This is a genomic window from Cupriavidus gilardii (assembly GCF_013347325.1).
Taxonomy (GTDB): Bacteria; Pseudomonadota; Gammaproteobacteria; order Burkholderiales; family Burkholderiaceae; genus Cupriavidus; species Cupriavidus gilardii.
The window spans coordinates 3,364,505-3,419,263 of the sequence record NZ_CP054626.1 but is presented as its reverse complement, the minus strand read 5'-3'; the positions used below and the strand labels follow the sequence as shown (position 1 = coordinate 3,419,263).

At 67.8% G+C, this 54,759-nt stretch carries 55 protein-coding genes, 1 tRNA gene and 1 pseudogene (1 of these 57 running past the window's edge); 35 read left to right on the top strand and 22 right to left on the bottom strand.

What is annotated here, in order from left to right; all coding sequences use genetic code 11:
- From FOB47_RS25690 to FOB47_RS25670, 5 genes are all read right to left on the bottom strand, one after another.
- Positions 1–398: the 5' portion of a ChaN family lipoprotein gene (locus FOB47_RS25690; RefSeq protein ID WP_174782569.1), read on the bottom strand. The gene continues 463 nt to the left of window position 1, outside the view; only the first 398 of its 861 coding nucleotides appear in the window; the start codon lies at positions 396–398; its stop codon lies beyond the left edge, outside the window.
- Positions 385–3,573 (bottom strand): efflux RND transporter permease subunit, encoded by a 3,189-nt coding sequence (locus FOB47_RS25685; protein ID WP_174782347.1) that lies wholly within the window; start codon positions 3,571–3,573, stop codon positions 385–387. The genes FOB47_RS25690 and FOB47_RS25685 overlap by 14 nt, the downstream gene beginning before the upstream one ends.
- 4 nt (positions 3,574–3,577) lie before the next feature.
- Entirely contained in the window at positions 3,578–4,795 is a 1,218-nt protein-coding gene (locus tag FOB47_RS25680) for an efflux RND transporter periplasmic adaptor subunit (RefSeq protein WP_174782346.1), read from the bottom strand.
- A 251-nt stretch (positions 4,796–5,046) separates the two neighbouring features.
- On the bottom strand, positions 5,047–6,219 hold the full coding sequence (locus tag FOB47_RS25675; RefSeq protein ID WP_053822883.1) for an MFS transporter: 1,173 nt from the start codon (positions 6,217–6,219) through the stop codon (positions 5,047–5,049).
- 131 nt (positions 6,220–6,350) lie between these two features.
- The gene (locus FOB47_RS25670; RefSeq protein WP_174782345.1) at positions 6,351–7,361 is read right to left on the bottom strand and encodes a D-2-hydroxyacid dehydrogenase family protein; all 1,011 of its coding nucleotides are present in this window, start codon (positions 7,359–7,361) and stop codon (positions 6,351–6,353) included.
- 702 nt (positions 7,362–8,063) lie between these two features.
- Between FOB47_RS25670 and FOB47_RS25665 the strand changes: the two genes are divergently transcribed.
- Together FOB47_RS25665 and FOB47_RS25660 are read left to right on the top strand one after the other, a co-directional pair.
- Positions 8,064–9,920 carry a phosphoenolpyruvate carboxykinase (GTP) gene (locus tag FOB47_RS25665; RefSeq protein ID WP_174782344.1) on the top strand — a complete coding sequence of 619 codons (1,857 nt, stop codon included), beginning with the start codon at positions 8,064–8,066 and terminating at the stop codon, positions 9,918–9,920.
- A 149-nt stretch (positions 9,921–10,069) separates the two neighbouring features.
- Positions 10,070–11,313, top strand: a protein-coding gene (locus FOB47_RS25660) for an IS3 family transposase (RefSeq protein WP_420070542.1) whose coding sequence is annotated in 2 segments (ribosomal slippage) — positions 10,070–10,424 and positions 10,424–11,313 — 1,245 coding nt in all. Because the reading frame shifts where the segments join, the coding sequence is not laid out codon by codon here.
- Positions 11,314–11,556: 243 nt separating this feature from the next.
- Here FOB47_RS25660 and FOB47_RS25655 read toward each other — a convergent pair.
- The 4 genes from FOB47_RS25655 to FOB47_RS25640 form a co-directional block, all read right to left on the bottom strand.
- Positions 11,557–11,865: a type II toxin-antitoxin system RelE/ParE family toxin gene (locus FOB47_RS25655; RefSeq protein WP_174782343.1), complete on the bottom strand. Its 309-nt coding sequence runs from the start codon at positions 11,863–11,865 to the stop codon at positions 11,557–11,559.
- A gap of 2 nt (positions 11,866–11,867) precedes the next feature.
- Positions 11,868–12,152, bottom strand: coding sequence for a CopG family ribbon-helix-helix protein (locus tag FOB47_RS25650; protein WP_174782342.1), 285 nt, complete (start codon positions 12,150–12,152; stop codon positions 11,868–11,870).
- Between the two features lie 119 nt (positions 12,153–12,271).
- Positions 12,272–12,946 carry a response regulator gene (locus FOB47_RS25645; RefSeq protein ID WP_174782341.1) on the bottom strand — a complete coding sequence of 225 codons (675 nt, stop codon included), beginning with the start codon at positions 12,944–12,946 and terminating at the stop codon, positions 12,272–12,274.
- Positions 12,943–14,409 carry a cache domain-containing protein gene (locus FOB47_RS25640; RefSeq protein ID WP_174782340.1) on the bottom strand — a complete coding sequence of 489 codons (1,467 nt, stop codon included), beginning with the start codon at positions 14,407–14,409 and terminating at the stop codon, positions 12,943–12,945. The genes FOB47_RS25645 and FOB47_RS25640 overlap by 4 nt, the downstream gene beginning before the upstream one ends.
- A gap of 390 nt (positions 14,410–14,799) precedes the next feature.
- On the opposite strand from FOB47_RS25640, the gene FOB47_RS25635 reads away from it, so the two are divergent.
- The 3 genes from FOB47_RS25635 (at position 14,800) to FOB47_RS25625 (ending at position 18,038) form a co-directional block, all read left to right on the top strand.
- Positions 14,800–16,872: a carbon starvation CstA family protein gene (locus FOB47_RS25635; protein ID WP_053822880.1), complete on the top strand. Its 2,073-nt coding sequence runs from the start codon at positions 14,800–14,802 to the stop codon at positions 16,870–16,872.
- A 55-nt stretch (positions 16,873–16,927) separates the two neighbouring features.
- Positions 16,928–17,131: a YbdD/YjiX family protein gene (locus FOB47_RS25630; RefSeq protein ID WP_006579436.1), complete on the top strand. Its 204-nt coding sequence runs from the start codon at positions 16,928–16,930 to the stop codon at positions 17,129–17,131.
- 457 nt (positions 17,132–17,588) lie between these two features.
- Positions 17,589–18,038 carry a hypothetical protein gene (locus FOB47_RS25625; protein WP_420839253.1) on the top strand — a complete coding sequence of 150 codons (450 nt, stop codon included), beginning with the start codon at positions 17,589–17,591 and terminating at the stop codon, positions 18,036–18,038.
- A gap of 262 nt (positions 18,039–18,300) precedes the next feature.
- Here the strand turns inward: FOB47_RS25625 and FOB47_RS25620 are convergent, their stop codons facing one another.
- Positions 18,301–18,567 carry a hypothetical protein gene (locus tag FOB47_RS25620; protein WP_174782338.1) on the bottom strand — a complete coding sequence of 89 codons (267 nt, stop codon included), beginning with the start codon at positions 18,565–18,567 and terminating at the stop codon, positions 18,301–18,303.
- 192 nt (positions 18,568–18,759) lie between these two features.
- Between FOB47_RS25620 and FOB47_RS25615 the strand changes: the two genes are divergently transcribed.
- Positions 18,760–19,719 (top strand): LysR family transcriptional regulator, encoded by a 960-nt coding sequence (locus FOB47_RS25615; protein ID WP_174782337.1) that lies wholly within the window; start codon positions 18,760–18,762, stop codon positions 19,717–19,719.
- A gap of 94 nt (positions 19,720–19,813) precedes the next feature.
- Here the strand turns inward: FOB47_RS25615 and FOB47_RS25610 are convergent, their stop codons facing one another.
- From FOB47_RS25610 to FOB47_RS25595, 4 genes are all read right to left on the bottom strand, one after another.
- Positions 19,814–22,486, bottom strand: a complete 2,673-nt coding sequence (locus FOB47_RS25610; protein ID WP_174782336.1) for a DNA topoisomerase III — start codon at positions 22,484–22,486, stop codon at positions 19,814–19,816.
- Positions 22,487–22,688: 202 nt separating this feature from the next.
- Entirely contained in the window at positions 22,689–23,114 is a 426-nt protein-coding gene (locus tag FOB47_RS25605; RefSeq protein WP_053823256.1) for a thioredoxin family protein, read from the bottom strand.
- Between the two features lie 111 nt (positions 23,115–23,225).
- Positions 23,226–24,422 carry a DNA-processing protein DprA gene (dprA, locus tag FOB47_RS25600; protein WP_174782335.1) on the bottom strand — a complete coding sequence of 399 codons (1,197 nt, stop codon included), beginning with the start codon at positions 24,420–24,422 and terminating at the stop codon, positions 23,226–23,228.
- Positions 24,423–24,480: 58 nt separating this feature from the next.
- Positions 24,481–25,056, bottom strand: a complete 576-nt coding sequence (locus tag FOB47_RS25595) for a hypothetical protein (RefSeq protein ID WP_174782334.1) — start codon at positions 25,054–25,056, stop codon at positions 24,481–24,483.
- An 82-nt stretch (positions 25,057–25,138) separates the two neighbouring features.
- Here FOB47_RS25595 and def point away from each other — a divergent pair, with 82 nt between their 5' ends.
- The 9 genes and pseudogenes from def to FOB47_RS25550 all read left to right on the top strand — a co-directional run bounded on the left by def (position 25,139) and on the right by FOB47_RS25550 (position 34,513).
- On the top strand, positions 25,139–25,645 hold the full coding sequence (gene def / locus FOB47_RS25590) for a peptide deformylase (RefSeq protein WP_006579764.1): 507 nt from the start codon (positions 25,139–25,141) through the stop codon (positions 25,643–25,645).
- A gap of 152 nt (positions 25,646–25,797) precedes the next feature.
- A complete protein-coding gene (gene fmt / locus FOB47_RS25585) occupies positions 25,798–26,802 on the top strand; it encodes a methionyl-tRNA formyltransferase (protein WP_174782333.1) in 1,005 nt (334 codons plus the stop codon).
- Between the two features lie 45 nt (positions 26,803–26,847).
- Positions 26,848–27,498, top strand: a complete 651-nt coding sequence (locus FOB47_RS25580; protein ID WP_053822872.1) for a LysE family translocator — start codon at positions 26,848–26,850, stop codon at positions 27,496–27,498.
- Between the two features lie 163 nt (positions 27,499–27,661).
- Positions 27,662–28,522 carry a zinc metalloprotease HtpX gene (htpX, locus tag FOB47_RS25575; protein WP_174782332.1) on the top strand — a complete coding sequence of 287 codons (861 nt, stop codon included), beginning with the start codon at positions 27,662–27,664 and terminating at the stop codon, positions 28,520–28,522.
- Between the two features lie 205 nt (positions 28,523–28,727).
- Positions 28,728–30,101 carry a 16S rRNA (cytosine(967)-C(5))-methyltransferase RsmB gene (rsmB, locus tag FOB47_RS25570; RefSeq protein WP_174782331.1) on the top strand — a complete coding sequence of 458 codons (1,374 nt, stop codon included), beginning with the start codon at positions 28,728–28,730 and terminating at the stop codon, positions 30,099–30,101.
- 4 nt (positions 30,102–30,105) lie between these two features.
- Positions 30,106–30,942, top strand: a pseudogene (locus tag FOB47_RS26265) (DUF4390 domain-containing protein); the annotation flags it as partial.
- Between the two features lie 221 nt (positions 30,943–31,163).
- The gene (locus FOB47_RS25560; protein WP_174782329.1) at positions 31,164–33,623 is read left to right on the top strand and encodes a sensor histidine kinase; all 2,460 of its coding nucleotides are present in this window, start codon (positions 31,164–31,166) and stop codon (positions 33,621–33,623) included.
- A 56-nt stretch (positions 33,624–33,679) separates the two neighbouring features.
- The gene (locus FOB47_RS25555) at positions 33,680–34,372 is read left to right on the top strand and encodes a response regulator (RefSeq protein WP_053822868.1); all 693 of its coding nucleotides are present in this window, start codon (positions 33,680–33,682) and stop codon (positions 34,370–34,372) included.
- A gap of 65 nt (positions 34,373–34,437) precedes the next feature.
- A tRNA-Phe gene (locus FOB47_RS25550) sits at positions 34,438–34,513 on the top strand.
- Positions 34,514–34,777: 264 nt separating this feature from the next.
- Here the strand turns inward: FOB47_RS25550 and FOB47_RS25545 are convergent.
- Together FOB47_RS25545 and FOB47_RS25540 are read right to left on the bottom strand one after the other, a co-directional pair.
- Entirely contained in the window at positions 34,778–35,743 is a 966-nt protein-coding gene (locus FOB47_RS25545) for a hypothetical protein (RefSeq protein ID WP_053822782.1), read from the bottom strand.
- A gap of 3 nt (positions 35,744–35,746) precedes the next feature.
- Positions 35,747–37,000: a hypothetical protein gene (locus FOB47_RS25540; protein ID WP_053822781.1), complete on the bottom strand. Its 1,254-nt coding sequence runs from the start codon at positions 36,998–37,000 to the stop codon at positions 35,747–35,749.
- 294 nt (positions 37,001–37,294) lie between these two features.
- Between FOB47_RS25540 and FOB47_RS25535 the strand changes: the two genes are divergently transcribed.
- Entirely contained in the window at positions 37,295–37,591 is a 297-nt protein-coding gene (locus FOB47_RS25535; protein ID WP_242002944.1) for a helix-turn-helix domain-containing protein, read from the top strand.
- Positions 37,588–38,517 (top strand): ImmA/IrrE family metallo-endopeptidase, encoded by a 930-nt coding sequence (locus FOB47_RS25530; RefSeq protein ID WP_223819440.1) that lies wholly within the window; start codon positions 37,588–37,590, stop codon positions 38,515–38,517. Before FOB47_RS25535 ends, FOB47_RS25530 begins: the two co-directional genes overlap by 4 nt.
- A gap of 61 nt (positions 38,518–38,578) precedes the next feature.
- On the opposite strand, the gene FOB47_RS25525 is transcribed toward FOB47_RS25530, so the two are convergent.
- Positions 38,579–38,782, bottom strand: a complete 204-nt coding sequence (locus tag FOB47_RS25525; protein ID WP_053822779.1) for a hypothetical protein — start codon at positions 38,780–38,782, stop codon at positions 38,579–38,581.
- Between the two features lie 44 nt (positions 38,783–38,826).
- Between FOB47_RS25525 and FOB47_RS25520 the strand changes: the two genes are divergently transcribed.
- The 3 genes from FOB47_RS25520 to FOB47_RS25510 are packed head-to-tail and all read left to right on the top strand — an operon-like array spanning position 38,827 to position 41,188.
- Positions 38,827–39,300: a DUF2924 domain-containing protein gene (locus FOB47_RS25520; protein ID WP_053822778.1), complete on the top strand. Its 474-nt coding sequence runs from the start codon at positions 38,827–38,829 to the stop codon at positions 39,298–39,300.
- A 29-nt stretch (positions 39,301–39,329) separates the two neighbouring features.
- Positions 39,330–40,727, top strand: a complete 1,398-nt coding sequence (locus tag FOB47_RS25515) for a recombinase family protein (protein WP_053822777.1) — start codon at positions 39,330–39,332, stop codon at positions 40,725–40,727.
- The gene (locus FOB47_RS25510; protein ID WP_053822776.1) at positions 40,724–41,188 is read left to right on the top strand and encodes a hypothetical protein; all 465 of its coding nucleotides are present in this window, start codon (positions 40,724–40,726) and stop codon (positions 41,186–41,188) included. The genes FOB47_RS25515 and FOB47_RS25510 overlap by 4 nt, the downstream gene beginning before the upstream one ends.
- Before the next feature lie 9 nt (positions 41,189–41,197).
- Here FOB47_RS25510 and FOB47_RS26260 read toward each other — a convergent pair whose 3' ends face one another.
- The 3 genes from FOB47_RS26260 to merT are packed head-to-tail and all read right to left on the bottom strand — an operon-like array spanning position 41,198 to position 42,095.
- Entirely contained in the window at positions 41,198–41,419 is a 222-nt protein-coding gene (locus FOB47_RS26260; RefSeq protein WP_082371571.1) for a GDCCVxC domain-containing (seleno)protein, read from the bottom strand.
- Complete coding sequence (gene merP, locus FOB47_RS25505; protein WP_053822775.1) at positions 41,416–41,709, bottom strand: mercury resistance system periplasmic binding protein MerP; 294 nt, start codon at positions 41,707–41,709, stop codon at positions 41,416–41,418. Before merP ends, FOB47_RS26260 begins: the two co-directional genes overlap by 4 nt.
- A gap of 11 nt (positions 41,710–41,720) precedes the next feature.
- The gene (merT, locus tag FOB47_RS25500) at positions 41,721–42,095 is read right to left on the bottom strand and encodes a mercuric ion transporter MerT (protein WP_053822774.1); all 375 of its coding nucleotides are present in this window, start codon (positions 42,093–42,095) and stop codon (positions 41,721–41,723) included.
- A 41-nt stretch (positions 42,096–42,136) separates the two neighbouring features.
- On the opposite strand from merT, the gene merR reads away from it, so the two are divergent.
- From merR to FOB47_RS25425, 15 genes are all read left to right on the top strand, one after another.
- Positions 42,137–42,550, top strand: coding sequence for an Hg(II)-responsive transcriptional regulator (gene merR, locus FOB47_RS25495; RefSeq protein WP_053822773.1), 414 nt, complete (start codon positions 42,137–42,139; stop codon positions 42,548–42,550).
- A gap of 182 nt (positions 42,551–42,732) precedes the next feature.
- Complete coding sequence (locus FOB47_RS25490) at positions 42,733–42,996, top strand: helix-turn-helix transcriptional regulator (RefSeq protein ID WP_053822772.1); 264 nt, start codon at positions 42,733–42,735, stop codon at positions 42,994–42,996.
- Between the two features lie 11 nt (positions 42,997–43,007).
- A complete protein-coding gene (locus FOB47_RS25485; RefSeq protein ID WP_053822771.1) occupies positions 43,008–43,487 on the top strand; it encodes a hypothetical protein in 480 nt (159 codons plus the stop codon).
- 3 nt (positions 43,488–43,490) lie between these two features.
- Positions 43,491–44,264 carry a BRO-N domain-containing protein gene (locus FOB47_RS25480; protein ID WP_053822770.1) on the top strand — a complete coding sequence of 258 codons (774 nt, stop codon included), beginning with the start codon at positions 43,491–43,493 and terminating at the stop codon, positions 44,262–44,264.
- The gene (locus FOB47_RS25475; RefSeq protein ID WP_053822769.1) at positions 44,264–45,094 is read left to right on the top strand and encodes an ATP-binding protein; all 831 of its coding nucleotides are present in this window, start codon (positions 44,264–44,266) and stop codon (positions 45,092–45,094) included. The genes FOB47_RS25480 and FOB47_RS25475 overlap by 1 nt, the downstream gene beginning before the upstream one ends.
- Positions 45,095–45,097: 3 nt before the next feature.
- A complete protein-coding gene (locus FOB47_RS25470) occupies positions 45,098–45,727 on the top strand; it encodes a hypothetical protein (protein WP_053822768.1) in 630 nt (209 codons plus the stop codon).
- Between the two features lie 63 nt (positions 45,728–45,790).
- The gene (locus FOB47_RS25465; RefSeq protein WP_053822767.1) at positions 45,791–46,312 is read left to right on the top strand and encodes a DUF6511 domain-containing protein; all 522 of its coding nucleotides are present in this window, start codon (positions 45,791–45,793) and stop codon (positions 46,310–46,312) included.
- A complete protein-coding gene (locus tag FOB47_RS25460; protein WP_087782354.1) occupies positions 46,309–47,055 on the top strand; it encodes a hypothetical protein in 747 nt (248 codons plus the stop codon). Before FOB47_RS25465 ends, FOB47_RS25460 begins: the two co-directional genes overlap by 4 nt.
- Positions 47,052–47,306, top strand: a complete 255-nt coding sequence (locus FOB47_RS25455) for a helix-turn-helix domain-containing protein (RefSeq protein ID WP_053823234.1) — start codon at positions 47,052–47,054, stop codon at positions 47,304–47,306. The genes FOB47_RS25460 and FOB47_RS25455 overlap by 4 nt, the downstream gene beginning before the upstream one ends.
- Positions 47,290–49,572, top strand: a complete 2,283-nt coding sequence (locus FOB47_RS25450; protein ID WP_053822766.1) for a phage/plasmid primase, P4 family — start codon at positions 47,290–47,292, stop codon at positions 49,570–49,572. The genes FOB47_RS25455 and FOB47_RS25450 overlap by 17 nt, the downstream gene beginning before the upstream one ends.
- A 142-nt stretch (positions 49,573–49,714) precedes the next feature.
- Positions 49,715–50,191: a crossover junction endodeoxyribonuclease RuvC gene (locus FOB47_RS25445; protein WP_087782353.1), complete on the top strand. Its 477-nt coding sequence runs from the start codon at positions 49,715–49,717 to the stop codon at positions 50,189–50,191.
- A 1-nt stretch (position 50,192) separates the two neighbouring features.
- Complete coding sequence (locus FOB47_RS25440; RefSeq protein WP_053822765.1) at positions 50,193–50,402, top strand: hypothetical protein; 210 nt, start codon at positions 50,193–50,195, stop codon at positions 50,400–50,402.
- Entirely contained in the window at positions 50,395–50,781 is a 387-nt protein-coding gene (locus FOB47_RS25435) for a DUF6362 family protein (RefSeq protein WP_053822764.1), read from the top strand. Before FOB47_RS25440 ends, FOB47_RS25435 begins: the two co-directional genes overlap by 8 nt.
- 330 nt (positions 50,782–51,111) lie before the next feature.
- A complete protein-coding gene (locus FOB47_RS25430) occupies positions 51,112–52,533 on the top strand; it encodes a site-specific DNA-methyltransferase (protein WP_053822763.1) in 1,422 nt (473 codons plus the stop codon).
- A complete protein-coding gene (locus tag FOB47_RS25425) occupies positions 52,530–53,798 on the top strand; it encodes a site-specific DNA-methyltransferase (RefSeq protein ID WP_053822762.1) in 1,269 nt (422 codons plus the stop codon). The genes FOB47_RS25430 and FOB47_RS25425 overlap by 4 nt, the downstream gene beginning before the upstream one ends.
- Here the strand turns inward: FOB47_RS25425 and FOB47_RS25420 are convergent.
- Positions 53,762–54,127 carry a hypothetical protein gene (locus FOB47_RS25420; protein WP_053822761.1) on the bottom strand — a complete coding sequence of 122 codons (366 nt, stop codon included), beginning with the start codon at positions 54,125–54,127 and terminating at the stop codon, positions 53,762–53,764. The genes FOB47_RS25425 and FOB47_RS25420 overlap by 37 nt on opposite strands.
- A gap of 97 nt (positions 54,128–54,224) precedes the next feature.
- Complete coding sequence (locus FOB47_RS25415; protein ID WP_053822760.1) at positions 54,225–54,737, bottom strand: DUF3489 domain-containing protein; 513 nt, start codon at positions 54,735–54,737, stop codon at positions 54,225–54,227.
- Positions 54,738–54,759: the final 22 nt, after the last annotated feature.

Genomic DNA, 54,759 nt, shown 5'->3' with positions numbered 1-54,759 from the left:
AGGTCGTGCCGCAACGCCAGCGCGATGACGGGCCGGTACAGCGACCACTCCCATCCGGCCGCGCCGGCCTGCGCGATCAGATGATCGACATCGCCGGGGCGCTCCCGACGCGCGCGGTCGAGATCCGCCTGCCGCTCGCGATCGAATTGCTCCATCGCGATCGCCGGCCGCCAACCCGCCTCGATCGCCTCGGTCAATGACGCGAGCCGGCGCCGATGCCCTTCGGCGTTGTCGTGGACCTCGCCGAGCAGCACATAGCGGTAGGCGGCCAGCCGATGCGCGTCGCCATCCGGATGGGCAGGCGCCGCGCAGCCGGCAAGCAGCGCCAGCGCCGCGGAGAGCGCGGCGGTTGCCGCAACCTTCGCGCCGCGATGCGTTCCACGGTCAGCGGCCCGCATCCGCTCCCACCGTCGCGGCCACGCGGTTGCCATCGGCATCGATCTCCAGCGGGCCGCTGCCGGAGAAGCGATCCAGCGCCAGGTAGATCACCGGCGTGATGAACAGCGTGATGACCTGCGAGAACAGCAGCCCGCCGACCACGGCCAGGCCCAGCGGCTGGCGCAGCTCGGCGCCGGCGCCCAGGCCGAGCGCGATCGGCAGCGCGCCCATGATCGCCGCCAGCGTGGTCATCATGATCGGACGGAAGCGCAGCAGGCACGCCTGGCGGATCGCCCTGGCCGGCGGCATGCCCTGTTCGCGCTGCGCCGCCAGCGCGAAGTCGATCATCATGATCGCGTTCTTCTTGACGATGCCGATCAGCATCAGCACGCCGATGATCGCGATCAGCGACAGCTCGACGCGGAACAGGAACAGCGTCAGCAGTGCGCCGACCGCCGCGGACGGCAGGCCGGCGAGGATCGTCAACGGGTGGATATAGCTTTCGTACAGCACGCCCAGCAGCACGTAGATCACCGCGATCGCCGCGATCAGCAGGATCACCTGCGTCGACTGCGAGGACTGGAACACCGCCGCATCGCCGCCCCAGCTGGTGAAGATCTCCTGCGGCATCGCGGTTTCCTGCTTGAAGCGGTCGATGCGCGCCGACGCGTCGCCGAGCGCCGCGCCCGGGGCCAGGTTGAACGACACCGTCACGGACGGCAGCTGGCCCTGGTGGTTGACCGCGATCGGACCGACGCGGCGCTCGGTCGTCGCGAACGCCGACAGCGGCACCAGCGTGCCGCTGGTGCTGCGCACATAGATCTTCGAGAACGCCGTCTCGTCGACGCGGTCGACATCCGCCGCCTGCAGGATCACGTAATAGCTGTCGATCGAGGTATAGATCGTCGACACCTGGCGCTCGCCGAACGCGGTATAGAGCGCGGTGCGCACGTCCTGCATCTGCACGCCGAGCGAGTTCGCCTTGTCGCGGTCGATCGCCAGCTGCGCCTCGAGACCGGCCTGCTGCGAATCGCTGGTGACGTCGCGGAACAGCGGATCTGCGCGCATGCGTGCCATCAGCTTGTCGGCGGCGGTCTGCAGATTGCCCGACTGCACGCTCTGCAGCGTGTATTGGTAGCGCGCCTTGCTGATGCGGCCGCCCAGCTGCAGGTTCTGCACCGGGCGGAAATAGACGTTCAGTCCGGGAATGCCGGCGACGTCGCGGCGCAGCGATTCGACCACCTGCGGCATCTTCGGCCGCTCGCCGCCGGGCTTCAGCTCGATGAACATGCGGCCGGTATTGATCGCGGGCGAGGGGCCGCCGCCGATCGCCACCACGATGCTCTTGACGGCCGGATTCGCGCGCATCCGCTCGGCCGCGTCGCGCATCAGCGTCGACATTGCATCGAAGGAGATGTCCTGCGGGCCGTCCGCATTGACCTGGATCTGGCCGATGTCCTCTTCGGGAAAGAAACCCTTGGGAATCAGCACGAACAGCACCGCGGTCAGCACGAACGTCATGCCGGCCGCGGCCAGCACGGTGCGCCGATGGGCCAGGCACCAGTCGAGCCCGCGCGCATAGCGGTGCAGCGTGAATTCGAACAGGTTCTCGAACCACTGCGTCGCGCGCAGGCCGACGCTCTGCTTCTGCGGACGCGGCGCGTGCGCCGGCGCATCGCCATAGGCATGCTGCGATTCGTCGACCGGCACGTTCTCGGCCGACAGGAAGCGCGCGCACAGCATCGGGATCAGCGTCAGCGATACCAGCGCCGACACCAGGATCGACAGCGACACCACCGCGGCGAACTCGTGGAACAGCAGGCCGATCACGCCCGGCATGAAGAAGATCGGGATGAACACCGCCACCAGCGACACCGAGATCGACACGATGGTGAAGCCCATCTCGCGCGAGCCGACCAGCGCCGCCTTCAACGGCGCCATGCCTTCCTCGATATGGCGGACGATGTTCTCCAGCATCACGATGGCGTCGTCGACCACCAGGCCGACCGCCAGCGTGATGGCCAGCAGCGACACGTTGTCCAGGCTGTAGCCGAACGCCTTCATCAGCGCGACCGTGCCGATCAGCGAGATCGGCAGCGACACCGTCGGGATCAGCGTGGCGGCGGCGCGGCGCAGGAACAGGAAGATCACCATCACGACCAGCGCGGCGGTCAGCGCCAGCGTGAACTGCACGTCGTGGATCGACTCGCGCACCGAGCGCGAACGGTCGTTGACCACATTGACGTTGACCGAGGCCGGCATCTGCTGCACCAGCCGCGGCAGCGCGGCGCGGATCGCGTCGACCACGGCGACCGTGTTGGCGTCGGGCTGGCGCTGCACCGCCAGCACGATCGAGCGCTCGTTGTTCAGCCAGCTGCCGGTCTTCAGCGTCTCGACGCTGTCCTCGACCTCGGCCACGTCCGACAGCCGCACCAGCGCGCCGTTGGGCTGGCTGGCGACGATGATGTTGCGGAAGGCGTCGGCGTCGGCCAGCTGGCGATTGGCCTGGATCGTCAGCATCTGGCGCGCGCCGTCGAGCGTGCCGACCGGCGTGTTGGCGTTGGCGCGCGAGATCGCGCCGGCCAGCTCGTCGAGCGTCATGCCGCGCGCGGCCAGCGCATCGGGACGCGCGCGTACCCGCACCGCGAAGCGCTTCTGGCCATAGACCAGCACCTGCGCGACGCCGGGCAGCGTCGACAGCGTCGGCGCGATCAGGTTGTCGCCGAAGGCGTTCAGCTCGGCCAGGCTCATCGCCGGCGAATTGATCGCCAGCAGGATCACCGCGGCATCGGCCGGGTTGACCTTGCGGTACGACGGCGGCTCGGTCATCTCGGTCGGCAGCGAGCGCTGCGCGCGGAACAACGCCGATTGCACGTCGACCGCGGCGGCGTCGATGTCGCGGTCGTTGTTGAACTCGATCGTGATGCTGGAATTGCCCAGCGTGTTGGCCGAGCTGATCACCGACACGCCGGGGATCGTGGCGAACTGCTTTTCCAGCGGCGTGGCAACCGACGCGGCCATCGTCTCGGGACTGGCCCCGGGCAGCCGCGCAGTGACCTGGATCACCGGGGAATTGAAGCTGGGCAGCGCGGCGATCGGGATGGTCGGGTACAGCACGATGCCGGTGACCACGATCGCGATCGCCAGCAGCACCGTCATCACGGGCCGGCGGATGCAGAGTTCGGACAGCGTCATGGCGTCAGTGCTTCCCGGGGGCCGGCGCCGCGGCCGGAGCACTGGCTTCTCTGATCGCGCTGCCGGGCCGCAGGTTCTGCACGCCCTCGACCACCACGCGCGTGCCGGCCGGCACGCCTTCGACCACCGCCGCGGCGGCGGTCGCCGCCAGCATCTTGACCGGCATCGACCTGACCTTGCCGTCGCCCTGCACCGCATAGACGAAGCGGCCTTCGGGTCCGGTCACCACCGACTGCGGCGGCACCGAGACCACGCCGGTCAGCGTCTGCACCACCGCCTCGACGCGCGCGTAGGTCCCCGGCCACAGGCGTTGCGCCTCGTTGTCGAACTGCGCCTTGACGCGGATCGTGCCGTACTGCGGGTTGACGGTGTTGTCGACGAAGGTGATGCGGCCCTGCACCGGCTCGGGATTGCCGTCGTTGGGCTGCGCGGTCACCGGCACCGGGCCGCTGCGCAACGCGTCGCGCAGCGCGGCGAGCTGGCGTTCGGGCAGCGTGAAGGTGACGGCGATCGGCTGGATCTGGGCGATCGTGACCATCGGCTGGGTCGCGGTCGGCAGCACCAGCGAGCCAGGGAAGACGTTGATCACGCCAGTGCGGCCGCCGATCGTGGCGCGGATCGCGCCGTAGCTGACCGCGACGCGGCTCGCTTCGATCGCGGCCTGGTCGGCCCGTACCGTGGCCTCCAGCGCATCGACCTTGGCGCGCGCGGTATCGACCGCGCTGCGCGAGATGAAGTTGCGCGCGACCAGCTCCTCGCTGCGGGCCAGCGAGCGGCGGGCGTCGGCCAGATCGGCCTGGTCGCGCAGCAGCTGCGCACGGGCGCGCGCCAGGTTGGCCTCGTCCATCCGGGTGTCGAGCGAGAACAGCAGATCGCCGGGCTTGACGGTCTGGCCTTCGCGGATATGGACGGTGCGGACAGTGCTGGAGACCTGCGGGCGGACCTCGACGGTGGACAGCGCGGTCACGTTGCCGTTGACGCTGACCTGCAGCGGCACGTCGCCCTGGCGCGCCAGCGCGGTGGTCACCGCCACCGGGGCCGGCCCCTGCGCCTGCGGCCTGGCGGCGAACCACGTCTTCCAGCCGAACCAGCCGGCCCCGGCCAGCAGCACGACCAATGCCAGTGCCAGCCATGGCGACACACGACTTCTGCCGGTACCCATGGCCTGGCTCCAATTGCTTTCGACAAAGCCCTTGGCCTGGTCGATACCCTTCGATTTCATGCGAGGACCCTCTGCTGCGCCGCGCTGCGATTGCGCGTGTTCGCTCCCTTTTGTCGCCGTGCCCACCCGGACGGCCACCGCCGGCTTCTGTGAACCGGTGGGCGGCCGGCCGCCCCCAGTGGTACCGCCATGGCGCCATCTCTGGCAAGCATTGGCAGACGCGTCTGTATTACAAACGATTACAGGAGAGGGGCCGTCTTTGTATCAGGGATCAAACATTAGCAGAAAACGGGCCTGCCGGGCCGGCGCGTTCAGGCCTGCTGTGGTGCCTGCCGCCGCAGCCACCGGCAGCCGAGCGCCCGGGCGCGGGCTGACAGCAGCAGGGCGCCGAGCATCAGCGCGGCCGCGCCCCAGTGCAGCGCCTGCGCGCCGGCGGTGGCGTAGATCGCCGCGCCGACCATCGCGCCGATCGCCTGACCCAGATAGATCGACGAGGAATTGAGCGAGATCGACACCGCCGCCCGCTCCGGCGCCAGCGCCACCAGCCGCGCCTGCTGGGCGCTGTTGGTGGCAAAGCCGCCCACGCCCCACAGCATGAAGATCAGCACCAGCGCGACCGCGCCGAGGCCCGTCAGCGGCCATAGCAGCATCGCCGCCAGCGAGGTGCCCAGCGCGACGTGGACCACGCGGGCCGGCGTGGCGCGGTCCATGCGCGCGGCCGCGACCACATTGCCGAGCACGCCGCAGGCGCCGTAGGCCAGGAACATCAGGCTCAGCGCGCCGCCGCTGACGCCATGGACGTCGCGCAGCATCGGCGCGATATAGGTGAACATCGTGAACATGCCGGCCGACGACACCATCGTCACGCCGACCACCATCAGCAGCGGCGTATGGCGCAGCACCGCGCCCCAGGCCGCGCGCCCGACCGGCGCCACCATCAGTCCGCGCGGCAACACCCGCCACAGCGCCAGCGCGACGCCCAGCGCCATCACGCCGACTACGGCCATGCTGACGCGCCAGCCCAGCGTCGTACTGATCCAGGTGCCCATCGGCACGCCGACCACACTGGCCACGCTCCAGCCGAGGAAGACGAAGCTGATCGCCCGGCCGCGCAGCTTCGCGTCGACCAGCAGCGGCAGCGTCGCCGCGGCCTGCGGGGTATAGATCGCGGCGCCGATCGCCGTGACGAAACGCAGCACCACCAGCGTGCCGAAGTTCGGCGCCAGCGCCGAGGCCAGGTGCAGCACGCCATAGAGCCCGAGCGCGCCGACCAGCAGCAGCCGGCGGTCGATCCGCGAACCCAGCGTGGCGAACAGCGGCGCGCCGACGCAGCAGGCCAGCGCGAAGGCGGAGATCAGCTGGCCAGCGGTGGCGGCGCTCAAATGAAAATCGCCGGCGATGTCGTTCAGCATGCCGGTGACGATCATCGCGCCGGTGCCGATGACGAAATTGCCGACGCACAGCGTCAGGAGCCTGGGATCCATGATGGGGATGCGAGGGGAGATGGCGGAGGGGGCCGCCCGTGAATCCCGGCAGTGTAGCGGTTTTGCGACGATCGGGTCGGACGCCGCCGCGGCCGCGGGGACCATCCGGTCCGCCGCGGCGAGGCCGTCCCTCAGCGCGTCAGCGCCTTCGGATTGACCACGCTGCCGTGCTCGCCGGCCAGCACGTCGAGGATGTTCTGGAACGCCGTGCGGAAATAGAGCTCGTAGCTGTCGCGCTCGACATAGCCCAGGTGCGGCGTGCAGATGCAGTTTTCCATCCGCAGCAGCGCGTGGCCCTGCAGGATCGGCTCGGATTCGAACACATCGACCGCCGCCATGCCGGGCCGGCCGCGGTTCAGCGCGGCCACCAGCGCGTTTTCCTCGACCAGCTCGGCGCGGCTGGTATTGACGAACAGCGCGGTCGGCTTCATCGAGGTCAGGTCGGCCAGCTTGACGATATGGCGCGTCTCGTCGTTCAGCCGCAGATGCAGCGACAGCACGTCGCTGTCGGCGAACAGCTGCTCCCTGGACTCGGCCACCGCGAAACCGTCCTCGCGCGCGGCCGTCTGCGAGCCCTCGCGGCCCCAGACCAGCACGCTCATGCCGAAGGCGCGGCCATAGCCGGCCACCAGGCGGCCGATCTTGCCGTAGCCCCAGATGCCGAGCGTCTGGCCCTTCAGCACCTGGCCCAGGCCGAAGTTCGGCGGCATCGTGGTCGACTTCAAACCCGACTGCTGCCAGGCGCCGTGCTTCAGGCTGGCGACGTACTGCGGGATCCGCCGCTGCGCCGCCATGATCAGCGCCCAGGTCAGTTCGGCCGGGGCCACCGGCGAACCGACCCCTTCGAGCACCACCACGCCGCGGTCGGTGCAGGCGTCGACGTCGATATGGCTGCCGACGCCGCCGACTCGGCCGGTCTGGCTGATGATCCTGAGCTTCGGCAGCTTTTCCAGCAGCTGGCGGGTGATCCGGGTGCGTTCGCGGATCAGCACCACGGCTTCGACATCGGACAGGCGCGCCGCCAGCTGGCCCACGCCCTTGACGGTGTTGTTGAACACCTTGACGTCATGCCCCTGCAGCAGCTGGAAGCAGGCCAGCTTGCGCACGGCATCCTGGTAGTCGTCGAGAACGGCAATTTTCATCGTCGGATTCGGTGAGGCGGTTCGGTGAGGCGGTTCGTTGAAACGGTTCGATGATCGATCGCGGCGCCGGTTCGCGGCTCCATTCGTGTCTCGATTTGGCCCGGCAATCCGGTTGGTACGCGTGCCCACAGACCGGCATGCCGGCGGCCAGTAAGGTGGGCGGCCAACGTGCAGCAAAGTGCGGCGACACGCAGCAGCGACAACGGCGTTCCGACCGGAAAGTGCGCCGCCCGCTTGCTGCAGAGCAAAAAACGGAGGACGACAGCGGTGGTATCCTTGCCGCCTTCGGTGACGTCCCGGATTGTCGGTCGAGCTTCGCTCCCGCAACCGGGTTGTCGCCGGACAAAGCTTGACTGGCACCCGCTGCGACATGTCCGCGGGAAAACCGCCACTGTAGCGCAGCCGCAAGGTCCCCCGCGATCGATTGCCGACAGGATCGCGCCGGACTTGTAACGGGATGTGACGGTCCCGAGCGAGCGTGGTCGAGGACCGGCCACCATGCGGACGCCATGCGGGCAGAACGCCCGCCCCGCACGCGGAACCGCTTCCACAAGAAGTGGTCCCTCAAGCATGCGGCCATGGCGCGCGCTCTCGTCGACTCCGCGTTTGACTCCGTGTTTGACCCGGCTGTTTGACGATTTTCAGAGCGCGGCCCCGGGCCAGGCTTTGCCAAAGATTTCTTTTTTGCTTTGGAGTACCACCATGAACCACCCCACCATGCAAGGCACGCCGGCGTTGAACGTTCCGGCCTGGGTCAAGCACCAGAAGCTGGTCGCCTGGGTCGCCGAGATCGCGGCGCTGACCAAGCCCGACAGCATCTACTGGTGCGACGGCTCGCAGGAGGAATACGACCGCCTGTGCGAGCAGATGGTCGCCGCCGGCACGATGAAGCGGCTGAATCCCGCCAAGCGCAAGAACTCCTTCCTGGCCCTGTCGGACCCGTCCGATGTCGCGCGCGTCGAGGACCGTACCTTCATCTGCTCGCAGCAGCAGGAAGACGCCGGCCCGACCAACAACTGGATGCCGCCGGCTGAAATGCGCCAGACCCTGAACGGGCTGTTCGATGGCTGCATGCGCGGCCGCACGCTGTACGTGGTGCCGTTCTCGATGGGGCCGCTCGGTTCGCCGATCGCCCACATCGGCGTGGAGCTGTCCGACAGCCCGTACGTCGCCGTCAACATGCGGATCATGACCCGCATGGGCCGCGCCGTGTACGACGTGCTGGGCGCCGACGGCGAGTTCGTGCCGTGCGTGCATACCGTCGGCAAGCCGCTCGCCGCCGGCGAGAAGGACGTGCCGTGGCCGTGCAACCCGACCAAGTACATCGTCCATTTCCCCGAGACCCGCGAGATCTGGTCGTTCGGCTCGGGCTACGGCGGCAACGCGCTGCTGGGCAAGAAGTGCTTCGCGCTGCGGATCGCCTCGACCATGGGCCGCGACGAAGGCTGGCTTGCCGAGCACATGCTGATCCTGGGCGTAACCTCGCCCGAGGGCAAGAAGTACCACGTCGCGGCGGCGTTCCCGTCGGCCTGCGGCAAGACCAACTTCGCGATGCTGATCCCGCCCAAGGGCTTCGAGGGCTGGAAGGTCACCACCATCGGCGACGACATCGCCTGGATCAAGCCGGGCAAGGACGGCCGCCTGTACGCGATCAACCCGGAAGCCGGCTACTTCGGCGTGGCCCCGGGCACCAGCGAGAAGACCAACTTCAACGCGATGGCGACGCTGAAGGAAAACGTGATCTTCACCAACGTCGCGCTGACCGATGACGGCGACGTCTGGTGGGAAGGCATGACGAAGGAAGCGCCGGCCCATCTGATCGACTGGCAGGGCAAGGACTGGACGCCGGAGATCGCCAAGCAGACCGGCGCCAAGGCGGCCCACCCGAACGCGCGCTTCACCGCGCCGGCATCGCAGTGCCCGTCGATCGACGCGAACTGGGACAACCCGGCCGGCGTGCCGATCGACGCCTTCATCTTCGGCGGCCGCCGCTCGACCACGGTGCCGCTGGTGACCGAGGCCCGCAACTGGACCGAAGGCGTCTACATGGCCGCCACCATGGGCTCGGAAACCACCGCCGCGGCCGCCGGCCAGCAGGGCGTGGTGCGCCGCGACCCGTTCGCGATGCTGCCGTTCTGCGGCTACAACATGAGCGACTACTTCGGCCACTGGCTGGAGCTGGGCAACAAGCTGGAAGCATCGGGCGCCAGGCTGCCGAAGATCTACTGCGTCAACTGGTTCCGCAAGGACGAGGCCGGCAACTTCGTGTGGCCGGGCTTCGGCGAGAACATGCGCGTGCTGTCGTGGATGATCGACCGCGTCGAAGGCCGCGGCCAGGGCACCGAGCACGTGTTCGGCACCTCGCCGCGCTACGAGGACCTGCGCTGGGAAGGCCTGGACTTCTCGCCCGAGCAGTTCCAGAAGGTCACCTCGATCGACCGCGCCGCCTGGGAACAGGAACTGGCGCTGCACGAAGAGCTGTTCACCCAGCTCAAGCACCATCTGCCGCAGGCGCTGTCCGAAACCAAGGATGCGCTGGCCAAGCGGCTGGCGGCTTGATGCGGTAGTAGTGTGACTTCGCGCTTGCCCCAGGCGAGCGCGTCGGCAAGAAAGAAGCCCTCGCGATTTGGTTCGCGAGGGCTTTTTTTAGGTTTGTGACCCGTCCTGAATACGGTTGACACTTTTCCTGTCGAGATTGGGAGAGTGCTGTGGAGAGGGAACGGAAGCGAACGCAACGTGACTACACGCTGGCTTTTAAGTTGGCAGTTGTGGAGGCGGTGGAAAAAGGCGAACTGACGTACAAACAGGCGCAGCGCAAGTACGGCATCCAGGGCCGGTCTACAGTACTGGTATGGTTGCGCAAGCATGGACTACAGGACTGGAGCGGCTCGTTGCCCCGGGGCGTCCAGTACGCCAGGATGGAAAACCAAGACAAGACCAAACCGGTTACGCCAGAACAGCGGATCAAGGAGTTGGAAGTCCAGTTGCGCGAAGCGCAGGAGAAAGCGCGCCTGTTCGAGGCAGTGATTGACGTGATCCAGAAGGAGCACGGGGGGCGCATCGTAAAAAAGCCTTTGGGCAGGTCCTCACGCAAGAGCTCGTCCAAGGGCTAAGCGTTAGCAAGGCCTGCCGTTACTTCGGCATCAGCCGTCAGGCTTACTACAAGCGCCGCGACAGCGAACTGCGGCAGGCCGCTCGGGATAGTGCGATCTGTGCGCTGGTCAAGCAGGTGCGGCTGCGCCAGCCTCGCATAGGTACGCGCAAGCTGCAGCAAGTACTGCGGGCCCCGATGGAGAGGGCCGATATCCAGCTCGGTCGTGACCGGCTGTTCGAAGTGCTGCGCGCGGCCAGGCTACTGGTGAAGCCGCATCGGGCCTATCACAAGACCACCGACAGCCACCACCGCTTTCGCCGCCATCCAAACTTGCTCAAGGATGGACCGCAAAAGGTCGTACCCACTGCACCAGAACAGCTCTGGGTCGCTGACATTACGTACCTGCCCACGACGCACCAGACGGTCTACCTTAGCCTGGTCACCGACGCCTACTCACGAAAGATCGTGGGCTACCACGTCCACGATAGCCTGCAGACCGAGCAAGTGAGCCAGGCCCTGAAGATGGCGCTGCGCTCACGCCAGACCCGGCAGCCCTTGGTACACCATTCGGATCGCGGCATTCAATACTGCTCGACTTACTATCAGGCTATCCATCAGCGGCACGGCCTGACCTGCTCGATGACCGATGGCTACGACTGCTATCAAAACGCCATGGCCGAGCGCATTAACGGCATCCTCAAGAGCGAGTTCCTCTTGAACCGTCCGCGAGATCTGCTGCAAGCTGCCCGTATGGTCCGAGAGTCAGTACAGATCTATAACGGCGAGCGTCCGCATCAGGCCTTGAAATACAAAACGCCCGATGAGGTCCATCGGGCGTTGCTCACCTTGGCTCAATAAGACCAGGCAACCGCAAAAGAACTGTCAACCTATGTCAGGACTTGACATTGTTCTCGTAGCGGAGGACGGCCACGCGTCTTCAACAAGAGGCGCGCAGCGTTCTCGCCAATCAACTGCGGAAGTATCTCGCGCGCCGGCCGCATGTTGGCCAACTCTTCGTCGGTCAACGGTGGATTGTCGGGATCCGACTGAGCTGCGCGAGTCAATGCTTCGTCTTCGGCGCCTGTCGGAATATGGATTCTGCTAGCCCGGACCGTCGCGATCGGCATAGCCGCTCTCCTTCTGACTTCGAATTGCCACCACAAAGACCATGTCCATGGCTTCGACATAGTGATACGCGGCAATGTAGCCATGCGAGCCCCGCCCAATCACAAGTTCGCGTATATCGTCGTCGACTGGCCGACCTATCAGCGGACTATGCGTTAGGACTTGCAACGCCTGAACGATTTCGCCAATTCGCGCCTCGGGATTCGGGACGTGATGGCGGTCGAGGTGAACAACGATCCGATCGAAGTCATCCGTCACCTCGGATGCGAGTTCGACGCGAGTCATTGCTATCTGGCCAGCTTCCTGGGCACCGGAGGTGGCGGCTGTTTCCCTGCGGCCCGTTGTTCCATATAGGCGCGCATGTCCTCCCACGCAATGGTCTTGCCGGTGGCGATTATGTTGGCTAAGCGCTTCCGTGCTTCGTCGTGAAATTCGGCACGACGTTCTTCCTGGGCAGTCTTTTCTGCAATGGCTTGGACTATAAAGTTGTGCGGCGTCGTACCCACACGTTCCGCGGCGCGTGCAATTCGAGCTTTCATTTCTTCGGACAAACGAATGGTGGTAGTCGACATGGCAGCCTCCGTTAGTTTTCCGACTGTAGCACAGACGTGCTACTCGACGAAGGAAGCGGGGTGCCAAGGGGGGAAGCCTAGGGAAGGGCACGCACTATGGCTATCCAGAAACGCAGCCGTTATGGCTTTTCGGCCCCTTCACCCAACTGCTCCACCGCATACTTGACCAACCCCGCCCGTCCCTCGATGCCCAGCTTGCGCTTGAGGTTCAGCCGATGCGTCTCCACCGTGCGCACCGACACGCCCAGGGACGCGGCGATTTCCTTGTTGGCCAGCCCCCGGCCGATGCCGTTCAGGATGTCGCGCTCGCGCGGGGTCAGCGCATCGAGCGGATGCGGCGCCGGACCTTCCTCGATCATGCGGCGGGCGATGCGGGCGCTGTAGAAGACCCGGCCGGCCAGCACCGCGTCGATCGCGGCCAGCAGCTCGTCGGCCGGGGCGTCCTTCAGCACGTAGCCGCGCGCGCCGGCGCGCATCGCCTGGCGCACGTATTCGAGGTTGTCGTGCATCGACAGCATCAGCACCGCGATCTCGGGATGGCGCTGGTGCAGCGCGTCGGCCAGCGCGATGCCGCCCATGCCGCGCATGCCGATATCGGTGATCAGCAGGTCCGGCAGCGCATCGGGCCGGCAGCGTGCCAGCCAGGCCAGCGCCGCTTCGCCGTCGTCGGCCTCGCCGACCACGGTCAGGCCGGGCTGCAGCGCCAGATGCATGCGCATGCCGTCGCGCACCAGCGTGTGGTCGTCGACCAGCAGCACGCGCGCCGGACGGTACGGTTCGGAATAGGAGCTCATCGGGACAGCGGGGAAGAGTGGGACGGGGCCGCCGGCGGCGCATCCGCCGGCCCGGCCAGCGCCGGCGTCTCGGGCGTCTCGGGCGTCTCGGGCGTCTCGGGCGCGAAGGCCGTCGCGGGCAGATAGGCGCGGATGCGCGTGCCGCCCGGCGCGGTATCGATATCGAACTCGCCGCCCAGGCTGGCGATGCGCTCGCGCAGATTGCGCAGGCCGATGCCGCCGCGCGGGTCGCGCTGCACGCGTTCCAGATCAAAGCCGCTGCCGTCGTCCTGCACCACCAGCGCGACGCCGGACTCCGCGTACGACAGCGTCAGGTCGACCCGCCGCGCACCGGCGTGCCGCTCGACATTGGTCAGCGCCTCCTGCGCGATGCGGTACAGCGCGGTGGCCGCCTGGTCCGACAGCGGCCGTGGCACGCCGCGGCAATCGATATCGATGCGCAGCCCGCTGGCGTCCTGCATTTCCCGCGCCAGATGCTGCAGCGCGGCCTGCAGGCCCAGATCGTCGAGCAGCGCCGGGCGCAGGTTGCGGGCGACGCGCCGCACCTCGTTGAACACCGTCTCCAGCCGGTTCAGCGCCATGCCGAGCACCGGCGCCACCGCACCGCCGTCGGCCGGCGCCTGCGCGAGCCGGTTCAGCGCGGTCTCGAGCACCAGCTTGACCGACACCAGCAGCTGGCTGACGCCGTCGTGCAGCTCGCGCGACAGCCGCGCGCGTTCGTCCTCCTGCGAGCGCACCACGCGCTGCGCCAGCTGGCGCAGCTTGGCGTCGGCCTCGCGATGTTCGCTGATGTTCAGCGCCAGCCCGCCGGCGCCGACCAGCAGGATGCTGATCGCGGCGATCGCGCCGATCCACGCCAGCGTGGCGCGGATATCGGTCTCGGCACGCTTGTCGAGCTCGCGCAGCGTCGCCTCGACATCGTCCAGATAGATGCCGGTGCCGAGCATCCAGCCCCACTCCGGCACCGCGACGACATAGCCCAGCTTGGGCGCCATCTGCCGCGTCGACGGCTTCTCCCAGCGATAGCGCACGGCGCCGCCGCCCGAGCGTGCCGCCGCGATCAGCTGCTGGATCGTCAGCGCGCCCTCGGGATCGCGCAGGTCCCACAAGTCGCGGCCGATCAGGTCGGGCTGGCGCGGATGCATCAGGTTGCGCCCGCGCAGGTCGTACAGGAAGAAATAGCCGTCCGGGCCATAGTCCAGCCCAGCCAGCGCCTGCATGGCCGCCTGGCGCGTGGCCTCGTCGTTGCGGCCGGACCTGACCAGCGGGGCGATCGCGCTCTGCGCCAGCTGCACGTAGTGGCGCAGCTCGGTTTCCTTGCTTTGCAGATAGGCGGCCTCGACCAGCGCGCGCTCGTGGCGGACCAGCGCGGTGGCCTGATAGTGCACCGCCAGCGCGATGCCGAGCATGGCGATCGCCAGCGGCGCGACCGCGAGCAGCAGGATCTTCTGGCGGAGTTTCATCGTGACCAGGGTAAACACGGATGCCTGGGAAGCGGCCTTTTACCGTCCCGTTGCGTAGTACTACGCAGGATCGCTGCGTAGTTACGCGCTTGTGCCTCGATTGGCGGGTGTCAATACTACACGCCGACGCGCGACCGGGCTCCAGGCCAGGCGCGGCGTCATTCGCAACGGGATGCGCCAGTGCCCGCCACCGGCGTATCGCCCCGCCTGCCAGACAAGATCCGGACCGGAAGTCGAGGGACCGGGCGCCGCTGATATCCGGAGACAGCTTGCCCCCGATCACCCGCCATTCGCCGCCCGGCGGCGCGCGTGCCGCCATGCGTGCCCACCGTCCACCGGCCCTTGTCCCTTCGCGGGCTTTGTTCCATGTGGTCTGAGGAGACCTTCACTATGAATCGCATCGGGCAACACCTGATGTGGCTGGCCGTCGCCGTGCTCGGCGCGTTTGCCTTCGCCACCGTTGCACTGTCGCGCGGCGAAGCCGTCAGTGCCTTGTGGATCGTGGTCGCCGCGATCTGCATCTATCTGATCGCTTACCGCTACTACAGCCGCTTCATCGCCGACAAGGTGATGCAGCTGGACCCCAAACGGATGACGCCGGCCTGGCGCCATAACGACGGCCTCGACTACGTGCCGACCAACAAGGCGGTGCTGTTCGGCCACCACTTCGCCGCGATCGCCGGCGCCGGACCGCTGGTCGGGCCGGTGCTCGCCGCGCAGATGGGCTATATGCCCGGCATGCTGTGGATCCTGGCCGGCGTGGTGTTCGCCGGTGCGGTGCAGGATTTCATGGTGCTGTTCATCTCGACCCGCCGCGACGGCCGTTCGCTGGGCGACCTGGTCAAGGCCGAGATGGGCACGGTGCCCGGCATGATCGCGCTGTTCGGCTGCTTCATGATCATGATCATCATCCTCGCGGTGCTGGCGCTGATCGTGGTCAAGGCGTTGGCCGATTCGCCGTGGGGCACCTTCACCGTGGCGGTGACGATTCCGATCGCGCTGTTCATGGGCGTCTACACCCGCTACATCCGCCCGGGCCGCATCGGCGAGGTGTCGGTGATCGGCTTCGTGCTGCTGATGCTCGCCATCATCGGCGGCCAGTACGTGCACGAGAGCGCCACGCTGGCGCCGCTGTTCACCTTCGACGGCAAGGCGCTGACCTGGATGCTGATCGGCTACGGCTTCGTCGCCGCGGTGCTGCCGGTGTGGCTGCTGCTGGCGCCGCGCGACTACCTGTCGACCTTCCTGAAGATCGGCACCATCATCGCGCTGGCGATCGGCATCCTGATCGTCGCGCCGGAACTGAAGATGCCGGCGTTCACGCAGTTCGCCGAAGGCGGCGGTCCGGTGTGGTCGGGCAACCTGTTCCCGTTCCTGTTCATCACGATCGCCTGCGGCGCGGTGTCGGGCTTCCACGCGCTGATCTCGTCGGGCACCACGCCGAAGCTGCTGGAGAACGAAACCCACGCGCGCTTCATCGGCTATGGCGCGATGCTGGCCGAGTCCTTCGTCGCGATCATGGCGCTGGTGGCCGCCTCGGTGATCGAGCCCGGCGTCTACTTCGCGATGAACAGCCCGGCGGCGGCGATCGGCACCACGCCGGAAGCGGTCGCGGCCGCGGTGTCGAACTGGGGCTTCGTGATCACGCCCGACGTGCTGGTGCAGACCGCCAGGGACGTCGGCGAAAACACCATCATCTCGCGCGCCGGCGGCGCGCCGACGCTGGCAGTCGGCATCGCCCACATCCTGCACCAGGTGGTCGGCGGCCAGGCGATGATGGCGTTCTGGTACCACTTCGCGATCCTGTTCGAGGCGCTGTTCATCCTGACCGCCGTCGACGCGGGCACCCGCGCCGGCCGCTTCATGCTGCAGGACCTGCTGGGCAGCTTCGTGCCGTCGATGCGCCGCACCGATTCGCTGCCGGCCAACCTGATCGCGACGGCGCTGTGCGTCGGCGCCTGGGGCTACTTCCTGTACCAGGGCGTGGTCGATCCGCTCGGCGGCATCAACACGCTGTGGCCGCTGTTCGGCATCTCGAACCAGATGCTGGCCGCGGTGGCGCTGGTGCTGGGCACCTGCGTGCTGGTCAAGATGAAGCGCGGCCGCTACGCCTGGGTCACGCTGCTGCCGACCGTCTGGCTGCTGATCTGCACGCTGACCGCGGGCTGGCAGAAGCTGTTCCACGCCGACCCGAAGATCGGCTTCCTGTCGCACGCCCGCAAGTTCAGCGACGCGATCGCCCAGGGCACGGTCCTGGCACCGGCCAAGACGATGGAGCAGATGCACCGCATCGTCTTCAACGACTACCTGGACGCGGGCCTGTGCGCGCTGTTCATGGCGGTGGTGCTGTCGATCGTCTACTACGGCCTGCGTACCGGCCTGCGCGCCGGCGCCCAGGCACGGCCGACCGCGCTCGAGACGCCGTTCGAGCCGCTGCCGGCGGCCGCGTCGGCGCAACGCTGACCCGGTGGCAAGCCCAACGCCGTAACGTCAAACCCTACGCAGAGGAAGGAACGCCATGCTCGATCCGCTGAACAAGATGGGCCAGATGGGTCGCTACCTGGGTCAGTCGCTGCGCCTGATGGTCGGGCTGCCCGACTACCAGACCTATGTGGCCCATATGGAAAGCACGCATCCGGACCGGGAGCCGATGAGCTATGAGGAGTTCTTCCGCGAGCGGCAGGAGGCGCGTTACGGCGGCGGGCAGGGCAAGTGCTGCTGAAGCTGCTGGCCGGTCCCGCCAAAGCGGGAATCCAGGTTGCTTGAAAGCCACCGGGCTCCCGCACCCGCAGGGACGACCTGGCTGTCGATCGTCTCCAAGGCTGCCCACGGGCAGCCTTTGTTGTGTTTCTGCAGCATTAATAAAGGCTTACAGGCAGTTACAGCAATGTCCGTGCCCAAAATCTACACTTGCATCACAGTTTGGCAACCAGAGGAAAAACACTATGTCTCGCCGACTCGTTCGCAATATGACCGTGGCCCTCGCCCTGGCGGCATCGACGACGCTGCCTGCATTCGCGAGCGACATGAATAACGCACTGGGTGGCGCCCTCGGCGGCGTCGCCGGTGCAGCCGTCGGAGGTGCGCTGGGCGGCTCGACCGGTGCCGTGATCGGCGGCGCGGTGGGCGGCGGCGCGGGCGGCGCGATCAGCTCGAATCGCCGCGAGCGTACCGGCGCCATCCTGGGCGGCGCGCTCGGCGGCGGCGCGGGTACGGCGGCGGGCAACGCGAATAACGCACTGGGTGGCGCCCTCGGCGGCGTCGCCGGTGCAGCCGTCGGAGGTGCGCTGGGCGGCTCGACCGGTGCCGTGATCGGCGGCGCGGTGGGCGGCGGCGCGGGCGGCGCGATCAGCTCGAATCGCCGCGAGCGTACCGGCGCCATCCTGGGCGGCGCGCTCGGCGGCGGCGCGGGTACGGCGGCGGGCAACGCGATGGGCGGCCGCACCGGCGGCCTGGTCGGCGCGGCCCTGGGCGGCGGCGCGGGCGCTGCGCTGGGCGGCAATATCTCGCGCAGCAACTCGTACGCCAACGACCGCGACCGCTACTACCGCGACCGCGGCTATCACAAGAGCAAGTACAAGAACAAGCATCGCCACCACCGCCGCGGCCATCGTGATTGGGACGATTGATCGCGGGGGCAACACCTGACAGCAAGTTCGACGGGCCGCGCAAGCGGCCCGTTTTGTTTGCGGCGGCGAACCCGGGTGTCCGATTCCTCGTATGCATCGCCGGTGCGAATGCGCGGACGCGGCGGCGGCAGGCGCGCGGCCAGGAAGCCGGGCTTTCCGCTTTCGCGGAGGCGACAGTGGTCCGTGCCGTAAACGACGATGCCCGTGCCGAAGCACGGGCATCGGGGGGACCGCCGGGGAAGCGGCCCAGGGGGAGGCTGACTTAGCGGGCGGCGCCTTCGGTGAAGACGTCGAACTGGCCCTGGCGGGCGCCTTCGGTAAAGACGTCGAACTTGCCCTGGCGAGCGCCTTCGCTGAAGACGTCGAACTTGCCCTGGCGGGCGCCTTCGGTGAACACGTCGAATTGGCCGGCCTTGGCGCCGTCGGTGTACGGATCGAACTTGCCGGCCTTGGCGAACGCGGGAGCGGCGGTCAGGGTGGCCGCCAGGGCGGTGGCGGCAGCGGTCAGGGCAAAGCGGGAGATCGTCATGATGTGTCCTTTTTTCTGTTCGGGAGGACGTCCGCGGCGGCGGGATTTCGCTGCAGTGCGGCATCCGATGGATGCATATTAGGCATTTCCCTTATATGAATAAACATTACCGCACACAATGATTAGTTCTATAAAGAACAACAAAAACCCCAAGCTGTGGAAAAATGGGGAAGAAAAAAGGGAGACTGTGCAATGGATCGGCTGCAATCGATGCGCGTGTTCGCCAAGGTCGTCGAACTTGGCAGCTTCGCCCGTGCGGCGCAGCAACTGGAGATGTCCAACGCGGTGGTGACCCGCTATGTCGCGGACCTGGAGAGCCATCTGGGTACCCGGCTGCTGAACCGGACCACCCGCAGCCTGTCGCTGACCGATGCCGGCGAAACCTATCTGCAGCGCTGCCAGCAGATCCTGGAGGACGTCGAGGAAGCCGAGTCGGTCGTGACCGCGCGCAGCCAGTCGCTGTCGGGCACATTGCGGATCGTCACGCCTGTGATGTTTGGTCTACATTTGTTGCCGGACATGCTGGCGCGCTTTCAGCAGATGTACCCCGACGTGGTGTTCGATGTGCTGTTGTCGGACCGCAGCATCGATATCGTCGAGGAGGGCCGGGACGTCGGCATCGTGCTGTCCGACCTCGGTCTGGGCTCGCATCTGGTGGCGCGGCCGCTGCTGTCCGCCGAGGTGATCCTGTGCGCGTCCCCGGGCTATCTGCGCGCCCACGCACCGTTGCGCCATGCCCATGAGCTGACGCAGCACCGCTGCATCGCGATGCGTCTGAGCAATGCGGAGCACGCCTGGACGCTATCCGGCCCGGAAGGCGAAGTGACCGTGCCGATCCGGCCCGGCATGGTCTGCAGCAATGCCGAACTGGCACACCAGGCGGCGCTGGCCAATCTCGGCATCGCGATGCTGTCTTCGTATCTGGCCCGGCCCAGCATCGAAGCGGGCCTGCTCGAGCACATCCTGCCGCAATACCAGCTGCCGCGCCGCGACATCAGCGTGGTCTATCCGAGCCGCAAATTCCTGCCGACCAAGGCACGAGCCTTCATCGACTTCCTGCTGGAAGAGGGGAAGAAAAAGAGTGCGGATGGCGCGGGCGGGACCGTGGACGTCGCCGCGGCGGCCGGCGCGGGCAGCCCGGCGGCGAACTGACCGGACATCGGCGGCGAACGGCGACAAACCCCGAAGAACCCGGAAGTGCACCGAAGCACCGAGGCCCGCGTGTGCCGGCCTCGGTCGCCGCGGCCTATTCGTTGGCGCTGGCCGTCGTCTTGGCCCGCGCGGTCTTCCGGGCGGGGGTCTTGCTGGCCGCCTTGGCCGCGACCTTGGTTGCGGTCTTGCTCGCCGGCTTGCCGGCCGCCGCGCCGGCTTCGGTGGTCGTGGCTGCCGACTTGGCTGCCGACTTCGCCGATGTCCTGGCGCCCGCTGTCTTCGCGCCCGCTGTCTTTGCACCCGCCTTCGGCTCGCGCGCCTCGAACTCGAAGCCGATCTTGCCGTCCGGCTGCTTGACCAGATAAGCCTTGAAGTTGCGGCCGGTACGCGAGGACTTGAAGCCGGTCAGCAGGTCCGTGCGGCCCTGGTCGAGCAGCTTGCCGATCTGTTCGCGCGAGATCTCCTGCTGCAGGATGATCTTGCCGGTGGTGAAGTCGCACGACTTGGGCGAGCCCACCGCGTTCTCGCAGACATATTTCATGCCGTGCTCGAACACCGAGCCGCTGCACTTCGGGCAGGTGCCGACCGGCTCCTGGCCACTGAAGTCGACCGGCTCGCCGTCGTTGTCATCCTCGTTCTGACCGAAGTCGAACTCCATCTTGTAGTTGCCGTCGTCGTCGCGCGCGAGCTTCAGGATCGCGGCGAAGGGGCGGCCCATCTTGCTGCGGAAGCCCTGCAGCGGCCCGATTTCCTTGTCGCGCAGCAGCGTCTCGACCTCGTCGATCTCGAACTGCCGGCCGCCCGGGATCTTGCTGATCGAGAACTCGCAAGCCGTGCAGGCGAAGCGGCGATAGTTCTCCTTGACCTGGCCGCCGCACTGCGGGCACGGCGTCTGCAGCGTCGCGTAGTCGCCGGGGATGGTGTCGCTGTCGTATTCCTTCGCGCGCTTGACGATCTGCTGCGTCATCTGCGCGATCTCGCGCATGAACTCGTCGCGCTTGAGCCGGCCGCGCTCGATCTGCGCCAGCTTGTGTTCCCACTCGCCGGTCAGTTCCGCCTGCGTCAGTTCCTCGACGCCCAGGCCGCGCAGCAGCGTCATCAGCTGGAACGCCTTGGCGGTCGGAATCAGTTCACGGCCCTCGCGCACCAGGTATTTCTCGGTCAGCAGCCCTTCGATGATGGCCGCGCGCGTCGCCGGTGTGCCCAGGCCCTTGCCGGCCATCGCCTCGCGCAGCGCGTCGTCATCGACCAGCTTGCCGGCGCCTTCCATCGCCGACAGCAGCGTCGCTTCGTTGTAGCGCGCCGGCGGCTTGGTGGTCAGGCCCACTGGCTCGACCTTGTCGGTGCGGACCTTCTCGTCCTTGTCCACCGGCACCAGGTTGGCATCGTCGCCCTGGGCCTCGCGGCCGTAGACCACCAGCCAGCCCGGGTTGACCAGCACCTTGCCCTCGGTCTTGAAGTGGTGGCCGGCCACCTCGGTGATCCGCGTGGTCACCTGGTACTCGGCGGCCGGGAAGAACACCGACAGGAAGCGGCGCACCACCAGGTCGTACAGCTTCTGCTCGGGCTCGGACAGGTTCTTCGGCGCCTGCAGCGTCGGGATGATGGCGAAGTGATCGCTGATCTTGCTGTTGTCGAAGATCCGCTTGTTCGGCTTGACCCAGCCGCTGGCGAGGATCTTCTTCGCATGCGTCAGGTAGTTCGGCGAACTGTCCGCCAGCATGTCCAGCGTTTCCTTGACCGTGCCCATATAGTCCTCGGGCAGCGCGCGCGAATCGGTACGCGGGTAGGTCAGCACCTTGTGCTTTTCATACAGCGCCTGCGCCAGGCCCAGCGTGTTCTTGGCCGAGAAGCCGAAGCGCGAGTTGGCCTCGCGCTGCAGGCTGGTCAGGTCGAACAGCGCCGGCGACAACTGCGTCGACGGCCTGGACTCCTCGCTGACCGTGCCCGGCTTGTCGCGGCACGCGGCGACGATGCTCTTGGCCTCGGCCTCGCTCCACAGCCGCGATTCGCGCGCCTCGGGATCGAACTCGTTTTTCTTGAACTTCGGGTCGAACCAGCGGCCCTCGTACAGTCCGGCGGCGGCGATGAATTCGGCGCGCACTTCCCAATAGTCGCGCGGCACGAAGTGTTTGATCTTCTCCTCGCGCTCGACCACGATCGACAGCGTCGGCGTCTGCACCCGGCCCACCGTGGTCAGGAAGAAGCCGCCGCCCTTGCTGTTGAAGGCGGTCATCGCGCGGGTGCCGTTGATGCCGACCAGCCAGTCGGCCTCGGAGCGGCAGCGCGCGGCGTCGGCCAGCGGCAGCATCTCGGCGTCCTCGCGCAGGCTGGCGAAGCCGTCGCGGATCGCCTGCGGCGTCATCGACTGCAGCCACAGCCGCTGCACCGGCTGTTTGGCCTTGGCCTGCTGCACGATCAGCCGGAAGATCAGCTCGCCCTCGCGTCCCGCGTCACAGGCGTTGATCAGTCGGGTGACGTCCTTGCGCTTGATCAGCCGGTTCAACACCTTCAGGCGCGACTCGGTCTTGGCGATCGGCCGCAGGTCGAAGTGGGGCGGGATCACCGGCAGGTTGGCGAAGCTCCACTTGCCTCGCTTGACCTCGTATTCGTCCGGCGCGGCGATCTCCACCAGGTGGCCGACGGCGGACGAGAGCACATAATCGTCGCTCTCGTAATACTCGTCATGCTTGGTAAAGCCCCCGAGCGCACGGGCGATATCGGCCGCGACCGATGGCTTTTCCGCGATGATGAGAGCTTTGGACATGGGTGGGAATCCTTGCCGGCCGCCCCTTGGCGGACCGCGTTTGGCACAGCACTAATATGTAAACAGCACACTTGAGGCCCCCCGGGGGCCATGAGGCGCCAATAATAAGCGGGGTATTGACAACGGTGCAAGGCGAGTTCCATCGCCGCCTTCGCGCCGCATCGTCGGCCCGGACCCGGTTCGTAGCCGGCCCCTGCGGGCTTCAAACGCCGCTTTCTCCCTGTTGTGACCGGGCCAATCCGTCAGGATTCAACCAGCCGAGCAGATCCGGCGGCGCTTCTGCGCCAGCCGGCATGGCCGCGCCGCGGCTCAACAGTCGGGCCAGCGTGTCGGCGTGGGGCAGCAAGGTGCCATAGAACTGCGGCGCCCCGCCGGCGGCATCCTGCACCAGCACGGTCGGGAAGTTCTCGATATCGATATCGCCCAGTGCGTCGGCATGGGTCTCGATATCGATCCAGACGAAGCAGTCATCCGGATGGCGTGCGGCCTGCTCGCGCCAGACCGTCAGATAGTCGCGGCAGGTGCCGCACCACTCGGCGCAAAGACATGCGACCAGGCGACCCTCGGGATGTGCCCGCAGTGCCGCGGCTATCGCGGCCGCATCGCGTTCGGGAAAGTAAACGGCCATCGGAGATCCAAACATGAGCCTTGCCAGTGCTTGATCGAGCGCTTCATCGACGGTCTCGTTGTCGATTTGCGCCGGTTCAGGCACGAGGAACGGCGATTGTAGCGACTCCGGCTATCCGGTGCCGCGCGGCGCCGGTGAGCCCGCCAGACGCCGGTACAGATTGCCGGGCATTCGCTCGACCGCACCGGCCAGCTCCAGTTCCAGCAGCGCGCCGCAGACGGCCTCCGGCGGCAGCCCGGTACGGGCGCACAGCGTGTCGGCGTCGACCGGATCGTACGCCAGCGCGGTGCCCAGCGCATCGGCGCGGCCGCACGGCGCCGCGCCCACTGCCGCTGTCACCCTCCCGCACCTCGTCGCGCCCGGCTTGCCGATGATGCCGGAGCGGTCGTCCAGACCCAGTTCGTCGAACACATCCCGCGGGCATTCCACCAGCTTGGCGCCCTGCTGGATCAGCCGGTGGCAGCCCGCCGCCAGCGGCGCGTGGATCGAGCCGGGTACCGCGAACACCTCGCGCCCGAGCTCGGCGGCCAGCCGCGCGGTAATCAGCGAGCCCGAGCGCAGGGCCGCCTCGACCACCAGCACCCCGCGGGACAGCGCCGCAATCAGCCGGTTGCGCTGCGGAAAATGCTGGCTGCGGGCCGGCGTGCCCAGCGGCAGCTCGCTGAGCAGCAGGCCCTCGGCCGCAATCCGCTGCGCCAACGCCCGGTGCGAGGCGGGGTAGCAGCGGTCCAGGCCGGTCCCGACCACCGCGATGGTGCCGCCCCGGGCGCCGAGTCCGCCGGCATGCGCGGCCGCGTCGATGGCGAGCGCAAGGCCGGACACGACCGCGATCCCCGCGGCCGAGAACGCCGACGCAAACATCTGCGCGTCCCGTCCGCCCTGCACGGTGGCGTTGCGCGCGCCGACCACCGCCAGCGCCGGACCGTGCAGGCGTTCCAGCCGGCCGCGGGCGTAAAGCATCAGCGGCGGGTCGCTCAGGTCCAGCAACGCGCGCGGATAACGCGGTTCGGCCAGCGTCAGCAGGTGGTGGCCGGGTTCGCGCAGCCACGCTACGGTGCGCGCGATCCGCGCCGACAAGGCCGGATCCGGTTGCGCCCGCACCGCGCGGGCCACGGGCAACGGCAGCCAGCGGGCGAGTTGCGCTTCTCCGGCCGACAGCACCTGTTGCGGCAGCCCGAGCTTGTCCAGCAACAGCCGCGCGGCGCGCCGGCCGAGTCCCGGCACCGCGTCCAGACGCAGCCAGGCCGCGACCTCGTCCGGGTCGATCGCAGCGGGGCAGGGATCGGTAGCGGCGCACGGTTCCGGCATGGGCGGGTCAGGTAGGCGGGTCAGTTGCGCGGGTCGGATGGGGGGTCAGATGGGCCGTCTATTCGACTTCTGGCTGTGCGGCCGGCAAGGGCACCAGGACGCTGCCCGGCGTGACCTCGCGCACGGAAGACACCACGGTGACGATCGCCATGCCGCCCGGCGCTCGAGGCGGCGACACCAGTTCGACCGTACCCAGGTTCCGGGCCGGCGTATCGTGCGGCTGCCGAGGCGTGGCGGGGCCAGGCCGTACGTCCTCCGGATTTGCCCCGGATGGCGCGCACACCTGCCAGCGGCTGCCCATCGCGGCATCGAGCGGCATGTCAAGCACATAAGCAAGATCGCCGGCAGCGCCGAACTGCCGCCCATCCGCAAGCGCAACGATGGTGGGGCCGGCGCCGCAGGGCAGGGCCGCCGCCAACCCGGCAACGGCCAGCGCCAGGCGGCGCCACGGCCGCCATGGCCGGAACTGCCACCGCCATCGCGGCGCAGCCTGAGGTTCTTTGGTAAGATCGCGCACTTTGTCGAGCCGGTCGGATGCCTTGGCCGGATTGACCCCTTGGGGTATCCCCAACAGCGCGCAGCGGCCGCCGGCGCGCCTTGATTTTTTCCATTCGCGCCCCGATTTTGCTGACATGGGCCTTGCCGCGACAATGCGACAACGGCCCAAACGACAGCAGCGGCAAGCCGCGGCGGCAACGGCGTCGCGCATCAGCACCATGGCCAAACTCGACATCCTCACCTACCCGGATCCTCGCCTGCACATCGTGGCCAAGCCCGTCGCGCAGGTGGACGACCGCATCCGCCAACTGGTCAAGGACATGGCGGAAACCATGTACGAAGCCCCCGGCATCGGCCTGGCGGCGACCCAGGTCGACGTGCACGAGCAGGTCATCGTGATCGATATCTCGGAGACCCGCGACGAACTGCGCGTCTTCATCAATCCCGAGATCGTCTGGGCCAGCGACAACCGCAAGGTCTGGGAAGAGGGCTGCCTGTCGGTGCCCGAGGTCTACGACCGCGTCGAGCGTCCCGACCGTGTGCGCGTGCGCGCGCTGAACGAGAACGGCGAGACGTTCGAGCTCGAGGCCGACGATCTGCTGGCGGTCTGCATCCAGCACGAGATGGACCACCTGAAGGGCAAGGTCTTCGTCGAATACCTGTCGCCGCTGAAGCTGAACCGCATCAAGTCCAAGCTGCAGAAGCGCGCGCGCACCCGGATGTAAGCGCAAGCCAGCGAACAGCGAGCCCGCGGCAGCGGGTTTGCTATGCTGATGTCCCTTGCAGTTCCCGCACCGGCCGCCCTCGCGGCCGGTGTTGCCTTTCAGAGCCCCAACCCGAGCCCAACCCGGGCCCAACCGTCCAGCCGGAGCGTTCGATGACCAGCCCCGCCCCTCTGCGCGTCGCCATTGCCGGCACGCCCGAATTCGCGCGCGTCGCGCTCGCGGCCATCGTCGAGGCCGGCTTTCCGGTGGTCGCGGTGCTGACGCAACCGGACCGGCCGGCCGGACGCGGCATGCAGCTGCAGGCCAGCCCGGTCAAGCAGCATGCGCTGACGCACGGGCTCGGTCCGATCCTGCAGCCGCGCTCGCTGCGCCGCCATGGCAAGTACCCCGACGAAGCGGTCGGCGCGATCGACGCGCTGGCCGCGCAGGCGCCCGATGTGATGGTCGTGGCCGCCTATGGCCTGATCCTGCCGGCCGAGGTGCTGACGCTGCCGCGCCATGGCTGCCTGAACATCCACGCCTCGCTGCTGCCGCGCTGGCGCGGCGCGGCGCCGATTCACCGCGCCATCGAGGCGGGCGACGCACAGACCGGCATCACGCTGATGCAGATGGACGAGGGCCTCGATACCGGCGCGATGATCGCGCGCGAAGCGGTGCCGATCGGCGAGGACACCACCACCGGCGCGCTGCACGACACGCTGGCGGCGCTGGGCGGCCGCATGATCGTGCAGGCGCTGCGCCGGCTGGCGGCAGATGGCGCGCTGCCTGCCGAGCCGCAGCCGGACGATGGCATCACCTATGCCGAGAAGATCGGCAAGGACGAGGCGCGGCTCGACCTGCGCCGCCCCGCGGTGGAGCTGGCCCGGCAGATCCGCGCCTTCAATCCCTTCCCCGGCGCCAGCGTGCAGATCGGCGAGGCGGCGATCAAGTGCTGGCAGGCCGAGCCGCTGGCACGTGCGCCCGAGCATGGCGACGCGGCAGCAGGGTCGGTACTGGCCGCGGACGCGCACGGTGTGGTGATCGCCTGCGGCGAAGGCGCGCTGCGCATCACCGAGCTGCAGAAGGCCGGAGGCCGGCGCCTGCCTGCGCAGGCCTTCCTGCAGGGCACGCCGCTGCCGGCCGGCACGCGCTGCGCGGTTCCCGACGGCGCGGCATAACCCGGCATAATTCGGCCGATCGAACTTGCGCGAGGACCGACCATCATGCTGGGCATCGTCGACCTGCCGTTGTTTATCGGCGCCGTGTTTCTGCTGAACGTGACGCCCGGGCCCGATACCGCCTATATCGTCGGCCGCAGCGTGGCCCAGGGCCGCGCCGCGGGCGTGATGTCCTCGCTTGGCGTCAGCGCCGGCTGCTGCGTGCATGCGCTGGCGACCGCGTTCGGGCTGACCGCGGTGCTGGCCGCCTCGCCGGTGGCGTTCACGGCGATCAAGTACGCGGGCGGCGCCTATCTGGCATGGCTGGGCTTGAAGCTGCTGTGGTCGAGCTGGCGCACGTCCGCCCGCGGCGCCGGAGCTGCCGCGCAAGCGCCCGCCACCGACCGCCGCAGCCTGCGCGCGCTGTTCATGCAGGGCTTCCTGACCAACGTGCTGAACCCGAAGGTGATCCTGTTCTTCGTTTCGTTCATCCCGCAGTTCGTCGATCCGCGCGCCGGCCAGCAGACACTGGCCTTCCTCGCGCTGGGCGCGATCATGGTGGCGATGTCGACGGTGTGGACCGTGGCAGTCGCGTGGATGGCCGGCACGCTGACGCGCCGGGCCGGCGAAGCGCCGCGGCTCAAGTGCTGGCTCGACCGCGTCATCGGCATGGCCTTCATCGGCCTGGGCGCGCGTCTGGCGATGACGCAGCGCTAGCGCCGGCGCCGGCAAAAAACCCTTGCCGGCATTGAATTCAGCGGTCCGGACCCTATCTAACCGTCATCGCGCGATCGCGCGCGGCGCCTCGACAACGGCTGCGGAACAGCCGGGCACCGGGGGTGCCGCAGCGCGCGACGGCGTTACCACGGAGACCACGGCAATGTTCAACTGGGTCAAGACCTTCATGCTGATGGCGGCCATCACGGCGCTGTTCATCGTCATCGGAGGCATGATCGGCGGCCGCAGCGGCATGATGTTCGCGCTGCTGATGGCGCTGGGCATGAATTTCTTTTCGTACTGGTTCTCGGACAAGATGGTCCTGCGCATGTACAACGCGCGGGAAGTCGACGCGGCCAGTGCCCCGCAGTTCTACGGCATGGTGCAGGAACTGGCGCAGCGCGCCGGCCTGCCGATGCCGCGCGTCTACCTGATCGACGAGGACGCGCCCAACGCCTTCGCCACCGGCCGCAATCCCGAGAACGCGGCGGTCGCCGCGACCACCGGCATCCTGCGCGTGCTGAGCAACCGCGAGCTGCGCGGCGTGATGGCGCACGAGCTCGCGCACGTCAAGCATCGCGACATCCTGATCTCGACGATTGCCGCCACCATGGCCGGTGCGATCGCCGCGCTGGCCAACTTCGCGATGTTCTTCGGCGGGCGCGACGAGGAAGGCCGTCCGGCCAATCCGATCGCCAGCATCGCGATGGCGATCCTGGCGCCGCTGGCCGCGTCGCTGATCCAGATGGCGATCTCGCGGGCGCGCGAATTCGAGGCCGATCGCGGCGGCGCCGAAATCAGCGGCGATCCGCAGGCGCTGGCGATGGCACTGGACAAGATCGACCGCTATGCGCGCGGCATTCCGTTCCAGGCCGCCGAGCAGCATCCGGCCACCGCGCAGATGATGATCCTGAATCCGCTGTCGGGCGGCGGCATCGCCAATCTGTTCTCGACGCACCCGTCCACCGAGGAGCGCGTCGCGCGGCTGATGCAGATGGCGCAGACCGGGACGTATCCGGTCTGACTGGAGCCGCGCGCCAGCCGCCACAGCGGTCGGTCGGCGCCGACAGGGTAAACTGCCCGCCGTGCTCCCTGCGAGCCGGCGGGCTTTTTGATGTCCGCGCGATGGCCGCATGCGCTGCCCCTTGGTCTTGCGCAGCGCGCCGACCGCATTCCTGCACGCATTTCCGCGTCTTCTTGTCAGTTCGTTTCCTCACGGTGTCCGATCCATGCGTTTGCCTCCCGATTCCCTGGCCTTCCAGATGCTTGCCGCCGCGGCCGCGGTACGCAGCGTCAACGAGGGCAGCGCGCTGCCGCAGGCCATCGATGCCGCCTGCGCACAGTACCGGCTCGAGCGTACGCGGGACGCCAGCGCGCGCGGCGCGCTGCAGGACCTGGCCTATCGCACCATGCGCGAGTTCGGCACCGTGCGTGCGCTGGTCACGCGCATGGTGTCGCGCCCGCCCGGCGCGCTGGTCGATTCGCTGCTCGCGGTCGCGCTGACGCTGCTGATCGAAGGCGACAAGGACCAGGGGCAGGATGGCGGGCAGGGCTGTTATGCGGCCTTCACCGTGGTGGACCAGGCCGTCAATGCCGCCGCTTCCGATCCGAAGTCCGCGCATGCACGCGGCATGGTCAACGCGGTACTGCGGCGTTTCCTGCGCGAACGACAGACGCTGCTTGCCGAAGTGCGCCGCGACGAAGAGGCACGCTGGAATCTGCCCGCATGGTGGCTGCGCCTGCTGCGCGAGGCCTATCCCGATCGCTGGCAGGCGCTGGCCGCCAGCGCGAACGAGCGGCCGCCGATGACGCTGCGGGTCAATACCGCGCGCGTTTCGCTCGACGACTATCTGGCCCGGCTTGCCGCCGCGGGCATCGGCGCGCAGCGCGTCGGCGTGCAGGCGGTACGGCTGGCGCGCGCGCTGCCGGTCGCGCAGGTGCCCGGCTTCGACAGCGGCGAAGTCTCGGTGCAGGACGCCGGCGCGCAGCTGGCGGCGCCGCTGCTCGAGATCGCCGATGGCCAGCGGGTGCTCGATGCCTGCGCCGCGCCCGGCGGCAAGACCGGCCATCTGCTCGAACTGGCCGATGTGGATCTGACCGCGGTCGAGAGCGATGCCGTGCGCGCGCAGCGCATCGACGAGAATCTCGCGCGGCTGCACCAGCGCGCGCAGGTCGTGATCGGCGACGCCAGCCGGCCGCAGGCATGGTGGGACGGCAAGCCATACGACCGCATCCTGGCCGATGTTCCATGCTCGGCCTCCGGCATCGTGCGCCGCCATCCCGATATCCGCTGGCTGCGCCGCGAAAGCGATCTGGCCAGGCTCGTCAACGAGCAACGCCGCATCGTCTCGCAGCTGTGGCCGCTGCTGAAACCGGGCGGCATTCTGGTGTATGTGACTTGTTCTATTTTCCCAACGGAGGGCGAGGAGCAGGCGCGCTGGTTTGGTGACCAGCTACCAGATGCGATACGATTGCAGGCGCCCGGCCAGCTGCTGCCCGGCAGCATCCCCAATGGCGTGGCTGATGGCGGGACCGGCAGCCACGATGGCCTGCCGTCGGACCACGACGGTTTCTTCTACGCCCGCTTCCAGAAACGCCTCTGATCCGATGCTCGCACCGCTTCGCTTGTCCGTCCTCCGTGCCCATGACGACAAGGCGTGCGGATCCGCAGCCAACCATGCCGGTATCGGCGTGGCCGCGCTGCGCCGGCTGGCGTGGCTGCTGTTGATGGTGCTGGCCCTTTGCGCGGGCACACTGTCGCCGCGCACCAGCCACGCACAGAACATCGAGGTGCGCGAGGCGCGCATCGAATATCAGGATGGCGGCTTCGAGCTGAACGCCGCCTTCAACTTCGAGCTGTCGCCGGCATTGGAGGACGCGTTGCACAAGGGCATCCCCTTGTATTTCGCGGTGGATTTCCAGCTGAGCCGACCGCGCTGGTACTGGTTCGACGAAAAGCCGGTCAGCACCAGCCGCAGCGTCCGGCTGACCTTCCATCCGCTGACGCGGCAGTACCGGGTCTCGACCGGCGGACTGCAGCTGCCCTTCATGCGGCTGAAGGGCGCACTCGATTTCATCAAGCAGGTGCGTGGCTGGCGCGTGTTCGAGCGCGGCGACGTCAAGCTCGGCGTGCCATACCAGGCCGAGGTCCGCATGCGGCTGGACCTGTCGCAACTGCCCAAGCCGTTCCAGATCAATGCGGTCAATACGCGCGACTGGAACCTGTCGTCCGACTGGCGGCGCTTTGCCTATACGCCGGTCGCCGAGGCACCGCCACCTCCGGCACCCGCCGCGCCTGCGGCACCTCCCGCGCCTGCCGCCCCGGCTTCGCCGGCCGCGCCGACGCCAGCACCGGCGAACGGACACGCGGCTTCGCCCGCGAACGCGTCGGCGGCGCCGGCCGCGTCGGCACCGGGACAGGGTTCGGCCCCGGCCTCGATGCCGCCTTCCGCGCCCGGCGGCGTTCCCGGCAGTGCACCGGGTAGTAGCCCGAGCAGTGCGCCGAGCACTGTGCCAGGTGGTGCGACGGCCCCCGCTTCCACGCCCAATGCCGCGCCGGCCTCGGCGCCGGGCATCGGCAACGCCCGTCCGCCGTCGCCGGCATCCGCTCGCACGGTCGCCGGCATGCTGGCACCGATCTCGCTGTCGTCGCTGGTCGCCGAACCATGATCTCTCCGCTGAACACCGTGCTCGACAGCCGGCTGCGCCGGGTGCTGAGCCGCGTGGTCGCCGGCACCATCGTCTTCCTGGCGCTGGTGCTGGTGGTGCTGTTGGCCGCCGCGTCCGCCAACACCGAATTCTTCGACCGCTATTTCACGCTGCTGTACAAGATCAACCTGGTGATCGGCGTGCTGATGGTGCTGATCATCGGCGCGCTCGCGGTGGCGCTGTGGGTCCGCTATCGCCGCGGCAAGTTCGGCACGCGGCTGATGACCAAGCTGGCGCTGTTCTTCGGCATCGTCGGCGTGCTGCCGGGCGTGCTGATCTACCTGGTGTCGCTGCAATTCGTCTCGCGCAGCATCGAATCGTGGTTCGACGTGCGCGTCGAGACCGCGCTCGAGGCAGGCCTGAATCTGGGCCGCTCGACCATCGACAGCGCGCTGGCCGATCTGCAGGCCAAGGCCCGGCAGATGAGCGATCAGATCATCAGCGCCAGCGAGCCGACCAACTCGCTGCAGCTGAACCGGCTGCGCGAACAGTACGGCGTGCAGGAGGCCTCGATCTTCACCGGCGGCGGACGCGTGATCGCGTCCGCGTCGAGCAATTACGCGATGCTGGTGCCGAGCCTGCCTTCCGGCGTGCTGGTCGAGCAGGCCCGGCTTGCGGGCGGCTACGCGGCGGTCGAGGGCGGCACCGATCCCGGCACCGACGGCGGCAGCGATGGCCATCCGCAAGCCGAGCGCGCCGACGCCAATCACCTGTACCGGTTGCGCGTGATCATTCCGCTCGGCACCGCGGCGCCTACCGACGAAGCGCCGCTGGGCGCGCCGCAGCGTCCCGCGGGCAAGGACCGCTGGGCCGGCTCGGGCCTGTCGCTGGAGCGGCGCGCCGAGGACTATCCGTCGTCGGGCTTCGGCCTGATCGGCGATACGGTGCGCGAGGAGCGCTATCTGCAGATCGTGCATCCGGTCCCCGCGGTGCTCGCGCGCAATGCCGACGAAGTCCAGCGCGCCTATCAGGACTACCAGGAAAAGGCGCTGGGCCGCACCGGCCTGCGCAAGATGTATATCGGCACGCTGACGCTGACGCTGTTTCTCGCGGTGTTCATCGCGGTGATGCTGGCGCTGCTGCTCGGCGGGCAGTTGGCGCGGCCGCTGCTGATGCTGCTGCAGGGGACCAAGGAAGTCGCCGAAGGCGACCTGTCGCCCAAGCGCGAACTGAAGAGCCGCGATGAGCTCGGCATGCTGACGCAGCAGTTCAACATGATGACGCGGCAGCTGGCCGAGGCGCGCCTGGCCGTCGAGCAGAATCGCGCGGCGCTGGAGCAATCGAAGGCCTTCCTCGAAAGCGTGCTGCAGAACCTGACCGCCGGCGTGCTGGTGATGGACCGGCGCTTCTCGCTGGTCACGGCCAACCCCGGTGCCGAACGGATCTTCGGCCAGCCGCTCGGCCCCACCATCGGGCACCCGATCGAGGCCATTCCGGGCATGGCGGCGTTCGGCGAAATCGTGCGGCAGGCCTTCTCCGAGCAGAGCACCAGCGAGGTACTCGGCGGCGCCGCGCACTGGCAGAAGCAGATCGAACTGCCGCACGGCGACGAGGAACAGCCGCTGACGCTGCTGGTACGCGGCGCGCGGCTGCCGGGCGGCGACCATATCAGCGATCATGCCGAGCCGGGCTATGTGGTCGTGTTCGACGATATTTCCGATGTGATTTCGGCTCAACGGTCGGTCGCATGGGGCGAAGTGGCCCGGCGCCTCGCGCATGAAATCAAGAACCCGCTGACGCCGATCCAGCTGTCGGCGGAGCGGCTGCAGATGAAGCTCGCGTCCAAGCTCGAAGGCATCGACGCGGACGTGCTAAAGCGCGGGGCCACCACGATCGTTAACCAGGTAGCGGCGATGAAGCGCATGGTCGACGATTTCCGCGACTACGCCCGCACGCCGCCGGCGATGCTGCAGACGCTGCAGCTCAATGCGCTGGTGGCCGAGGTTCTGCATCTGTACGGTATCGACGATCCCGGCCTGCACGAGCATCCCGTGATTCATCCGTCGCTGGCCGACGATCTGCCCGACATCAAGGGCGATCCGACCCAGCTTCGGCAGGTGATACACAATCTGCTGCAGAATGCGCAGGATGCGGTCGCGGAGAACCTGGCGGCGGGCCGTCCGGCGCCTTGTATCGCTCTGCACACCGAGACTGTAGAATACAAAGATCCTGCCGGCGAAAGCCGCCAGGCTGTCAAGCTGACCATCGCTGACAATGGTCCGGGGTTCGCCCCGCGCATCCTGAGCCGCGCGTTCGAGCCATACGTGACGACCAAGGCCAAGGGGACGGGTCTGGGTCTTGCGATGGTGAAGAAGATCATTGACGAACATGGGGCGCGCATCGAACTGCGCAACCGCATGGAGGGCACCGAAGTCGCCGGCGCCCAGATATCGATCCTGTTCGCCAAGCTGGCATAGTGATGCATGATGATGCGGTCCGACCCGGAACGCCGCGGAGGGGTTAAGAGGAAAGTATGGCAACCATCCTCGTAGTCGACGACGAAATGGGTATCCGTGAACTGCTCTCGGAAATCCTCAGCGACGAAGGCCATGTAGTCGAAGTAGCCGAAAACGCGCAACAAGCCCGTGAATACCGTGCCGGCAATACGCCCGACCTGGTGCTGCTCGACATCTGGATGCCGGACACCGACGGTGTGACGCTGCTCAAGGAATGGTCCTCCCAGGGCCAGCTGACGATGCCCGTGATCATGATGTCCGGGCACGCGACCATCGATACCGCGGTGGAAGCGACCAAGATCGGCGCGCTCAATTTCCTGGAGAAACCGATCGCGCTGCAGAAGCTGCTGTCCGCGGTGGAGCAGGGCCTCGCACGCGGCCAGGAACGTCCGCGCGCGGCCGCCGTTCCCGCGGCACCGGCCGCCGAGCCCGCCGCTCGCGCCGCCGACACCGCGCCGGCGGACGCGTCCGCCAACGGCACGCCGCAGCGCGTCCCCGAGGCCGAAATGCAGTTCTCCTTCGACATGCCGCTGCGCGAGGCGCGCGACATGTTCGAGCGCGCCTACTTCGAATACCACCTGCTGCGCGAGCACGGCAGCATGACGCGCGTGGCCGAGAAGACCGGACTCGAGCGTACCCACCTGTACCGCAAGCTCAAGCAGCTCGGCGTCGAACTGAGCCGCAACAAGCCGGAGCCAGCCGAGCAGTAAGCACGAGATTCGCGCCGGCAGGGGGTTGACCAGTCCCATGCCCGCTGTTATAGTTTCGCTTCTTTGGCCCGGTAGCTCAGTCGGTAGAGCAGAGGATTGAAAATCCTTGTGTCGGCGGTTCGATTCCGTCCCAGGCCACCACTTTTCAACGCCCAACCTCTATCGGTTGGGCGTTTTCGTTTCCGGGTTCCCCGACGCCGCGCGGGGTTCGGCGGCGTTCTGCGTGTGCCACGCAGTGAAGCCGCACCGCCCGAAAGTCGCCCAGTTCGACTCTCTTTTGCTCTCTCTTCTCTCAAAACCGGCGCCAACTTCTTGGCGGAAGCGCACGCAGGCGGCCTCGTACGTCAATGACTTGCGCGTGCGTCACGGCCAGCGGTTGTTCATCGTGCTTGGAAGAGCAAGGCATCAAGCCTGCACGGGGCTCAATGCTGCAGCACAGGGCATCGAGTACAGCCCCGGGCGCCCCTGCACGACCTGGACGAGGGCCCGGTATGCAACGAGTGGCCCTTCGGCTTCCGGCTTGCCCTTGTCGCGCGTCTTGACCTTGAACACGTCGATGGGCTTGGCGCTGTCGAGCCCGGCACGCCGCATGACCTGTTCGGCGGTGCGGGGCTCCCCCTTGAACGACCACAGGGCCTCGAACACTGCTGCCTGAGCCTCGGTCAGCCGGATCGGGCCGTGCGGCCCCTCGGGCAGCGTGACCCAGCGGAAATCCGCCGAGAAAGGCCCCTTCACCGGCGTCGTTGGATCGCTGGCCTGCGGGCCTGGTGGCTCACCCGACATGCCGATGAACGAGATGCCGCCGCCGTAGAAGGCGAACCGATCCTCCAGAGCCAACCACTCCACGCCCGGGCCGAAGGGCGCCCCGCGCGTCTCGCGCGGCTTCGGCGTGATGACGCGGATCGGCCCGCCTGCGACCCGCACCCGCTCCAGCAGGGCCGGCTCGCGCCATAGCCGGATCAGATCGCGCGCCAGCAGGACTGGCGAGCACCGGGAATCGCCAAGGCGCCACACGCCATCGCCGAGGGCGTCGATGCCGTCGCGGCTCTCGATCGAAAGCGCCAGCCGCAGCTTTCGGCGCAGCCAGTCCTCGTCCAGCGCCAACGCGGCCATGTCGTCGGCCGCGACGTCCACCGGCCCGCACTCGGGGCAATGGCAGGTACGCCCCTGGTGCCCGTTGCCCCAGACCTGCGCCCGGTGCTGGTGGCAGTAGGGGCACAGCACGAACCGCTGGTCCAGGGCCGTGGGCTTCACCGCCTGCCCGAGGGCCGGCAAGGCGGCGATCTCGCGGGGAGAGAGCGCCGCTCGAAGGATGGGCGTGCCGCCCGCGAACAAGCGGCACACCAAGGCCCAGGCGTCGTGCGTGGCCACCGGTTAGTCCTCGCCAATCGTGGAGCGATGCGGCTCAGGATTGGCAGTTCCCGCTTCCGGCGGCGCTTCCCGGACGTTCAGCGTCTGGCCGGGCTGCAAGATGCCCAGCGAGACCAGGTAGCCCTCCAACTGCGCCTGCAACGCGGCATCGAACTTGTGCAGGTTCAGCCGTCCGCGACGCGTCACCTCGACCGTGACGACCTTGGAACGAGCCTTTCCGGGTTCGGGCGGGTAGTAGAGGTTGATGCGTGCCGCCGTGATCAACCAGCCGCGGGCCAGCGGGTCCTCACCGGGGAACTCCTCGCGCAGCAGTTCGGTGACGCAGCGCTGCTCGCTCGACGCCATCGCCGTGCAATCGAGCTTCAATGCCGTGCTCGGACTCAACACCGAGAGGGACTTGACCTGCAGCGCCACGAAGCCGTCCGCCACGGCCTGCGGCACGTCGAAGCCGAGGCGCAAGACCGACAGGTCCAGCGTCGGCGGCTTGATACGGTGCGCGTCCACCTTGACGCCCAGCAGGTGCTCGGCGAAGGCGTCCACGAGCATCTGGTGGTACTTGGCGCCACCGCGCACGAGGGTGCGAACGACCCCAGTGGCCACGGCGTACTCCAGCACCATGTGGATGTTCGGGTTGCCGACGCGACGGGTGAGATGGGCGCCCTCGAACTCCAGGCGCAGCATGGCCAGGTCCTTGACGTGGACCGTCAGCAGGAACATGCCGGGGCGGCGTTCCACCAAGTAAGCCACGCTGCCGTCGCCGCACTGCAGTTCGCGCTGATAGAAGGCCGAGATGGCCTGGCGCAGCGCGGCCAGCGCGGCATCCGAGGTGTTCGGCCGACGCTTCACGCCGAGGTCGTGCTGCTGGGCCTGCGATCCGTGGCGCTCCAGGTAGTCGAACTCACAGGCCCGCTCGAACAGCGCCGGGTGGCTGGCATACAGCCAGAAGGAGCGGTGGGTGTCGCTCCGGCATCCCACCAGGCCCAGCAGCGCGGCGCCGTCCCCGGCGGCGGCCTGGAACATCGCCTGCTTGCCGGCCGGGTCGGCCAACTGGACGCTGGCCATGAGGTTGCCGATCAGACGGTCGCGGGCGGCGACGTCGGGCCAGGCGCGAACGGCCTCCACCAGCGCCTGCGAGGTGCGCGGCGTGTCCTCCCAGTCGAAATCGTCGGCCACGGGCAGGCCGTGCGAGGCCAGGAAAGCGCTGAGCGTCGCGTCCACCGGCAGTTCGAGCAGCACGTCGACGAAGGTCTTCTTCATCTTCTCGGTCCTTTCCGCAAGAGGTGTCGAGGGCTGCGGACCGAGGGGCGGGTTCGCGGGCCGGCGACGGGGTTACCGAACAGGGCTCTCACCAGCGTAAAGCAGCGAGATACAGCGCGATTGTGTCCCGCCCCATTCCGCCTGTCAATCATCGCGGCACGTCTGGCGCTTTTTGGTATATCGTGGCTATACTTTTGGGTCTGTTTTCCTACACTGACAGTCGATTCGAGACGGGACATCGCCATGGCTTCGGCGTTTGGAGTACGCCTGCGGCGATTCCGCGAGGCGAAGAAGTTGACCCTGCAGCAGGTGGCCGACGCGGTCGGCTGCACCAAGGCCTACATCTGGGAACTGGAGATGAAGGAGGGTCAACGCCCCTCGGCTGAGCGCGTGCAGGCGCTGGCCAAGGTGCTGGGCGTCACGATGGAAGACATCATGGGCGAGCCCATGCCCCAGGTCCCCGAGGCCAGCCCCGAGGATGTGGCCTTCTTCCGTGCCTATGCCGGCATGACCGAAGCTGAGAAGGACCGGGTGCGCCAAGCGCTGAAGATCATCTTCCCGGACAAGGATCTGCCGGAAAGCAAAAGGTGAACACGCCCCCGGCCCTCAACGGCGCGATCGCCGCCAACAAAGTCCACCACTGGTTGCGGGCTTGGTACGGCGCGGACGTGCCCGAGGCCATCGATCTCGATGTCGTGCGGCAGATGCTGCCGACCACGCCCTACGGCAAAGGGGTTCGGGAAATTCGTCCCCCGGTGCAGTTCAACGACGATGCCTTCGAGGGCCTGCTGGCGCGGGACCCCGGTGACCCTCAGGTCTGGGGTATCGCCTACAACGGCACGGTCAGCCCGCAGCGCCAGCGATTCACCATCGCTCACGAGCTCGGGCACTTCGTCCTGCACCGCGACCGGCAGCCGCGTTTCAACTGTGACAAGGAAAGCGTCCACTCCGGCCACGAGACGATGCGCCTGATCGAGCGCGAGGCCGACGATTTCGCCGGCAACTTGCTGATGCCCGGTGATCGGCTGCGCGAGTGGATCTCGAACCGACGCATCGATCTGCACGTCCTCAGCGCCATTGCCGAGCGCTTCCAGGTGTCGTTCGAGGCGCTGTGCATCCGCTTCATCAAGTTCACCCCGCAGCGCGCCATCTTGGTCTACTGGGACAACGGCTACGCGAAGTACGAATGGCGCAGCAGCAGCGCCGTGAGAACCCGGGCGCGCATCCGGCGCACCGGCGATCCGCAAGAGCCCTTACCCGGCACGCTCGCCGCCGACGCGAGCGTCGAGCAGGCATGGGACGGCGTCGAGATGTCTGCTGCGATCTGGTGCCCCGAGGAGGCGCCCTACATGAAGCTGCGCGAGTTCAAGCACAGCTACGCCTCGAGAGATCGCGTCCTGACCCTGCTGCTGTTGGAGAGCGCCGAGCCGCGCGCTTGGGATCGATCCTGGCAGGATGGCGAAAGCAACGACTGCGATGACCGGTTCGTCTCGACAGGCCAGCACCCGATGCGATGACGCAGGGCGCCGTAGCCCGCGCATCCCCGCCAGAACACGTTACGCGGAGCCCCATCGATTCCTAGCATGACAAGCGTTTTCCATAGGAACGCTTGCGATGCACGAACTCGAACCTTTCTCCCTTTCTCCTGCCGCCGATCAGCCAAGGCACGCGCACCAGGAAGTCGTTGATCTCCTCGCCGCAGGCCTTCTGCGGCTTCGCGCCCGCCGCGAACTCCCGCTTTCCGACACCAGAGACGAAGTTGGCCTTGGCTTTGTCGGCCAACAGCGCGTGAATGCGAACCCCGATAACAACAACGGAGTTCGCCCATGACGGCACACGCACCCACAGTCGACGCTACCACCATCGCCGCTCGCATCGCCCAGCTGCCCCACCTGCCGATGGACAGCCTCTGGGCGCTGTGGGACGAGTACTTCGAGGAGCGGCCCAAGCATCACCACCGCACGTGGCTGGAGAGTCGGCTCGCCTACAGGATCCAGGAGCGCGCCTTCGGCGGGTTGAAGCCCGCGACCCGCCGCAAGCTCGAGGAGATCGGTGAGACGGGCATCCTGCCGCGCCAACTGCGCCGCGACGCGAGTCGGCTGCTACCGGGCACCGTGCTCACGCGGATCTTCGACGACGTCGAGCACCGCGTCCTGGTGCGCGGCCCGAACGACTTCGAGTATCAGGGGCAGCGGTTCAAGAGCCTGACGGCGATTGCCCGCCACATCACCGGCACGCCTTGGTCGGGCCCCGCGTTCTTCGGCCTCAAGACCAAGCACGGCCAGAAGGAGCCGGCATGAGATCACGATGGCCCGCATCCCCGTCGACCATGCCGACGCCTGGTCCCGTCACGCCATCGAGGCGCTGTGCGGTCTACACCCGCAAGTCCACCGACGAGGGACTGGACCAGGAGTACAACAGCCTGGAGGCCCAACGCGACGCGGGGCTGGCCTTCATCGCCAGCCAACGCCACGAGGGCTGGATCGCCGTCGAGGAGGGTTATGACGACGGCGGCTACTCCGGCGGTAATCTCGACCGCCCGGCGCTCAAACGGCTGCTCGCCGACATCGATGCCGGCAGGATCGACATCGTGGTCGTCTACAAGATCGACCGATTGACGCGAAGCCTCGCGGACTTCGCCAAGCTGGTGGAGGTGTTCGACCGCAACGGCGTCTCCTTCGTCTCGGTCACGCAGCAGTTCAACACCACCACCTCGATGGGGCGGCTCACGCTCAACATCCTGCTGTCCTTCGCGCAGTTCGAGCGCGAGGTCACCGGCGAGCGCATCCGCGACAAGATCGCCGCCTCCAAGGCGAAGGGCATGTGGATGGGCGGCATGCCGCCGCTGGGCTATGACGTCGTCGATCGCAAGCTCGTCGTCAACGAGCGCGAGGCCGCACTCGTGCGTGACATCTTCCGGCGCTACGCCGAGCATGGCTCGGCTGCACGGCTGGTGCGGGAGATGGCGGTCGAGGGGCACACCACCAAGGCCTGGGTGACCCAAGGCGGGCGCCGGCGCACGGGCCGACCCATCGACCAGCAGTTCATCTTCGCGCTGCTGCGCAACCGCATCTACCTGGGTGAGATCCGCAACCACGGCACGTGGTATCCCGGCCAACACGAAGCGATCGTGCCGCAAGACCTGTGGGACGCCGCGCACGCGTTCATCGCGCGCCGCAAGCAGGCGCCGCGCGAGCACCGCGCCAAGCATCCGGCCCTGCTCGCGGGGCTGCTGTTCGCGCCCGATGGGCAGCGCATGCTGCACACCTTCGTCAAGAAGAAGAGCGGACGCACCTACCGCTACTACGTCCCCTACCTGCACAAGCGCCGCAACGCGGGCGCGAGCCTGGCGCCGGACGCCCCGGACGTCGGGCATCTGCCCGCGGCCGAGATCGAGAACGCGGTGTTGACGCAGATCCACGCGGCGCTCTCGGCGCCGGAGGTGCTGATCGGCACCTGGCGGGCGTGCCAGCGCCACCCGGCCGGTGCTGCCCTCGATGAAGCGCAGGTGGTGGTGGCGATGCGACGCATCGGCGACGTGTGGGCGCAGTTGTTCCCGGCCGAGCAGCAACGCATCGCGCGGCTGCTGATCGAGCGGGTCCAACTGCATGAGCACGGACTCGACATCCTCTGGCGCGAGGACGGCTGGCTGGGATTGGGGCCCGAGATCGGCGCGCATCCGCTGGTCGAGGAATCCAGCGCACAGACCGAGGAAACACCGGCATGAGCACCACGACGAACCCGCGCAAGCGCGCTATCCGCGTCGAGGTCGGAACCGATGCCCGCAGCTACGTCAGCGATGGCCAGCGCGTCACGCTGGTGCCGCTGACGATCAAGCGCCGCCAGAACCGCAAGCTGCTGATCCCGCCCGCGCCCGATGCCGCCACTGTGACGGGTGGCTTCGACGTGCCGATGATCAAGACGCTCGGCAAGGCGTTCTACTGGAAGCGGCTGATCGACGAAGGCGTCTATCCGACGACCGCCGACCTGGCGCGCGCGCTGAAACTGGAGCCAGGCTGGGCGGCCGAGGTGCTGCGCATGACCATGCTGGCACCGGACATCGTCGAGGCGATTTTCGAGGGCCGCCAGCCCCGGCATCTGAATCTGCACACGCTGCGTGGCCGCCAAGACCTGCTGCCTCGCGACTGGGGCGAGCAGCGTCGGCTGCTGGGCTTTCCTTCAGCTTGAGACTGGCGCTCAGCTGGCGCAACAACTACCTCTGCCACGCTCCTGGATTGGTGGGCACGGCACAGTGCCGTAGGAGCAATAGACGCAGCAGTCCCCGGGCTTGGGCTTGAGTATGGCGTGGCAGGCCTCGCACTCATAGAACCACTGGCAGGCATCGGTAGGCATGGTCTCGGTCTTGGTGTGACCGCACTCCGGACAAGTCAACGTCGATTCCAGAACGACGGCAGTCACTTCACGCTCCCGACCACCGTCGAGGGGTAGCCAGCATCCTGGGTCGCCCGCGTCAGCGCCTCTACATTCGCCCGCGCGTCGTCGAACGTCACGGTCGCCTGTCGTTTGTCGAGGTTCACGTCCGTCTTGGCCACGCCCGGCACCTTGCCGAGCGCCTTCTTGACCGTAATCGGGCAGGCGGCGCAGTTCATGCCCGGCACTGACAGGGTGACGGTCTTTGTCGCGGCGATGACTGGCACGCTCACGATCAGGGCGAGCGTCAGCATCGGAAAACCAAGCAATCTCTTCATAAAACCTCCGTTCAGTAAAACCAGGGCGCGACCAGCGGGAAGCCGAGCGCCACGATCACCAGGGCGACCACGATCCCGAACAGCAGCTCGTAGCCGCGCCGAACCGACGGCACCGCGCAGGCCTGTCCGGGTTCGCACGCCGGGGCTTTCGCCCATATGCGTCGCCCGGCGAGGAACAACGCGACGAGGGCCGCGCCGATGAAGATCGGGCGGTAGGGTTCGAGGGCCGTCAGGTTGCTGATCCATGCCCCTGAGAAGCCCAGCGTGATCAGCACCAATGGCCCGAGGCAGCAGGTCGATGCGAGGATGGCCGAGACGAATCCGGCCGCGAGCGCCGCACGGCCGCCTCCGGTACTGCCTTGCGCAGTTGGGGTGTCTGGTTTCATGGAGTAAGCTTACTTCCGTACTTAAGTACGGAGTCAAGACCATGAACAGCACGCCCGAGATCGAGGCGATGACGATCGGCGCGCTGGCGCGCGCGGCTGGCGTCAATGTCGAAACCATCCGCTTCTACCAGCGCAAGGGGCTGTTGCCCGAACCAGATCGGCCGCAGGGAAGTATCCGCCGTTACGGCGCCGACGAGCTTGGCCGCGTCCGCTTCATCAAGTCGGCACAGCGGCTGGGCTTCAGTCTCGACGAGGTGTCCGAACTGCTCAAGCTCGAGGACGGATCGCACTGCGCCGAGGCGCGTGCGCAGGCTCAGCGCAAACTCGTTGACGTTCGCGAACGACTGGCTGACCTGCAGCGCATCGAAGCGGCGCTGTCCGAGCTCGTGCAGCGCTGCAATGCCATTCGCGGCCGGGTGCGCTGCCCCTTGATCGCCGCCTTGCAGGCGGAGTGACGCACAGCCGTCCTTGACTGATCCTCGACCATGACGGCGGGCCTTGTGCCCGCCGTTTTCGTATCGGCGAGAACTTTGGCGAACCCGAAGTTCCCGCGTGGTTCGCCATTCGGTCCCTCCAAGGTTCGCCACCCGAAGCCTGCAATGACACCTGTTCCTCAACAGCGTCATAGGAGGCTTCCATGCCGACAACGGCAAGCACCATCCCCCGGTCGCCGGTCGATGCGATCAACGGCCTGTCTCCCGGCGACCGTCGGGTCCTCAACGAGAACGAGCTCGCGCAGCGCTGGGGCCTGAGCCCCAAGACCCTGCAGCGCTGGCGCAGCGAAGGGCGGGGCCCGCGCTACCTGAAGCTGTCCAAGCGCGTCAGCTACCCCCTGGAGTCGGTCATCGAGTTCGAGCGTGGCGCCCTGCACGACTCGACCTCCGAGCGCGCGGCGCGCTGAAGGGGGATGCGATGAGCGATTTGACCCTCTACCCCGCCGACATCGCCGCGATGTCCGTCGGCCAGCTGGCTCAACTTCCGCCCGCCCAGAAGGCGGAGATCAGCCGCCACCTGGACGAAGCGCTCGCCTGGCTCAAGCAGGCCCGCGCCAAGTTCGACGCTGCGCTGGAGGCCGCCTACGGCGAGCAGGCCCGTGCTGCCCGCCTCGAGGCGGGCAAGGACTTCGGCGTCGTGCACCTGAAGGACGGGCTGCTTCGCGTGACGGTCGATGTCCCGAAGCGCGTGTCCTGGGACCAGGCGCAACTGGCCGCCATCGCCCGGCGCATCGCCGCCGCCGGCGAGAAGGTCGAGGACTACCTGGACGTCGAGTACTCCGTCTCGGAATCGCGCTTCTCCAACTGGCCGCCGGCACTGCGCGCCGGGTTCGATGCCGCCCGCACCGTCAAGCCCGGCAAGCCCACGTTCCGGCTGGCCCTCGTCTCGGAGGAGTGATCCATGAGCACCGAACTGATCCCGTTTGATTTCGAAGGCCGTCCGGTCCGGGTCGTCACGGATGCCCAAGGCGAACCGTGGTTCGTCGCGGTGGATGTGTGCGCGGTTCTTGAACTGCCGAACACCACCCGCGCCCTGGCGCGACTGGACCCTGACGAGCAAGCCCTGATCTCAATTCAGGGCATCTCGCGCGGCAATGACCAGGTCAACGTCGTCAACGAGCCCGGGCTGTACAGCCTGGTCCTCGGCAGCCGCAAGCGCGAGGCCAAGCGCTTCAAGCGCTGGGTCACCCACGAGGTGCTGCCGGCGATCCGCAAGACGGGCAGCTACACGGCGCCAAGTGCACGCCCGACCCTGCCGGCACCCACCCAGGACCGCATCGCCGCTCTGCTGCTGATCGGCGAGGCCGTGGCCAAGGTGCCGGGGGTCAAACCCGGCATCGCGATGGCGGCCACGCTCTCCTGCATCCAGGAGAACACGGGCCTGGCGGTCGAGACGCTGCGCCGCGCCCTTCCTGCCCGGGACACTGCGGCGAACGAGGCGATCTGCTCGCTCAACGCCACCCAGCTCGGCAGGCTGCTCGGCCTGTCGGCCAAGGCCATCAACCAGCGCCTGGCCCACCACGGCCTGCAGTTGCGCAACGAGCGGGACGAGTGGGAACTGACCGAAGCCGGCGAGGCTTGGGCCGAAGCCATGCCGTACTCGCGCAACGGGCACAGCGGCTACCAGATCCTCTGGAACCCGGCGGTCGCGGAGCGGCTGAAGGAGGTGGCGTGATGGCCCTCCCCATCATCACCGCCGATCAGCGGCTGCGCGAGAAGCAGGGCGTGAAGCTCGTGCTTCTAGGCAAGAGCGGCATCGGCAAGACCAGCCAGTTGAAGACCCTGCCCGAAGCCTCGACCCTGTTCGTCGACCTCGAGGCTGGCGACTTGGCCGTCAAGGACTGGCGCGGCGACTGCGTGCGCCCGAGCACCTGGCCGGAGTTCCGCGATCTCGTGGTGTTCCTGGCCGGCCCGAACCCGGCGTTGCCGGCGGATGCGCCGTACTCCGAGGCGCATTACCGGCATGTGTGCGAGCGCTACGGCGATCCCGCGCAACTGGCCAAGTACGACACCTACTTCGTCGACTCGATCACGGTACTCGCGCGCCTGGCGCTCGTCTGGGCCAAGACCCAGCCGCAAGCCTACAGCGAGCGCACCGGCAAGCCCGACACCCGGGGCGCCTACGGCCTGCTCGGCTCGGAACTGATCGGGGCGCTGACCCATCTGCAGCACGCGCGCGGCAAGCACGTCGTGTTCGTCGCCATCCTCGACGAGCGCCTGGACGACTTCAACCGCAAGGTCTTCGTGCCGCAGATCGAGGGCGCCAAGACCGCGGCGGAACTGCCCGGCATCGTCGACGAGGTGGTCACCTTGGCCGAGATCAAGGCCGAGGACGGATCAATCTACCGCGCCTTCGTCTGCCACACGCTGAACCCCTACGGCGTCCCGGCCAAGGACCGCTCCGGCCAGCTCGAGTTGCTGGAGCCGCCGAACCTGCGCGCGCTGATCGACAAGTGCGCCGCCGCCACCCGCCTTCCGCCATCCGCTACCGCCTTCGAGGAGTGAGCCATGACCGCCTGGAACGATTTCAACGACGCGCAGCAGCAGCCCAGTTTCGACCTCATCCCCAAGGGCACGCTCGCCCGCGTGCGCATGACGCTCAAGCCCGGGGGCTTTGATGACCCGGCCCAGGGCTGGACCGGCGGCTACGCCACGCAGAGCTTTGGAACTGGCTCGGTCTATCTGGCGGCCGAGTTCGTGGTGCTGGAGGGCGAGTACGCCCGGCGCAAGCTCTGGAGCAACATCGGCCTGCATTCCCCGAAGGGCCCGGCTTGGGGCCAGATGGGGCGCAGCTTCGTGCGCGCCGTGCTCAATTCCGCCCGCAACGTCCATCCGCAGGACATGAGCCCGCAGGCCGCCGCCGCGCGGCGCATCCAGGGCTTCCACGAGCTCGACGGCATCGAGTTTGCGGCCCGCATCGACATCGAGAAGGACGGCCGCGGCGACTTGAAGAACGTCATCCGAAACGCCGTCGAGCCCGACCACCCGGACTACGCCCGCCTGATGGGGCTGCCGCCGAAGAACCCCGGCACCGCCCACTCCGGCGCGCCGGCGGCGGTCGCCCCGCCCCGTGCGATGCCCGCACCGGTTGCCCCGCAACGCCCCGCCGTGCCGGGCAAGCCGGCCTGGGCGCAGTGAGAGGAGGGGCGATGAAAACGAGCGAAGCGAAGTTTCGCGAAGCCGAAGGCGAGAGCGAATGCAATGAGCGGCAAGTGCTGGGTCTGCAAACGACAGGCGGGCGGCTACGGCCACTCGGACCTTCGGCATCCGGTGGGCGATGCCCGGCGCTATCCGATCGACTGGGTGTTCTGCTCGCGGCGTTGCCAGCAGGCGTTTCACGCGCTCTACGGTCAGTGGCTGCGGGTGCAGGAAGGACGCACGCCCAAGACGGAGGTGGCCATGATCGACCCGTCTGACGTCGAACTGGCCGCGATGAAGAAGTGCCTCAAGGCCTTCGGCGAGGTCGCGGGCGAGATCGGCTTTGCCAAGCCGCTGGGCGAGTATTCCGAGGCCGAGGCGCTCCAGGTGGTCGACGCCATCGTCACCTGCTACACGGAGGCGATGGTCGAGCACCACGAGGCGACCAAGTATCCGCCGGTGCGGGGCTTGAAAGACCCGGTGTCCGACCCCTTCGCCGACCTCGAGGACGATCTGCCGTGGGAGGAGCCGAAGGCTCAAGCGCAGACGGCACGCACGGCAGCACCCAAGGAGGCGCGGCGATGATGGACTTCAACGCCTCCAAGAGCCTGTCGGGTCAGCTCACGGCGCTGATCGACGCCGGGCTGCAGCAGTCTCGCGCGGCGCAGCCTCGCCGCACCTACCTCGGCGCCTCGCGCCTCGGGGTCGCCTGCGAGCGCGCGCTGCAGTACGAGTTCGCCGACGCCCCGGTCGATCCGGGTCGCGAGACCGACGGCCGCATGCTGCGCGTCTTCGAGCGCGGCCACCTCATCGAGGACTGCATGGTCGGATGGCTGCGTGCCGCGGGCTTCGATCTGCGCACGCGTAACGACGCGGAGGAGCAATTCGGCTTCTCGGCGCTGGACGGGCGCCTGCAGGGCCACGTCGATGGCGTGCTCGTCGCCGGGCCCGACCTGGGGTTCGGTTGCGGCTACCCGGCGCTGTGGGAGAACAAGTGCTTGGGAGCGAAGTCGTGGCGCGAGCTGGAGAAGCACCGGCTCGCGTCTGCCCGCCCGGTCTACGCCGCGCAAGTGGCGCTCTACCAGGCCTACCTCGAACTGCACGCGCACCCGGCCCTGTTCACGGCGGTGAACGCCGACACCATGGAGATTCACGCCGAGCTGGTGCCGTTCGATGCGGCGTTGGCGCAGCGCATGTCCGACCGGGCCGTGAAGGTCATCACGGCCACCGAGGCGGGCGAACTGCTGCCGCGCTCGTTCTCCGATCCCACCCATGTCGAGTGCCGGATGTGTCCGTGGCAGGACCGGTGCTGGAGGGCTGCGGCATGAACGAGACACCGCTGCACCAGGTGCTCGGGGAGCGCCTGATCGACGCACGCGAGGCGGCACTGGCGCTCAATCTGCCGCACTACTGGCTCACGCACGCGAAGGAGCGCCGGCGTCTGCGCCTGCCGCACTACCGGGTGGGCAAGCTGCTGCGTTTCAAGCTCTCCGAACTGATGGCGTGGATGGAGGAACGTCAAGCCCTGCTCACGGCCGACGCAGGGCACGAGGAGGAGTCGGATGCTGGACTTCAATGACACCGCACCCGCGCCCGAGATCCCGGCGTCCGAGCGCCGCGAGGCCGTGCGCGCCGCGCTGCTCGCGAGGCTGGAGTCGGTGCTGTTCACCCTGTTCCCCGCTGGAAAGAAGCGCCGCGGCAAGTTCGTCATCGGCGACGTGCTCGGCAGCCCGGGCGACAGCCTGGAAGTCGTGCTCGACGGCGACAAGGCGGGACTGTGGACCGACCGCGCCGAAGGCTCCGGCGGCGATGTGTTCCACCTGATCGGCGCTCACTTCGGCGTGGACGTGCACGGCGACTTCGCCCGCGTCCTCGACCTGGCCGAGGACCTCGTCGGCCGAGCGCTCACGGCGCCGCCGCGCAAGGCGGCCAAGAAGGCCTCGATCGACGACCTCGGCCCGGCCACCGCCAAGTGGGACTACCTCGACGCACAAGGGCGCCTCATCGCCGTGGTCTACCGCTACGACCCGCCCGGGCGCAAGAAGGAATTCCGGCCCTGGGACGCCAAACGGCGCAAGATGGCACCGCCCGAGCCGCGGCCGCTGTACAACCAGCCGGGGATCCAGGACGCCGCCCAGGTCGTGCTGGTCGAGGGCGAGAAATGCGCCCAGGCCTTGATCGAGCTCGGGATCGTGGCCACCACCGCGATGCACGGGGCGAATGCGCCCGTGGACAAGACCGACTGGTCGCCGCTGGCGGGAAAGGCCGTGCTGATCTGGCCCGACCGCGACAAGCCGGGCTGGGAGTACGCCGTGCAGGCGGCCCAGGCGATTCTGTCGGCGGGCGCGAAGACCTGCCACATCCTCTACCCACCCGAGGAAGCCGCCGAGGGCTGGGATGCGGCCGATGCCGTGGCCGAGGGCTTCGACGTCGCGGCCTTCCTCGCCCACGGCCCGCGTGTGCAGGTGCATGACATTGCGGACCCCGGCGAGCCGGTGATCGGCGCGGATGAATCGGTGTGGGGCACCGAAGATGCCCTGGCGCTGGCCTTCACCCGCCGCTACCACCGCGACTGGCGCTACGTGGCGGCCTGGGGCCGCTGGTTGGTGTGGGATGGCCGGCGTTGGCGCAACGAGGAAACGCTGGCGGCCACCGACTTGATCCGCGGTGTCTGCCGACACGCGGCCCTCCAGGCCGACAACCCCAAGCTGGCGGCCAAGCTGGCCACCTCCGGCACCGTCGGCGGCGTCGAACGCCTGGCTCGCGCAGACCGACGTCATGCCGCGACCACCGCCGAGTGGGACGCCGATCCCTGGCTGCTCAACACCCCAGGCGGCGTGGTCGACCTCAGGACGGGCCGCCTGCGCGCACACGACCGCGCCGACCGCATGACCAAGATCACCACCGCCACGCCCGGCGGCGACTGCCCGACCTGGCGGCGCTTCCTTGCCGAAGTCACCGGCGGCGACGCGGACCTGCAAGCCTATTTGCAGCGCGTCAGCGGCTACTGCTTGACCGGCTCGACCCGGGAGCATGCGCTGTTCTTCCTCTACGGCACCGGCGCCAACGGCAAGTCGGTGTTCGTGAACACCCTGGCCACGATCCTCGGCGACTACGCCGCCAGCGCGCCGATGGACACCTTCATGGAGGCGCGCGGCGACCGGCATCCGACCGACATGGCGGGCCTGCGCGGGGCGCGCTTCGTCTCCTCCATCGAGACCGAGCAGGGCCGGCGCTGGAACGAGTCCAAGGTCAAGGCCATCACCGGCGGCGACAAGGTCTCGGCGCGCTTCATGCGCCAGGACTTCTTCGAGTACACGCCCCAGTTCAAGCTGGTCATCGCCGGCAACCACAAGCCCGCGATCCGCAACGTGGACGAGGCGATGAAGCGCCGGCTGCACCTGATCCCCTTCACGATCACCGTGCCGCCCGAGCGGCGCGACAAACACCTGCAGCAGAAGTTGCTGGCCGAGCGGGACGGCATCCTGGCCTGGGCGCTGGAAGGGTGCCTGGCCTGGCAGCGCCTGGGCCGGCTCGATCCGCCGCCGCAGGTGGTGGCGGCCACCGAGGAGTACTTCGAGGCCGAGGACGCGCTGGGCCGCTGGCTGGAGGAGCGCTGCGTGCGCGAGGCCAATGCCAAGTCACTGACCGCCGAACTGTTCACCGACTGGAAGCAGTGGGCGGAGGCCGCCGGCGAGTTCGTCGGCTCACAGCGCCGCTTCTCCGACCTCTTGATCACCCGCGGCGTCGAGAAATGGCGCAACGCCGCCGGCATCCGGGGCTTCCGTGGCGTGGGTCTCAAGCACCCGATGCAGCCCGCCTACACCCCCTATGCCGACGACTGAACACCCGTGACCACCGACAGGACTGACGCATCTGACGCTGTCCATCGTAAGTCTCTACGCGCGCGCGCGTGCGCGCGCCTCACGGGAACTATCGATATCGTGCGTCGGATGCGTCAGTCCCCACCGAACGAGGACTGACACCATGCACACCACGATCCTGGCCCTGGACCTGGGCACCACCACCGGCTGGGCGCTGCGCGACCGCACGGGCCGAATCACCAGCGGCACCGAATCCTTCAAGCCCCGACGCTTCGAAGGCGGCGGCATGCGTTTCCTGCGCTTCAAGGGCTGGCTCACCGAACTCAAGGCCCACGCCGAGGGGATCGACGCGCTGGTCTTCGAGGAAGTGCGCCGCCACGTCTCGACCGACGCGGCGCACGCCTACGGCGGGTTCCTGGCCACGCTCACGGCCTGGTGCGAGCACCACGGCATTCCCTACCAGGGCGTGCCGGTGGGCACGATCAAGAAGCACGCCACCGGCAAAGGCAACGCCCGCAAGGACGCGGTGATGGCGGCCGTGCGTCGCCGGGGTCACGCCCCGGCGGACGACAACGAGGCCGACGCCTTGGCGCTGTTGCACTGGGCCATCCAGCATCACGACGCGGCGCAGGAGGCGTGAGATGGACGTCCCGACCCCTCGCTACCGCTGCCCGCTGGGGCGCCTGCAGCCCGAGCCGATGGACGTGGAGGCCGTCAAACGCCGCGGCTGGCGCGAGCAGCGCCTGCTCGTCGTCTGCCTCGACGACGACCGGCTCGACTGGATGGAACGCGAGCTGATCCGCCGAATCGGCGAGCGGCTCTACGGCGCACGGGAGGCGCGCCATGGCTGAGTGGACCGTCGAGCGTGTGGCCGAACGCTTCCGGGAGGCGGCCATCACCGCCCACCGCCTGCCGCCCGTGCGCGTGCAGGGCTACTTCAACACCTGGCCCGCGATCCGCCGCATGCCCTGGGAGACGCTGGGGGCCGAACCCTCGATCCGGCGCTTCCCGCCCGCACCCGAGACGGTCGAGCGGATGCTCGAGACCATGCGCTGGGTCTTGTGGCTGGAGGAAGAGGAACGCCACCTGGTATGGATGCGCGCCGAGCGCCACCGCTGGCGCGAGATCTGCGCCCGCTTCGGCTGCGACCGGACCACCGCCTGGCGGCGGTGGCAGCGGGCGTTGCATTTGGTGGCCGATCACCTCAACGGCGTCGCCTTGACGGCGTAGTGTTTTGGCGTGATTTGGCGGGTGCGGTCGCGCATCCGCGCGCATCGGCGGCGAAATGCGGCTTTCGCCGCTGCAACAGATTCGCCGGTCCGGGGGTAGGATTGCAGCTATCTTCTGGACAGCGGTGACGGTCGAGGAAGCCGCCCGGGCATTCACGGGTCCTTCCTGGCCAATAGCCCATGCGGGGGGCGCGAGCGCGGCATTCGCCTAGCGTCCGACTGCAAACCAAGGTTTGCAGGGTTTGCAGTTTGCACCCGCACCAGTCCGCACCCATCACGAGCCCGCCCGCGGTTTTCCGTCGGCGGGTTTTCCTTTTTCGAGGAACCGATTCTGAACACGCTCAACGTCGAGTACCGCAAGGTCGAGGCGCTGATTCCCTACGCCCGCAACCCGCGCACGCACACCGACGAGCAGGTGGCCAAGATCGCGGCCAGCATTGTCGAGTACGGCTGGACGAACCCGGTGCTGGTGGACGGCGACAACGGCATCATCGCGGGCCACGGCCGTTTGGCTGCCGCGCGCAAGCTGGGACTGGATCAGGTGCCGGTCATCGAACTGGCGCACTTGTCGCCGACGCAGAAGCGCGCCTACGTCATCTCCGACAACCGGCTGGCGCTCGATGCGGGATGGAACGGGGAACTACTGGCGCTGGAACTGGCCGAGCTGTCCGAGGCCGGGTACGACCTTGGGCTGACCGGTTTCGAGGATGCCGAGATCGAGGCACTGCTCGCCGACGACGTGGTCTCCGATGAGGCCGACCAGGAGCAGCAGGACGCAACGGACGGCGACGAACCGGACGCCGCTGACGACGTGCCGGATGCACCCGTGGTGCCGGTGTCGCGCACCGGCGATGTCTGGGCCATCGGCCAGCATCGCCTGATCTGCGGCGACGCGACCGACCGTGCCGTGGTCGGCACGCTGATGCAAGGCGACATGGCTCGCCTGTGCTTCACCTCACCGCCTTACGGCAATCAGCGTGACTACACCTCGGGCGGCATCGCCGACTGGGATGGCCTGATGCGCGGCGTGTTCGCCCATCTGCCGATGGCTCAGGATGGCCAGGTGCTGGTCAACCTCGGGCTGATCCACCGCGACAACGAGGTCATCCCGTATTGGGATGCGTGGCTCGGTTGGATGCGCCAGCAGGGCTGGCGGCGTTTCGCGTGGTACGTCTGGGATCAGGGCCCGGGCATGCCCGGCGACTGGGCGGGCCGCTTCGCGCCAAGCTTCGAATTCGTTTTTCACTTCAACCGCCAGAGCCGCAAGCCGAACAAGATCGTGCCGTGCAAGCATGCTGGCCAGGAATCGCACCTGCGTGCTGACGGGTCGTCCACGGCAATGCGCGGCAAGGATGGCGAGGTGGGCGGCTGGACGCACAAGGGCCAGCCGACACAGGACACCCGCATTCCCGACTCGGTGATCCGCGTGATGCGCCACAAGGGCAAGATCGGGCAGGACATCGACCACCCGGCCGTGTTCCCGGTCGCGCTGCCGGAGTTCGTCATCGAGGCCTACACCGATTCGGGCGACATCGTGTTCGAGCCCTTCGGTGGCAGCGGCACGACGATGCTGGCTGCAGAGCGCACCGGTCGGATCTGTCGCACGGTCGAAATCGCGCCGGAGTACGTGGATGTTGCGATCAAGCGCTTCCAGCAGAACCACCCTGGCGTGCCCGTCACACTGCTGGCCACAGGCCAGTCCTTCGACCACGTCGCCAACGAGCGTCTGGCCACCACGGAGGCCGAGCAATGAACGCCTCCTGGTTGGCCGACAAGATCGAGCAGTGGCCCACAGGCAAGCTGCTGCCCTACGCCCGCAACGCGCGCACCCACTCGGATGAACAGGTGGCGCAAATCGCTGCGTCGATTGCCGAGTTCGGGTTCACCAATCCGATCCTGGCGGGTAGCGACGGCGTGATCGTCGCCGGGCACGGTCGGCTCGCCGCCGCGCAGAAACTCGGGTTGGAGGTGGTGCCGGTGGTCGTGCTCGACCATCTGAGCCCGACCCAGCGCCGGGCGCTGGTCATCGCGGACAACCGCATCGCCGAGAACGCCGGGTGGGATGACGCGATGCTGCGCATCGAGATCGCGGCCCTGCAGGACGATGACTTTGACCTGTCGCTCACCGGCTTCGATGCCGACGCGCTGGCCGAGTTGATGGCGGGCGACGAGCCGGATACTGAGGGCGAAGCCGATGACGATGCGGTGCCCGAGGTCAGCGAGACGCCGGTCTCGCGTCCGGGCGACGTCTGGCTGCTCGGTGGTCACCGCCTGCTGTGCGGCGACTCCACTCTGGCCGAAAGCTACGAGCGACTACTGGAAGGCGAGCAGGTGGACATGGTCTTCACCGATCCGCCGTACAACGTGAACTACGCCAACAGTGCCAAGGACAAGATGCGCGGCAAGGATCGCGCGATCCTGAACGACAACCTGGGCGACGGCTTCTGCGACTTCCTGCTGGCGGCGCTGACGCCCACCGTCGCGCATTGCCGGGGCGGCATCTACGTGGCGATGTCCTCCAGCGAACTCGACGTGCTGCAGGCGGCGTTCCGCGCCGCCGGTGGCCACTGGTCGACGTTCATCATCTGGGCGAAGAACACCTTCACGCTGGGTCGCGCCGACTACCAGCGCCAGTACGAGCCGATTCTGTACGGATGGCCCGAAGGGGTGCAACGCCACTGGTGCGGCGACCGTGATCAGGGCGACGTGTGGCAAATCAAGAAGCCGCAGAAGAACGACCTGCACCCGACGATGAAACCGGTGGAGCTGGTCGAGCGGGCGATCCGCAATTCGAGCCGCCCCGGCAACGTGGTGCTGGACCCGTTCGGCGGCTCTGGCACGACGCTGATCGCCGCCGAGAAATCGGGGCGGCTGGCGCGGCTGATCGAACTCGACCCGAAGTACGTCGACGTGATTGTGCGCCGCTGGCAGGACTGGACTGGGAAACGTGCCACCCGCGAGGCGGATGGCATGGCGTTCGATCAGGCGGCCCGCGACTCGTCGGTGATCTCGCAGTGAATCACGAAGCCCGTCAGGTAGGGCAGACCGCGCGGGATGCCGTATTGCTTGCTGGTCTGGCGTCCAATCGTCCAGCCCATCCACTGTCGGGTGGCGGCGTTGATCGCGTCCGTCAAGGTCTGGCCCCGGTACAGCCCGTTCTGAACCTCGTCGGCAAAGTGGCGGCCGTGTCGGCTGTCGAGGAAGATCCGCACCGATTCGAGGGGCTGGCCGGTGGCGTCCGAAATGGCGTTCATCGCCAAGGGCCACGCAGCGCTGGCGTGCTCGTTCATCGTGCCCCAAAAGCCCCAGGCTTCGTTCTGGGTGGCAGGGATCTGGTTGGTGGTCATCTCGGGCTCCTTCGGGTTGATCGTTGCGACGTCCGTAGTAACGCGCTGCTCGATTGAGAAGCCAAGCGCCGCTTGGCCTCTTTCTCGATCTTTCTGATCAGGCGATGCGGTAGACCCGCTCGCCGCCCTGAGCCTTGTCCGAGACGATGGTCAGGCCGAGCTTCTTCTTGAAGGCTCCGGCGAAGGTGCCGCGCACCGTGTGCGCCTGCCAGCCCGTGGCGTCGCAGATCTGGCGCACCGTCGCGCCCTCTGCGCGCTGCAGCATCCGGATGACTTCGGCCTGCTTGCTGTTTTCGCGGGTGCGCGGCTTGGCCTGCGTGGTCTTGTCCTGGGCCCACTCGGCCTCGGCGGCCGTCACGGCGGCCTCGATCTCCGGGTCGGCGTCCAGGGGCGCGGGACGGGCGCGACCCATCGCGTCGTAGCCCTCGGCGGCGACGAACCAGTCGTTGCCGTCGGTGGTGATCAGGGCGCGGTTGAACAGGCCGTCTAGCACTTTCTTGCGTGCGCCGCCTTTGATGTTGTCAGGGAACCAGTCGATCTTGCCGCCGGTGTGTTCGAGGGCGTAGGCCAGGATCGCGTGCTGGGCCGGGGTCAGTTGGCTGGTGGTCATTTGCTGCTCCTTCGGGGTGGTT

What these genes read in the sequence shown, in the direction of transcription:
- FOB47_RS25685 (WP_174782347.1), bottom strand. Translation starts at nt 3,573, where the DNA reads ATGACGCTGTCCGAACTCTGCATCCGCCGGCCCGTGATGACGGTGCTG.
- FOB47_RS25680 (WP_174782346.1), bottom strand. Translation starts at nt 4,795, where the DNA reads ATGAAATCGAAGGGTATCGACCAGGCCAAGGGCTTTGTCGAAAGCAAT.
- FOB47_RS25675 (WP_053822883.1), bottom strand. Translation starts at nt 6,219, where the DNA reads ATGGATCCCAGGCTCCTGACGCTGTGCGTCGGCAATTTCGTCATCGGC.
- FOB47_RS25670 (WP_174782345.1), bottom strand. Translation starts at nt 7,361, where the DNA reads ATGAAAATTGCCGTTCTCGACGACTACCAGGATGCCGTGCGCAAGCTG.
- FOB47_RS25665 (WP_174782344.1), top strand. Translation starts at nt 8,064, where the DNA reads ATGAACCACCCCACCATGCAAGGCACGCCGGCGTTGAACGTTCCGGCC.
- FOB47_RS25655 (WP_174782343.1), bottom strand. Translation starts at nt 11,865, where the DNA reads ATGACTCGCGTCGAACTCGCATCCGAGGTGACGGATGACTTCGATCGG.
- FOB47_RS25650 (WP_174782342.1), bottom strand. Translation starts at nt 12,152, where the DNA reads ATGTCGACTACCACCATTCGTTTGTCCGAAGAAATGAAAGCTCGAATT.
- FOB47_RS25645 (WP_174782341.1), bottom strand. Translation starts at nt 12,946, where the DNA reads ATGAGCTCCTATTCCGAACCGTACCGTCCGGCGCGCGTGCTGCTGGTC.
- FOB47_RS25640 (WP_174782340.1), bottom strand. Translation starts at nt 14,409, where the DNA reads ATGAAACTCCGCCAGAAGATCCTGCTGCTCGCGGTCGCGCCGCTGGCG.
- FOB47_RS25635 (WP_053822880.1), top strand. Translation starts at nt 14,800, where the DNA reads ATGAATCGCATCGGGCAACACCTGATGTGGCTGGCCGTCGCCGTGCTC.
- FOB47_RS25630 (WP_006579436.1), top strand. Translation starts at nt 16,928, where the DNA reads ATGCTCGATCCGCTGAACAAGATGGGCCAGATGGGTCGCTACCTGGGT.
- FOB47_RS25620 (WP_174782338.1), bottom strand. Translation starts at nt 18,567, where the DNA reads ATGACGATCTCCCGCTTTGCCCTGACCGCTGCCGCCACCGCCCTGGCG.
- FOB47_RS25615 (WP_174782337.1), top strand. Translation starts at nt 18,760, where the DNA reads ATGGATCGGCTGCAATCGATGCGCGTGTTCGCCAAGGTCGTCGAACTT.
- FOB47_RS25610 (WP_174782336.1), bottom strand. Translation starts at nt 22,486, where the DNA reads ATGTCCAAAGCTCTCATCATCGCGGAAAAGCCATCGGTCGCGGCCGAT.
- FOB47_RS25605 (WP_053823256.1), bottom strand. Translation starts at nt 23,114, where the DNA reads ATGGCCGTTTACTTTCCCGAACGCGATGCGGCCGCGATAGCCGCGGCA.
- dprA (WP_174782335.1), bottom strand. Translation starts at nt 24,422, where the DNA reads ATGCCGGAACCGTGCGCCGCTACCGATCCCTGCCCCGCTGCGATCGAC.
- FOB47_RS25595 (WP_174782334.1), bottom strand. Translation starts at nt 25,056, where the DNA reads ATGTCAGCAAAATCGGGGCGCGAATGGAAAAAATCAAGGCGCGCCGGC.
- def (WP_006579764.1), top strand. Translation starts at nt 25,139, where the DNA reads ATGGCCAAACTCGACATCCTCACCTACCCGGATCCTCGCCTGCACATC.
- fmt (WP_174782333.1), top strand. Translation starts at nt 25,798, where the DNA reads ATGACCAGCCCCGCCCCTCTGCGCGTCGCCATTGCCGGCACGCCCGAA.
- FOB47_RS25580 (WP_053822872.1), top strand. Translation starts at nt 26,848, where the DNA reads ATGCTGGGCATCGTCGACCTGCCGTTGTTTATCGGCGCCGTGTTTCTG.
- htpX (WP_174782332.1), top strand. Translation starts at nt 27,662, where the DNA reads ATGTTCAACTGGGTCAAGACCTTCATGCTGATGGCGGCCATCACGGCG.
- rsmB (WP_174782331.1), top strand. Translation starts at nt 28,728, where the DNA reads ATGCGTTTGCCTCCCGATTCCCTGGCCTTCCAGATGCTTGCCGCCGCG.
- FOB47_RS25560 (WP_174782329.1), top strand. Translation starts at nt 31,164, where the DNA reads ATGATCTCTCCGCTGAACACCGTGCTCGACAGCCGGCTGCGCCGGGTG.
- FOB47_RS25555 (WP_053822868.1), top strand. Translation starts at nt 33,680, where the DNA reads ATGGCAACCATCCTCGTAGTCGACGACGAAATGGGTATCCGTGAACTG.
- FOB47_RS25540 (WP_053822781.1), bottom strand. Translation starts at nt 37,000, where the DNA reads ATGAAGAAGACCTTCGTCGACGTGCTGCTCGAACTGCCGGTGGACGCG.
- FOB47_RS25520 (WP_053822778.1), top strand. Translation starts at nt 38,827, where the DNA reads ATGACGGCACACGCACCCACAGTCGACGCTACCACCATCGCCGCTCGC.
- FOB47_RS25515 (WP_053822777.1), top strand. Translation starts at nt 39,330, where the DNA reads ATGCCGACGCCTGGTCCCGTCACGCCATCGAGGCGCTGTGCGGTCTAC.
- FOB47_RS25510 (WP_053822776.1), top strand. Translation starts at nt 40,724, where the DNA reads ATGAGCACCACGACGAACCCGCGCAAGCGCGCTATCCGCGTCGAGGTC.
- merP (WP_053822775.1), bottom strand. Translation starts at nt 41,709, where the DNA reads ATGAAGAGATTGCTTGGTTTTCCGATGCTGACGCTCGCCCTGATCGTG.
- merT (WP_053822774.1), bottom strand. Translation starts at nt 42,095, where the DNA reads ATGAAACCAGACACCCCAACTGCGCAAGGCAGTACCGGAGGCGGCCGT.
- merR (WP_053822773.1), top strand. Translation starts at nt 42,137, where the DNA reads ATGAACAGCACGCCCGAGATCGAGGCGATGACGATCGGCGCGCTGGCG.
- FOB47_RS25490 (WP_053822772.1), top strand. Translation starts at nt 42,733, where the DNA reads ATGCCGACAACGGCAAGCACCATCCCCCGGTCGCCGGTCGATGCGATC.
- FOB47_RS25485 (WP_053822771.1), top strand. Translation starts at nt 43,008, where the DNA reads ATGAGCGATTTGACCCTCTACCCCGCCGACATCGCCGCGATGTCCGTC.
- FOB47_RS25480 (WP_053822770.1), top strand. Translation starts at nt 43,491, where the DNA reads ATGAGCACCGAACTGATCCCGTTTGATTTCGAAGGCCGTCCGGTCCGG.
- FOB47_RS25475 (WP_053822769.1), top strand. Translation starts at nt 44,264, where the DNA reads ATGGCCCTCCCCATCATCACCGCCGATCAGCGGCTGCGCGAGAAGCAG.
- FOB47_RS25470 (WP_053822768.1), top strand. Translation starts at nt 45,098, where the DNA reads ATGACCGCCTGGAACGATTTCAACGACGCGCAGCAGCAGCCCAGTTTC.
- FOB47_RS25465 (WP_053822767.1), top strand. Translation starts at nt 45,791, where the DNA reads ATGAGCGGCAAGTGCTGGGTCTGCAAACGACAGGCGGGCGGCTACGGC.
- FOB47_RS25460 (WP_087782354.1), top strand. Translation starts at nt 46,309, where the DNA reads ATGATGGACTTCAACGCCTCCAAGAGCCTGTCGGGTCAGCTCACGGCG.
- FOB47_RS25455 (WP_053823234.1), top strand. Translation starts at nt 47,052, where the DNA reads ATGAACGAGACACCGCTGCACCAGGTGCTCGGGGAGCGCCTGATCGAC.
- FOB47_RS25450 (WP_053822766.1), top strand. Translation starts at nt 47,290, where the DNA reads ATGCTGGACTTCAATGACACCGCACCCGCGCCCGAGATCCCGGCGTCC.
- FOB47_RS25445 (WP_087782353.1), top strand. Translation starts at nt 49,715, where the DNA reads ATGCACACCACGATCCTGGCCCTGGACCTGGGCACCACCACCGGCTGG.
- FOB47_RS25440 (WP_053822765.1), top strand. Translation starts at nt 50,193, where the DNA reads ATGGACGTCCCGACCCCTCGCTACCGCTGCCCGCTGGGGCGCCTGCAG.
- FOB47_RS25435 (WP_053822764.1), top strand. Translation starts at nt 50,395, where the DNA reads ATGGCTGAGTGGACCGTCGAGCGTGTGGCCGAACGCTTCCGGGAGGCG.
- FOB47_RS25425 (WP_053822762.1), top strand. Translation starts at nt 52,530, where the DNA reads ATGAACGCCTCCTGGTTGGCCGACAAGATCGAGCAGTGGCCCACAGGC.
- FOB47_RS25420 (WP_053822761.1), bottom strand. Translation starts at nt 54,127, where the DNA reads ATGACCACCAACCAGATCCCTGCCACCCAGAACGAAGCCTGGGGCTTT.
- FOB47_RS25415 (WP_053822760.1), bottom strand. Translation starts at nt 54,737, where the DNA reads ATGACCACCAGCCAACTGACCCCGGCCCAGCACGCGATCCTGGCCTAC.